This is a genomic window from Pseudoalteromonas piscicida (assembly GCF_002744175.1).
Classification (GTDB): domain Bacteria; phylum Pseudomonadota; class Gammaproteobacteria; order Enterobacterales; family Alteromonadaceae; genus Pseudoalteromonas; species Pseudoalteromonas piscicida_B.
Window position 1 is genome coordinate 1 of the sequence record NZ_NKHF01000046.1, and the last position, 47886, is coordinate 47886.

A 47886-nucleotide genomic window follows, 5' to 3' on the forward strand; every position below is an offset into this window, starting at 1 on the left:
CCAACAGGCCCTAGATAATGACACTACCACGATAAGCGTTTGTTTTGGTTATATCAACAAAAAAGCCGCCTTGCGGCGGCGGGTTGGAAAACTGCAGGCTTGGTTCTTGTTACTTACTTTCTAACAATTTGCTTGAACCAATTTCTATTTTTCTTGGTTTTAGTGCCTCTGGAATTTCACGCTCAAGGTCGATAACCAGTAAGCCATGATTTAAGTCTGCACCTAACACCTTAACGTGATCCCCCAACTGGAACTTGCGCTCAAATTCGCGTTCCGCAATACCTTGGTGAATAAACTTACGCTCTTTTGACTCTTCAGCTTGTTGCTTTTTGCCTTTAACCGTCAAGGTGTTATTTTCTGATTCCAGTGTAAGCTCTTGCTCCGTAAATCCGGCAACAGCCATGGTAATTTGGTATTTATCTTTACCTAGAGCCTCGATGTTGTATGGCGGATAACTTGGCTGTTTGTCTGTTCTTGCAGCCGCATCCATCATTGACGCTAGGTGATCAAAACCGATAAATGAACGATAAAGTGGTGATAAATCTACTGTACGCATAATCTGTATCCTCTTAAAGCTATACATAGGTGCTCACTCTTCAACAGAACCAATAAGCACTTTAAAAACAAATAGTTAATTTAGTATAGGCCCCTATCGGCGACCTCATAACCCTATTTATGGTCAGCAAATTTAATTTCAAGAAAAATTTTTCAAAAAAAATCACTTTTTTTAAAAAATCTTTTTAAAACAGAGGTATATATTTTTTCAATGGTACAAAGGTCCATCAGCGATACATGTTCATTCACTTGGTGAATGGAATCGTTCTTTACACCACACTCAATCACTTGGGTTTTGTCAGTAGCATAAAAGCGACCATCCGATGTTCCGCCTGCTGTGCTCAAAGCAGGATACTGACCGGTGCTTTCCTTTACCGCCTGTTCAACCAGACTCAAAAAGCAATTATCCTGCTTTGCGCCTGTATAGAATGACTCACAAGGGCGCTCCCACAAGATCTCTGAAATTGCACCTGACTTTGCCAACGACTCTTGAATGTAATGAATAACTTCTTGGCTTTTATACGCATGGCTATAGCGAATATTAAAAGTGATCTCACATTCTGAAGGCACTAGATTATCAACGATGTTGGGGACCGTGATCCCGGTCACTTGCAAAGTGGTTTGCGACCCTGCTTCATCTTTCCACCAAGGTAAGATGGCAAGCTGACTTACTAGCTGTCCAGCGATATGCGCCGCATTTACGGTTTGCTCAGGATAAGCAACATGCCCCGCTCGCCCCTTAATATGTATGCGACCAGAAATTGCACCTCGCCGGCCATTTTTGATGGTATCTCCAACCGCCTGATGAGAAGTTGGCTCTCCCACAAGGCAAGCGTTAAGTTCAATGCCTTTGTCTAACAAACGCTGTGCAATTAACTTTGAGCCAAATTCAGCTTCCCCCTCTTCATCTGAGGTGAGCAACCAGTAGAAACTTCCCTGAAGGTCTTGCTGACTCTGTAGTAATGTTCGCGTTGCAGCTAGCATGGCTGCAACGCCACCTTTCATATCAGCGGCCCCGCGACCATATATAACGTCATCTACCACCTGCGCGCTAAATGGAGGCACTATCCAGCCTTTATCACTTGCTGGGACAACATCAACATGGCCAGAAAATGCCAATGTAGGCCCATCCGAAAAGTGGTAGCTTGCAATTAAGTTTTTAACGCCCTGCACTTCAAATGTCTCAATGCTAAAACCCAAGCTGGCTAATTGCGCCGACATAAACGCTATGGTACCTGCATCGCACGGCGTCACTGAAGGCGCTTGAATTAAGTGTCGTAATATCTCTACAGCATAGGACGTATGGTATTGTTGCTCTAAGGCTAGTGACATAATTAAGCATCGTTGTAGTAAAAACCTATTCGCTATTAAAAGGGGCAACTTTGACCAAAGCATTGCAGTTTTAATGCAGGTTAATGACAAGTGAAAACTTAATCTAAATCAAAGTTTCAAAAATTTCTGAACCTATACAATTTAAAAATTGATCTAGAACAGCTTTTCTATTTTTGAAGGCTCTTATGATGACCATATTGAAAACACACACTGTTTCACAGTTTAAAAAACGTCCTCACATAGGGTTAGGAGAAGAAAATGAAAACTTTAACTGCTGCACTTTTATCTACTCTGTTAGTTGCTGCTCCCTTCGCACAAGCAAAATTCAGTGTCAATGTTGGTGCGATTAACGTAAACCCTGACAACACAGCTTCGGCAATTGACCAAGATAAATCCCTTGGCTTAGTTGCTGACTCAAATACACAGCTTGGTATCACGGTAGACTATCACTACAACGATAACATCGTGTTTGAATTAGTTGCAGCGACACCATTTTCTCATACTGTAGATGGCGCTGGTGGTTTAGCAGGCAATGAGATTGCAGATGTAAAACATCTACCACCAACGTTACTGGCTCAATATCACTTCTTTGATGCTTCAGCTAAGTTCCGTCCATTTATTGGTGCCGGTTTGAACTATACGGTGTTCTTTGATGAAGAGCCAAGCGCAGCATTAAAAGCAACATTAAAAACAAATGATGTTGATCTTGATTTAGACAGCTCGTTTGGTATTGCATTACAGGTTGGTTTTAACTACGACTTAAATGAGAAATGGGGCCTTCACGGTATGATTTCTAAAATGGACATCAACACAGATGCAACTGTGTATGCAAATGGCGTAAAAGCACTCACTTCTGATGTCGAGCTGGACCCAGTTGTTGCAATGTTCGGTGTTAAATACAAGTTCTAACTAAAAAACAGATTTACTGTTACTTTCTCAATCCCCAAGGCCACTTTCGTGGCCTTTATGCTATGTTTTTAGTTATAAATTGCTGTTCTTTTTCGCTTCAAGCATTGCCTTCCAATGCATGATTTCAGGCGGTAAAATTGGTGCCTCTCCTTTAAATTCAGCAACCTCTAGCATTTCTTCAACTGCAACTACTCCACCTTTACGCTTAAATACGCCGCGAACGTAAGCAATGGCATGTAAGCCTCGTGTTGAGTGAAACCTTTGTTCAATATAGAAATACTTATGGTCCCAACCCACCACTTTAGTGGTAATAGTAAATTTTTGTAGTGGTTTAATATCACGGATGTAAGTAATAGCTGTGGCGTTTACTATGGGGAACCAGCGACGCTTCATCACCGCAGCAAATAGCCCCACCCGTTCAGTCATCCACGTTCTTGCGAGATCCATAAATGCAAGGTAGCGCGAATTCGTTAAGTGCATGTTGATATCACAATCGCTCGGTAGAGCCCGATACTCAATATCAACCGCAGAAAGAATAGAATCTGCCTTTTGTTTGTTTTGTCTTATTTTCCAAAATAGCAGTATTAAACGAAAATATAAGTTCATAGCAATGGTCTAACCAGTTAACAATTTTTCGATTCTAGCATAGCAGTTCATATTCTAAAGTGATTATTTTGCTACGCTACTCCCCAGCCGATAAATGTCGACAAGTTCCGTTTATTCCTTGCGATAACGACTTTGGTAAACTAAATTAAATGTAAAAATAGAAGTGAACCCGATGAACATATTATCCCTAATTACCTGTTCTACATTGCTTGCATTTTCAAGTGCTTGCTACGCTGATTTTGACTTTAAAGGCGAAGGAACCCTAACTTATCCGACTGGGGTAGATAAAGCGTTTGAGTTTGGTTTTGCTTGGAATAAGCAAGCTGAGAAATTTCGCATAGGTGCTAACCAATACGATATGTCAGAATTGCCAGAGTCATACTCTGTCGCAATAACGTTAAGTAAAGATGACACCCGAATATGGATTCAGGAGTTCAATCAAGGGTTCATTTCTGAGTTCACATGGAACATTGCTGATCATACTATTGCGCTGGTCAAGAAAGACTTTAAAAACGCTGTAAAAGGAAATTATGTCTTGACCGTAAATGGCATTGATTATTTCTTTGCTAGAGATAATGTCAGTATTACCCTTTCATTCGATGATGATGGTATTGAGAATGTCAAAGTCGATGGCGTTACAAAGGACATGGGCACGAAATCATAAAGGTCGCGGCAAGCGACCTTTACAAGGTTAAGATTACACTTTGACCGTTTTTCTGTTAATGCCATATTCCCGCAGCTTGTTAGCTACTGCCGTATGACTGAGGCCCAGTCGTTTTGCAAGCTGCCTAGAGCTCGGGTAAGCAGGGTAAAGTTTTCTCAGTAAGGTCGCTTCAAAGCGTTTAACTGCTTGGTCTAACGTCCCTTCAAAGTCTGACTCTAAATAACCTAAGTCATGAGTAAAGGTTGGTAGGTTTAGATGCTCTGTCCGAAGCTCTTTGTCGTCCAATAACGAAACGGCACGATAAATCGCATTTTCCAACTGTCTAACGTTTCCAGGCCAAGGGTACTGCTCTAAAAATTCAATACACTCTTTCGCAAAAGTAGGAGCTGGGTGACCATTTTGCTGTGCATACTTTTGAACAAAGTGCTCAGCCAATGGACCAATATCGGCTTTTCTGTCCCTCAGTGGTGCAATCTCAAGTGTAAGCACATTGATGCGATAATAAAGATCTTCTCTAAATGCCCCCTCTTGAACCATAGCAGGCAGATCTTTTTGCGTCGCGGCGATGATCCTAACATTCACTTTAACTTCGTTTTCATCTCCCACCTTGCGGAAGGTTCCATCTTGCAAAAAGCGTAGAAGCTTAGTCTGCAATTGCGTAGACATTTCACCGACTTCATCTAAAAATACCGTGCCACCGTCTGCTTGCTCTAATACTCCACGCTTGGGTGCTGCATTTTCCTCGTATCCGGCGTAGCCAAACAGCTCAGATTCTGCGACATCATCCGGTAAAGAAGCGCAAGAAAGGGCAATAAACGGTTTTAAGGAACGATTCGAAGCGTAGTGACAAGACCTAGCTAATAACTCTTTACCCGTTCCAGTTTCACCAGTAATTAAGATGGGGGCTTCCAGCTGCGCCATTTTTCTAGCCTCTCGAACCACTCTGCGCATTGCTGTGCTGTGGTTGTGGATAGTTGCAAAGCTTTCTTGGCCGTAACGACGAAACGCACTGACTTGCTGCCCTAAGCGTGACTGAGACTTAATGTTGATCACGGCCCCAGCGAGTACATCGCCTTCAATACCTTGAGGAACAGAGATAGGTAAAATATCTGCGATAAAATCTTCACCACCGACCTCAACACGAGTTGTCTGCCCTAATACCTCTTTACCCTCTAACCAACGAGTAAAGTTAAACCCTTTCAATAGGTTATTAATATTCGCACCGATCACTTCTTTTTCAAGCATATTCAGATCACGACAAGCGGCATCGTTGCAATGACGCACCCATCCTTTTGCATCGATAGAAATGACCCCATCAGGTAAAGCACTCAGTAGCGTATTTAACTCATTATGCTCTCGCTCTGACGGTAAAAACGCAGTGGTACGAACATCTTCAACCCCATCGATCAAACGGATTTCAGGCATGATCTTTTGAAACTGTTCAAATTCTATGGGCGGAAAGCTCACGTACATTCGACAATTTACCGAGTCAACTTCTATACCTTTTAAGTCCACACGATAACTCACCAAGATATTGAGAATTTCTTGGGCAATACCAATACGGTCAGCGCAATGTATCTCTAGACGCATTTGTTCCTCAAAGCGGGTTTACACGATTGACTGGATCATACTCTAAGAATAGCTGGGCGACTAGGAAAACGTAAAGAATATTGAACAGAATTTTAACTCAGTACGCTAATTTCTGTCCTATACTAAGTGCAATCAAAACAGTTTATTAATACTCGCGCTTCCCCTTTAATTAAGCATTTGATTTGGAAACTTACTTTTAATAGAGATGATTGCAACGCAGCGACTGCCACATATATAATACAAAAGAACTGGATAATGTTTCTTTTTTGAAAGCAGGTTTGTAACAATGAAAAATTTATTAAGTCTCGCGTTACTATTATTACTAACGGCCTGCTCAGTTGAAGATCCGAATGAAACCGGCCCGTCCCAAACCGATAGAAACGAAGACCAAAGTCAGCAAGATAGAGATAACGATACGGCAAATTTGAGCGTGCAGCTGCAAAACAGTGCGGGTAACCCCATTAGTCAAGCAAAGCTCATCATTAACGATCAAGCATTCATTGCTAACGGCAGCGGGATCATTGACTTGTCAGCACTGCCATTTGGCACTTATGTTGCTACCATAGAACATCCCGAGTACTTGCCATTAGTATTCACCTTAGCCAATCACAGCAGTGACAAACAACAACTCGCCATCGAGCTAAAACCAAAATCTAACACCATTAAAACGTTACTGTTTGCCGGTGATACCATGTTTGGGCGCCGTTACTTTAACCCAACCCTCATTACCATGGGTAACTCTCTTTCTAGTACCAGTGATGGCCTTATCCAGCCTGCTACTGCAGGCCCAGACGCTCAAGCACTAGTAAAGTATATGTCCCCTTTATTTCAACATGTGGATTTTGCCTCGGTCAACTTAGAGTCGCCAATTCTTAACAATCCCACGACCGTTCATCCTACTAAAGAGTTTGCCTTTTTTAGCCTGCCAGAGTCGCTTATCGCCTTAAATGACCTTGGAGTTGACTATGTTGCGCTGGGCAATAACCATGTCTACGACTACCAGTCCACGGGGCTTAAGGACACCATCCAATACGTTGAGCAAGCAGGTTTAAAACACAGTGGTGCAGGAGAAGATGCACAATCAGCTTTTGCGCCTTATCGTTTTGTACTCGGTGAAACAACGCTAGATTTAGTATCGGCTACATCGATTACTGGCGATCAGCATGCTGTCACTTATGTCGCCTCAGACTCAAAAGGCGGTGCAGCAGATCTTACCGCTCCCAATGGGGTAAGCGGCACAATCAGGCAATCGAGGCTTGACAATCATTTTGTTATTGCACAGCTACATGGCGGTGATGAGTACTCCTATGCCCCCACTGCGTATATTTCCAACCGCTTCGAGCTGCTGTCTCAAAGTGGCGCAAATCTGATGATTGCGCATCATCCACACGTTGCTCAAGGGTTTGGGTTATATAATGATGTTCCAGCTATATTGGGACTCGGCAACTTCGTATTCGAGCAAAATCGCCTTGAAACTTTTTTAGGTTTGATAACTATCGTTGAGTTAGATACCGCAGGCGCGCCCACTATTACCGCATTAAAGGCCTACCCAGTTTATTTGGAAGACTATGTGCCCAAGCTAGTCAGTGGTGATTTGGCAAACGCATTGCTGAAACGAATAGCAGAGTTTTCATCTCCTGAAATTGGCATTTCATTGCAAGCAGGGTTTGCTGAGGTGGCTTTTGACAAGCCAGTACAGGCAACAGAGACAAGCCAGCAGGTAATAAGCTTGGCAGCCGGAGAACATATTATTGATTTACGCCAGTACGCAACAAGTGCCGAATACGTGAGTCAAATAGTCAGCACAGACTCACAAGCTCAGCTGACCCTTGGCCGCGATTTACTCTTTTTCGGTGATTTTGAAGATTGGGACAGCGACAGCGAGCAAGGTGAGGTGTCACGCTGGCTTATAGAGTCTGATGATATTGCGCCATGCTTAGTGGGTAAATTTAGAGGAGTACAAGGATTGTGTTTACAGCGCACTCAATTCGATGAAACACCAACCAGAGTGCCTTTCAAACATACCATTCGCACCATGCCGATTACGCCAGCTCCAAGTACTGCTTTGGCCTATCACGACCTGACACTTTTTGGCTATGCCAAAGGAAGCAACGCGGGAGAGTTCAAAGCCGATATTCGCGTTTTAACATCTGAAGACAGCCTTGTATTTTCGGAGTCGAACCCGGTACTCAAATCTGCGGGGGATTATGAGTGGCAGTCGTTTAAGCAAGACATCGTGTTACCGGACGACTCTGTGGTGCTCGGAGACAAAAGGTTACCAGCTAGAGGCGTGCAATTTGGCCTCTCCATGTCACCACCAAGCAGTGGCGAAAGTACACTGTTTTTAGACGATATCGCGATGATCTCATGGCAGCGCCCAATTATCCTTAACAATAAAAAATGGCATAGCAATCAAATTCATGGACTACAATTTATCAGAGTAAATACGGAAAGTTCAGTAGAGCTCACGCTCACTTTTAGCCAACAATAATAGAGACGATATGCATGTCGCTTTTTGGTCAATTAAACTTTGTAAAACATCAACGCGAATTTTGGCTGTTTCTCGGCTTATTTGCTTTTTTAATGCTGGTTTCTTTGACTGGGCTGTATAAACAAATAAATTTAACTGCTTTACATTGGTTTTCTAAATTCAACCCCGCGCAGTCAACTCAAATTGTTGTTATAGAAGCCGAAAACTTGCAACAACAACACTTAAAACTGGCTAATAAACTGGCACAGGATAACCCTAAAGCCGTGGTTTTCCTTTCTGATCCTCCACTACCAGAGGCAGCACAAAGCGAGTCAATTTACTATCCATTTAACAGTCAATCGGTGTGCCTTCTCGATACGGAAAACTGGTATGGCAGTGCCATCAGCCTGCTCCCCCCCAGCACACCTTGTATAGTGTTATGGGATAAGATTTTTCCTAATCATGGCGAGTATCAAGGAAAAATCATAGACTATTCACTACCCTATTACTCATTACCCAAGTTTAGTGCGCAACGCGTGCTTGATGGAGATGTGTTTACTGAACAACTTGCAGATAAAGTGATCTTAGTTGCTCAACATTCAAAGTTTTACCGGTTAAGTTCACAAACTTATTTTGATATCCAAGCGCTCCCTCCCGTCTATTTACAAGCATTTATTGCCCACAGTTTTGCATCCAATCGCTTTATACAGCCACTGAGCCAGACCACAATAGCGGTGATAATACTGTTTGGTTCTATCTTGTTTTTGGTTTTGTATCAAAGAAGTACGACAGTTACCAACATCATCATTGCCTTCTCAACCAGTTTATTATTGCTATTAAGTGGAGCCGCATTACACCACTGGTATGCTCTATTATTGCCAGTAGGTGAGTTATTGCTACTCGTGTGGCTAACCCTACTCTGGGTCTTTATTTCCTTGAAGTGGTCGGAAGAAGAAAATTTAAAGTCCCTTATCACGCTTATCCAACAGCGTATGATGGGACGCTACCTACCTCGACACTTTTTAGAACACAGCGAACCGTGGGACGCCATAATACAGCTTGTTAATCAGCAACTTAACTTGCAACGAAGTATCTTTTTGACGCGCCTTGAAGGCGACCACAGAGTCACCGAAATACGGGCATTAAACTGCCAATTGAGTGATATTTTGGAAATGCGCAGAGACTATGAACGAGTGCCCTACTCTGATGCAATAAAAGCATTTGGCGCGATAAAAATCACACGTCCATTTTTCAAACACTTAGCAGAAGATGAGCAACAATACATTGCACCACTTATGTATGCTGGCGATATCCGAGGGTTTTGGGCATTAACCATCAGCCGTCAAGGTGACTTCGATGAACAAGCATTTACAAAGAATGTGAACTTGTTTGCACACCAAATTGGGGAGCTTTTATTTCACTATAAAGCATTTACCACCGAGCAAAAGAATCAAAAAAGCTCCCTTACAAAAGCCTTAACGTTTTCACTGACAGAGCCGTTAAGCCATAAAGTAAAGGATGCAATGAATGAAATGGACCAAAAGCTGACATCACTTGAGCATGTTTTTAATCAGCTTCAAAGTGCCAGTATTTTATATAATCTGTTTGGCCAGATTGTACAAGTTAACCAATCACTTGAGCGTTTTGCCCGACACCATCAACTCGCTATTTTTGATATGTCAGCACTCGACCTGCTGTGTTTTTGCACCGATATGGATAACAAAAAAGCCAAAGGAAAACTGCGTTACTTGACCCTAAAGCGGGGTAGAATTGTGCTCCCTGTGTATTTAGACAGTCACACATACTTACTTAGTGTTCGCGCATTACTAAAACAAGCCACCAGCTTAAACACGAGCATGCCATTTGAAACAAGCGGACTGTTGTTCGAATTTATAGATCTCGGTGAGCAACTCGCGCAACTGGATGATAAGTCAGAATTCTTAACTCAGCTATCAAGGCAATTGTCGCGTCCTGGGCAAACAACGAATGACTCTTGGGGTGATGAATAAATGGATTGGTCACTTGCATTGTTTCCAAGTGGCGGTGGACTTGGCCAGTCGGTTATTACCTGCGTTTGGATAGGCATTGCTGTTGTTGCATTCTTTAATTTACGGTTTGGCTTTCCACTGACAGGGTTAGTTGTGCCAGGTTATCTAGTCCCGCTATTTATTGTCAGTCCAACCTCCGCTTGGGTCATTATCATTGAAGCAATTGTCGTCTATTGCTTAATGCGATTCTTTGCAAAAACCTTAGTAGAACGATTTGGTTACGCAGAAATGTTCGGTCGCGACCGTTTTTTCGCTATCGTGCTGTTAAGCATTCTTGTGCGCGTGACAATGGATGTGCTGTTTTGGCCTCAGGTCGCGGCTTACCTAACCCGCTGGGATATTACCTTTGATTACGCGGCGCAGCTATATAGTTTGGGGTTAATTATCATTGCGCTTACCGCGAATGTAATGTGGAATGGCGGATTTAAATATGGGGTAAAAGTTACCGCCATACAATTGCTAATTACCTATTTAATTATTCGCTTTGGGTTGATGACATTTACCAACTTTAGTATTGCGAATCTTGCGGTAATGTATGAGGCGGTAGCCGCTTCAATCATTGCAGCGCCTAAAGCCTATATTATCTTAGTGATCACCGCTTTTATCGCTTCAAGAGCTAACTTAAAGTACGGTTGGGAGTTTAATGGCATCATGCTGCCAGCGCTATTGGCACTACAGCTGATGCAACCCACTAAGCTGCTTACCTCTTTTATCGAGACGGCAATTATCCTGACGCTGGGTTATTTAATTTTAAACTTCACCCGTTTAAAACATGCCAATATTGAAGGGGCGCGACTGATGTTGTTATTTTTCAATATCGGCTTTTTATATAAATTGGCGCTCAACTACACCCTAGTAGGCTATTTCCCAAGTGTAAAAGTCACCGACACTTTCGCATTTGGTTATATGCTCTCAACGCTATTGGCCCTGAAAATTTATCAAAAAAACGCACTAGGACTGGTGATCAGAGCAACTTTTCAAACCTCGATTGTTGGCGGCTTTATCGCTATTTGTATCGGCTTTGCCATCATGACCATTCCAAGTCTCCTGGCCCCAGGTGCAGATGCTCCCGTCAATGTTAAGCGCAGCGATAGCACGCTTGGGCAAATCATAAGTGATTATAAAAGCCAGCTCTATACTCAAAATGCTGCCAACATCAGCGTTAGCCAATACGTTACCGAGCAACAACGGAATCAATTTAAACAAGCGATTAGGTTGCTGAACCAAGACAATCTATTACACCTGCCAGAGGCTACTGCCCTATTACAACAAGCCGGTTTTTCGTTAATGCAAACCGCGCAGTGGTTGATCATTGATGACCAACAAAGTTACAAACGCGGCCTTTTTATCCTTAATCTTAAGCCGCAAAAAGCGCACTTAATTAGTGTTCCCTTTCCTACCGCAGAACGCCTAGCAAGTGAAGCTGGTAGTGTTCTCTTGGCACTTTGGCAAAGCCGAGGTCTTGCACTTGGTAATGCGCAATCAATACAAACAACAAGTGGTAATGGCAGGCAAAGCGAATTTTACAGTGATTTTTTTGCAGCGATGGAGATCCCCGAAGTAATTCAACTTCGAGAGATAAACCGCCAAGTAAGCCGAGTGATGCAGAGCCATAGTCTTCACGAAAACAGACAAATGTGGATTTTTAACCAAGTGCCAAGTTCTATAAAGCAGTCTACACTCGCCACCCTACTAGATATCCAAGCAACACATTTTGGCACAGCTGCAACTGCGGTGCTTCCTCATAGCCAATTTAAAGGGGCCATGATAGAAGCTTACTTAAGCTCAGATAGCTACTCCGCTTTACTGACCGCTTATGCCTTGCAACATGCTGATATTAATGAAGATTCTATATTAACCAGCAATGAGAGTATTGACGCACTAATAGCACAGTTTTCCCCCCACATTAGCGCCAAAGGCAGCGGCGAGTTTCGCGCACTCACCGACACGCATGCAGCGCTTTGGGAATACGAAATATTACGACCACTTTTTGCCATCACACAAAACCTCGACATCGTCACGTCGCCAGAAGTATTCTCTGCACGGCTCAATCAAATTAATCGAGTAGCCAGACTATTACAATATCAACTGACGCTGGTGGACAATCACCAAGGCCAGTTCGTTGCGATTTCTCCCATTAATAGCAAAGCGGCTTACGCACTTGGCCAAGGTATTTATTTTATCGCCACGCTCGCCGAACCAGCACTGACGATTTCCGTTCCACGACCACTGTTCGAGAGCAATACCCTTGGGTTCTCAGGACAACTCTTTACCGCGACAAAAGCTAAGCTCCTTGCTATTGCTGGCGCTCACCCCTTTGCCAGCGCAGATGCCAATGTCATGGCCGCAGATAACGTACGCTCTTTGTTCAATGTTGTTTACCAAAGCGCTCAACGTCACTTTTATAATCAACCGCTGTTAAATCTGCAGATCCGCAGCCATAGTGCACCAGCAACTATCAGGCCCTCAGCACTTGCGTTTCAATTTACAACTCCCAACCCAATTCACAATACGACGATCGCTAAGCTCAATTCAGCATTAGCTGATTTAGGGGTGATGACTCAGACAGTGATGGGCCAAGAAGCTACAAGGGGGTTAGAGCTAGGCACGACACCGCAGTCAGGATATCAGCTGTTCGCGCCAAAAAGTGAACTTGCTGCGCTGTGGTTAGCATCAGATTTCAAATCACAATTCTCCATCGCCGACGAAGCCCTGCGACAACGTATGCTAGCAATCTCAACTGCACCTAAATTAAGGCATGTTGATTTACTAACGCTTTCCCCGATAGATTGGCATGATAGTGATGACAAGTTTATCGCAGCATTGACAGCTGCGGCCAAGACATATTCCAGCACTCAGCACTTACCGATATTTTCCGCACTATGTCATAGTCAGTGCCAAATACATGCTTTTAAGACCGCCAGAAACCATGAGCTAGGCATCATGTTTACCCGCGACAATCGGTTATTGGCATTGTACTTACCAAGACGAAATCGTGTTATTGATCTACCCGCTTACTCTAAAGCAATGCACGAGGGTCGTTATGTATTGGATTAAACAGCTACTGCGCTTGCTGATAGTGACTGTCGTGCTGCTTGCTTGCGCTTGGGCTGCGTTCGGTGTATTCACTTGGCTAAAATCAGCTGAGCCGATGAATACCTCCACCCAATTCAATATACGTTCTAATGTTCATTGGCTGAAAACAAACACCCCACTTACGTTTTCGTTTTCGGCTTCTCGAACCATGTCAATACGGGTTCTATCCAACGGTATATTTGAGTCTGCTCCCATTGATGAGCAGCCTACCAACTATGCCATTGAATACCAGCTTTTTGATGCCGAAGATAAGTTAGTATACGAAGGTATATATCACCATGCAGCCAAGGTTGCGTCGGATGCTCTCCAACAGCAAGTCAAGCAGCTCATTGAAAACCGAGAGGCACTGGCTGTTTCTTCTGGGCAATCTTTTTACTTAAATAAGGCAGAGTTACAGCAAGCTGATACCGTCAAACTTAAGTTAATCCCTGAAGACCCGCAATTGAAAGGGGTTGTTGTAAGGGTACATGCTCAAACCAGTAATAGCATCACAGATGGCCTAAAAGCTTGGTTGAAACGGCCAACTGAGTGGCGCGAGCGAATGACCAACTATCACACCATAGGTGAAAATGCAGTCACCAATGAAGAAAAGTTTAATTCGGTCATGTTAGATTGGCAAAAGCTTGCCCCTCAGGGTGTCCCAAACGTTGATTTCCGCGCGGACTTACTCTATGAATCGTTGCCTTACAACGTGTTAAATCATGACTTTTCAATGCAACAAAACTTAGACAACCTGCTTGTTTCAGAGCAGTTACAGGTAAGTTTTCGCGTTTATAATAACACTCAATACCTGATACATCATGCTGAGCAGGCCGGCTTACAATTAACTTGGCACGACTTACAGCAACGCAAAGCGCCAATGGAGGTTAACCTCTCTGCGCTATCCAGTACGCAGTCCTTAGTAAGTGAGCTACCACCAGGTCTAATCACCGTCACGTCTCAGTCCGCAACCAGCGTGCGTATTTTTAGTAACGAAATCGACCCGGTAACGCCACTACAAAGCTATTATTATATGCTCGACTCACAAACAGCAGCTCATTACCAAGTCTCGCCGCACAGCGACATCGCGCTAGCTTGGCGCGCCGAGTTTGGCGATAACATCACTGTCAGTTTATTTAACCAGGATAAATTAGTTGCTGAGTACGTATTTACTGCCACCGCAAAGCCTTCTCGCTTTGATCGCCTCATTACCGAAACCACAGCGCGACAGCAAGTAATGGAAGAAGAAAAGCGCTACCTCTCGATACCTAATAACGTCGATAGCATTAAGGTGACCTCGAAAGGCGCAATGGTAAAGCTACAGTCTCGTCGTCCTGACTTTACGTACCTTGGGCATCGGTGTGCGTCTTTGTGCGATCCACGGAATCCTCAATATCAAGGCATTGATGCTTGGTTTAGTCAAAAAGCGGATAATCATTATGTGTTTCATACTCAACAACAGGTCGCGACAGTGCGTTTATTCGAAGTACCACCTGAAGTGCCTAACGCAGTACCCCAGTATATTTCAAAAGACCTAAACCCAGTGTTGCCGGTATCAGATATTGCGCTATTACCCATAGTAAAACCGTATTTTGACCTATCCGCTAATCATATGGAGTTTGAATACCGCCAAACAACCAAAGCGGAACTCTTCGCGCTCGACAAACAATCAAGCTATCCCCCAAGTGTTATCATTAAGCAAAGGCGCAAGCCGACGCTGATCGAAATACCGCTTAGCACGTTATCAACTGACGATTTAACCCATGCCGAAGCGCTATATATAAATCAGGGTGCCTCTCGTACACTGCGAAAAATTCGTGTTTATCAGCTCGCGAAGGACACGCCTCTAACAGTTAACGTTGCTGAGAATGGTTTGTTGCCCACAGCGCTAGTCATCAAGCTATTTAGCACAGATATTGATGCCACGATCAATGTCGAAACTCAGCTTAACGCGACCAAGTCAACGACGCCAAATGCAGAATACACCATCACCAATAAGCACTTTGTACTGCATCCCGATTTGGGATCACAGCAACTGTTTTTTCATCCTGCTCATAGTGTATTGCAGGAGTACCCGAGCATTACCTTACCTATGTTTGATGATCTAACAAAACCGAACACATTAACACTGCGTTCCTCTCACTCGGTTTGGATAAGTGTATTAGAGGAACATCTTCAAGCGAATGCAACATTAAATTGGTGGCAGCATGAAATCCCTTAATCCCTTTTGGCTAGCGATATTATTGATATCGTTTAACAGCTTAGCCGTGACCCCAAACAGTGAGGTAATGCAGCGATGGTTTGCTCAACCTACTGCAATTGACGGCTGGCATATGACACATCACCAGAGTTTTTTTACACTTACACCAAGCGAGCAAAACGACAGCCATGGTGAAGTTTACTACGCCCCTGAGCAACTTCCCTGTATTGTCTCCGTGCCACACCGCTTTCATGACAAACACACGCTAACCATAGGTACACAGCTATTTAAACAAGCTTGTCAGCTACTTGTGACCAATACCAAGCACAGATACGACCCCCATCCGACAGAGAAAACCTTGGACTATGCAAAACAAGTACGCAATATCCATACTGCCGCTATTTCTGGGTTTGTAGCCTTAAACCCAACCGCTACCGTTTTTCAAATCCATGGGTTTAGCCAAAAAAAGCGGAAAACAACAGCAGGAAAACTCAGTGAGGTCATACTAAGTCAGGGTAAACAAAATAATGAGACGCTATGGAAAATAAAATCTTGTCTTGTTAAACAAGGTTATCGAGCACTCATTTACCCTCAAGAGGTAAAAGAATTAGGTGGGACACAAAATGTGGTGCATCAACTGGCATTGCCAGCATATCACTTTGTGCATATTGAGCTAAGCTATCAAATAAGGAAGCAATTAATTAATAATAATCAACAACTAGAGCAATTTTCTGAATGCGTGCAATCTGCTTTATAATTACCTTAGTGCTGTTTGCAACCGTTTCTCGCGCCAGTGAAGTTGGCATACTCACCGCCGCTCAATGGGTCGATTTATCACGAATGCAGCTGACGCAAGCTAAGGCACAGCGCCAGTTTACACCACAGCAAAGTGAATGGCTGCTGCTGCCCAGCCATGCTTGGTTAGTGACGACACCTGAAATGCTCGAACTCGTTCACTTTAGTGCAGGGGAAACCCCAAAGTTTCAGCGCCACATTCCTAAAACGGACTGGCTCTGCGCTCAAGCACGCTGCCAGTTGAGAAGTACTGAGCAAAACCGTCTCATTCATGTGACGTACCACGGCAACACGGCTCAACCTATTGCACTTTGGCAAGGCCGGATGCATCACCACCGCGACCCGTTTCGTCGTGCGCTTTCGCTACCTAGCCTTGACTCTGTAACGCTGCAACTGGCACAAGACACCGAAAAATGGTTTCACCTTTCACCAAAACAAGTGACAAGTGTGTTCTTTGAGCAGGCCAAAAAGCTTAAGTTAGCGGTCAGAAAAGACCTTCATCATGTTGAACAAAATGGCGTAGTAACTATAAAGATCAATGGCGAAGTGGTCAGTACTATCCCTGTTTCTGATCTTCACGCGGATGAGTTCCTCGAGCCTAAAGTTGGCTTACAGAACCAAGATTATATTGCAGTACCAAGTGGTAGTTATGTAACGGTGAGCAGCACAGTACCTGTTTATCTAACCCTCATGCAGATGCATCGTGGCATTTATGATGATAATGCCGGAACAAAGCAGCAAGAATCATTGTTTAACCCATACTGGAGTAAACAACTGAATACACAGCTCAGCGCTCTTTTTTTGCAAGGTGATACCACTGTATTGACGCCAAGTAGCAATGACACTTTGCTTGGTATTCAGCGCCGACAAATGCTTAACAACATAGTGTCTCGGCCCTATTTTGTAATACCAAATGCGCCTCCCGGCATCACCAACCACGTTTCGAAAACTCCAGTCATGCTTGGTAGCCGTAGCGCTTCCGGTAATGTTTTGCCTATAACCGGCCCAGTGCGACTTAACTATGTTAGTACTGAAAAATCACTGACCTATTCACTCGACGGTATTCCAAGGGTGGATAATACTGTCACATTTTATATTCGCTCTGTAAAACATGAGCAGCTCAGTGTCGTCACTGAGCATGAACAACACACCCTACTTGTCTCTCCTAGCAGCCACTTTCAAAGGCTCAATATCACACTTACGGCAGAAGCCAAGCGCTTAACGCTAAGTGGCAGCAGTGGCAGTATAGATATCGCGCTTGCCGTTAATCGCTTGCAACCCTTTCCTGATTTTAACCCCATGACACAAGCAGCATTTGGTCAACAGCAGCTTGCTCAAGCCCTAGTTAATCAAAGCAAGGGCAATCGTGCGGATACGTACAAACTCTCACTAGCAGGCCTACACGCACCGATCATAGATACCACAATCGACAGCTTTACTCAGTTCAATGCAATAAAAATACTCGCTGAATTGCGCGCGCAGTCCACACATGATCCATTACCGACCTTAAGCAAACTAAAACCTTTCCTCAATGGTTATAACGAGCAAGTAACATTAATGGCGTGGCGACTGAATATTGAGCTGTTGTTGCTATTAAAACGTCAAGGTAATGCAGAGCTACTGTTGAAGTCATTGTTGTTGAGTCAGTTCGACGCCTTGAAAACCTATGCGACTGGCACATTGCTAACAAGGTATTTAGAAGTCGGCGATTATATTCAAGCCATTGGGTTGTGCGCCGCTTATGAAAACGATGCCGTTCTACATCGATGCAACAACGTATTACTTAACTACTTGTTAGATGCCGGCTTTAAGCAAGAGGCGCTCTGGACAAGTCAACACATGCGCTTATCCTTGAGCCAACAACAGGCCATTGCGGCCACTCAAAAGAGCCAATTCGACTTACCACAGTACCGTTTGAGCCACAACGGTATGCAAACCGCTGAAACGTTAGAGCGCAGCAGCGAATTATACAAATTAGCCGCCAAAAAGCCCATTAGGATTGTTGCCGAGACCCCCCTGACGGTAAAGCTAAGTGCCCGTTCAATCTACCAAGGACAAGAATTTAAGCAGACCCAATGGCTGTATTACGAGCACAACAAAAAGACTAACATCCTGCCGATATTCAGTGATATCGCTGCGAACTTCCAGTTGTTACCACAAAAGCACCGACTGTCCGTTGCCTCCCAGCAATATATAGAGTTGGCGGCGAATGAGAGCGTCACCTTGTTTAGTGAACAACCGCTATTTCTAGATATCGCACTGCAAACGCCAACTGCAAAACAACAGCCTTTTACCGATCTGTCGGCACCATTGCTAAACTCAGCGCAAGCACTTGTCTTACAGGAAACAAACGCTAAAGCGATTGCCCTAAACGCATTATATTTATTGAGTCAGCAAACACTCAGCAATGCGTCCTATATTGCGGTGCTACACCGCTTAAAGCCCGCAATCACCGACAACGCTGTGCTCAGTGATTTGTATGACCGATTAATGCGCTATGGTCAATGGCATCCAGCCGAGCAATACACCAATTATGTTGGTACACAAAAGGTTAAAGTCGAGGCAATTGCAGCACAAAGCTATGCAGACCAAATTACAGCGCATCTTACTCAAAGTCCGCTCTCTGGACTTGTACTCAGAGCCAATGATCTGCTCACTATCGACTTCTCTCAATATCAACAAGTGCGAACTCGAGTCAAACTCGCTTTTTCTAGCGCATTACAGATCGCAGCGCCACTTGCGAAAGTTGAACTTCTTGCAGCCGGTCAAGGAGATGTTATCTCACTCCACCAAGGTCAGCCTATTTATTATGGCATTAAACCAAGCGAGGCGAGAAATGGACTGCTGCAGCTACGCTGGCTTAACCCCTTGTCGGGGCAGATGCTAACCGTAACACCACAGTATTTTACCCAAGGACAATGGCAAGATATTCCGCTCGACACCCGTCAGATATTCTATCGTGCTGCTCCTCATGCCCCGATCACCGCAACATTAGCTCGAGATAGCCTGATAAAAATCGAAACATTCGACAAAGGTGTCCGCAAAGAAGCCACTTACTTTCACCCTGCCGGACAGGTTACGCTGACAGGGCAAAATGAACCAATGCTAGCGCGTTTATCCATATGGTCGTTGAGTCCCGCGAGACATAGAGTAAACCTAACCCCTGAAGCGCCAATGCTACTTGGTAACAAATCCACAACAGCACCGGCGAGTGCGCCTTCTGAGTACCGGTATGCTCGTATTGAAACCGACGAAAGCAAAACTGCAGTCGAAGGCTTCATGATTTTTGACCATGATGACATTACCCAAACCACAGCGCCAAGCCCAAGCCGCACAACATTAGACCTCGGGCTTTCGCTAAGAATAAAGCGCAACACTAGCTGGTATCGGATAGACACCTTTTATACCTTAGATAACCAACATCAAGAAACGTTATCAATTAATGGTCAATACGATTGGCTTTCAACCCAAACGAGTTGGTTTGCCGAGGCGAAGCTAAACAACCGCTGGCAAGACAGCACCACCATCGGTGATAGTCATTTAACCTCTCGTTTGCGTGCTAAAGTAGGTCAAATACATCGCTATAATTCGGGCTTCAGAAGCATTTGGTGGTGGCAGCCTTTTTATACTTATACCAGCATCAGCAAAGATGAATTTATCGCAGACTCGCAGATCAGCCCTGATATGTATACCTTCTATCGCAATAACCATCGGCATGGATGGCGAGCTCACGGTGGACTTAGATATCAGCCTTGGATAGATAGCTATGTTGACTCGAGCATCACATTAACTTCCAACCAAGATTGGCAAACGCTCGATAGCGCACTGTTTTCGTTAGACTGGCACCAATATTATCAAGGCCATATATTCCGCGCAGGCATCACCTCTAGCTATGTATTTGCCGATGCACATCGCCCTAACCCAACTTGGCAATATTTAACGAAATTAGGTTGGCAAACCGGTTTCGACTTTAGCCACAATACCGCAGGCTGGTTGAGCCTTACTTGGACTCAAGATTGGTTTAATAATACCCATCAGGTCGGTTTCCAAGTACATTTAGGCAACTTACAACAAACTGGTTTTGCGCCATATTCACACGATGAAATCGTTTTTGAGTCGTTACAATTGAGCCACTTATTAGAGCAAGACTTAAATGAGCGCTAGTACATTAAAACAGCAATTAGAAGCCCTGTTTTTCGCCGAAACCGAAAAGTTTTGGCTAAATCTGTATCAGCATAAGTACAACGCCTTGATCGATGAGCTATGCGCCTGGGAGCTACTCCATCACCGTCCAGAGGGCGAAGAGAATACTGACTGGCTGGTGCTACAGTCGATCGCTTTTTTACGGCATAAAATAGAAACCTTACACGAACAAATTTTGCAACTTGAAGTGTCTCACACTGGCTTTGTGCAGCGGATTGCTAAATCCGAGTTCACCAGCGAAAAAGAGTTACATATTTTGGCTTATGCACAGCAGCTAGGTGCCACTAGAACTGCACTGGAGCAGGACAAAAAAGCATTTGCCCGCTGGTTTGACGAAGGTGCCGTAGTAGCTAGATACCAGCATCAGGTTGCCACTATTGAACAAGAGGTTAAGTTCCTCATTGCAAAACTTGGAACGCTCACCAACCGATATTTACAAGCTCACCCAAATACCCTAGAAAATGCGTGGCAACGCCTTGATCTCCAGCCATTTTGTTTAAACTTGCTAGAAACTAGCCACAACCGCCATATTCGTCACGGGCTGATCCGCGCGTTGGTTAATATGGTTACAACATTGAATAAGTTAGCGGGCGACCCTGAGCTTGACTCCGACCTTACAGCCAAACTGGTAGAGTTTCTTGAATCTGACAATATGCCCTATCAGGCTGTGGTTGATATCATTGCATTATTAATCCACCAGCGCCCCACTTTCACTCGCGCATACATGTGGGCACAATTAGAAGAAACCAATGACATAGCGAGTATTGAACAAATAGATGCCAACATGTTGTATATCATTAGCATGTTTCCAAAAATTATCGTCAGCCAGCCCACGCTTACCGATAAAGATCTCAACATGCTTATCGCATTAAGTGAGCATAAACTACCGAGAGTCCGCCAAGTAGTACTAGAATATACTGAGTTCTATCCCTCTTCATTTGCATTTGACCTGATCACTCAACGCTTTGAGCATGAGCAAGAGGATGCTGTGCGCTTTACCCTTATCAAACAGTTGTCGGCCGATAGATTTTGCCAAGACGACTTTGCATTGCTACTTTGGCAGCGTGTGTTTACCAAGGGCTTTAGCATGCAACTCAAGCGGTTAGCTCTTGAGCAAAGCGCAAGAATTATGCTCAACATGCAGCTCTCACAGTCAAACCCTGAACACTGCTTTAGGCGTTTTATCGGTATACTAAACGACTGTCTAGCGAATGAAAATAATGTTGCAGTCAGTCGCTACATCACGCGAACAAGGGAGCAATTGAGCAGCTTTTATCATCAAGCTGTTATTGCCCAGCTCAATGCGGCACTTGAAGCAAACGAACAACAAGACACCCAGTTAACCTGCTCGCGCGATGAGCTTGGCCGGTCATTGTCTTACCTTGCCCAACATAACCAAAGTCTCAATGCCACAAAAACCAAAACTGGTTGGCGTATTCGTCAAGGTTACCGACAAGCAAGGCGATTATGGCGCATTTTGCATGAAATGAGACAGCCAAGCACTGACAAACGACAAAGCCATTCTCACACTAAAGCCAAAAAGCCAAGTACCTATATTCATGCTCCTAGCTGCACCACAGCAGAGATCAGCGAAACGAAAGTGCCGGGGGAGCTGCTTTTTAACCTCGCTGAGCATACAAGTCGTCCGCACTTACCATTACTCGACTTTTTGTTAAGCGTTCTGGTTAATGACCAACAAAAAGAAACAGCAAAAACCTATACGCCAGATGGCATTTTGTCGGTACTGCCTCCCAAGACCTTATGGCGGCGGCTAAATGCTTACTGGGTTATCTCGTGGCAATTTGCCGAACTGGACCGAATGAGAAAAGGTAACGAACTAGAACAAGAGAAATACCTAGAGACACTCAATGGCCTCGGCTTTTCACTACAATTTAGTGCTTATGGTGCAATCGCAGAAGCAACCTTCCCCGTTGCATCAGATATAAAACAACTGTATGGCCGCTCTGGTCTTACATCTACACTTGTCACAATAGGAAGCAGCTTTAAAGAGTATGTTGACGCCATTTATCAAAATAGTATCTCACAATTAGTGTTTTTTGTGCTTGCGTTTATCAGCTACTTCTGGACTCGTCATCTTGTTGCCAGTCGCAAAATAAAATATAACCGGCAACAAATTCCAGTTTCTATTGGTGGCTGGGGAACTAGAGGAAAGTCGGGCACCGAACGACTAAAATCCGCACTTTTTAGTAGCATGGCTCTGCGCGTGGTAAGTAAAACCACCGGATGTGAGGCCATGCTTATCTATTCAAAGATTTCTGGTGAGCAGTATGAAATTCCGCTATTTAGACCCTTTGATAAAGCAAGTATTTGGGAACAAGCAGATGTACTCAATTTCGCTAAGCGGGTAAAAGCAGACATCTTTTTATGGGAGTGTATGGGGCTGACGCCAAGATACGTCAAAATTCTGGTGCGCTGGATGAAAGACAACTTTGCCACGATCACCAATGCCTATCCTGATCATGAGGATATTTTGGGCCCCAGTGGGCTTGATGTCGCAAAAGAAATGTCAGCATTTCTTGGTGAGAATACCCAAGTATTCACTGCCGAGCAGAACATGGCATCAGTACTCAATTTGGCTGCCGAACAAAAGAATACCTCTTTGATCCAAATACATTGGGGAGACGGATATCAGATCACGCCCGACGTACTAGCAAAATACCCATATGTAGAACATCCCGACAATATCGCGCTGATCTGCAAGATGGCGCAATATATTGGCATAAACAAAGATTATGTATACAAAGAAACGGCTTCAAGAGTGATCCCTGACGTAGGGGTGCTACAACAGTTCACTCAGGCAAAAGTCGGCAATATCACCCAAAGCTTTATCAACAGCATGTCTGCCAATGAAAGGCTCGCCACAATCGAAAACTGGAAACGATTACACATTGTGAAGCAAGGTCAACACAGCCAAATTATTGCCCTCATCAATAACCGAAATGATCGGGTTGCGCGCTCACAGGTGTTCGCAAACATTCTAGCGAACGACTTACACTTTGATGAAGCGGTGATCATAGGCACCAATATCGACGGTTTTTTTAAGTACTTTTTAGTCGCTTTGGAGAATTTGTTGCAGACTATCTTTGCTAATAATGACAAAAAGGCACTACAAAGCTTACTCGAACGCTTTAAACTGATTTTGCCAGAGCAAGCTTTTATCACGACATTGCAAAAGCTAATACCCACAGAAACGGAACAGCTAGATATAGATACACTGCATGCTCAGCTCAACCGCGAAGATCCCACTCATGCAAAAGCGTTAAAACGGATTGAAGCACGCTCCACAGCGCAATCATTACTCTTGATTGAACACTTACATGCCCTATTACCACAGACCCATGACATTGCGCTGCAACTGGCAAATATTAAATGTACTTTAGTCCATGATAGCGATATTAAACCGGATGCGTTAACTCAACTTATTGCCAACCTTGCCTTACCACAAGAGCACCAATTGATTGTAGGCATGCAAAATATCAAAGGGGCAGGATTGGGCTATGTTTATATGTGGCAAAAATGGCATTTATTCCACCAGCATTGTGAGCAATTAACGCATTCAAGTGTTACCCAAACTGAGTTTAGAAATGGGTTAAGTCGAGTGCTGCAACAAGAAGCATTGAGCACCCTAGAGTGTCAGTACTTAGAGGAGCACCTCAGCACTTTATCTAACTTGCCAAACGCACAAAGTGAGTATAGTCAAGCCGAATTAGCTCAGATAAAAAGTAAACTTGAGCAACAAATCGGCGAGCTAACCCACCAAAGCAACCCTAAAACTCACTCTGTGCTATCTCGATTTTTACATAAACTGGTTGAATCATTTTTAGATGCAGGTGCTGCTGTAAAAAGGAAAAAAATGGCGGTACAGGTTTATCAAGACATTGCTGACTTTAGGATCACCATTGAGAAGGCGACAACCATTTTAAGCGAGCTGAACCGTTCGCAAAAGCCCGGTTGGCTGAAGCTACAAAGCACCAAACGACGTAAATAACCTGTGCTTTAGTTACCCCGCAACCAGCATATAGATAAACTTGATGATCAACGTGATCATCAATAGTGGGAAGATGTATTTGGCATATTTTTGCATTTTATCTAGCCCTAATCGTTGCTGGTATTTCTCTAATAAAGGGATCAGTACGACTAGAGCAACGATTAAGCTGACTAATAAAATAATGACATTCATCGTGACTCCTTTTAAATCACCTACATTCGGGTAACAGCTGCCAGAGAGCAAGCTGTTATGCCGTTTTAGGTTACACATTACATTCCAGATAAGTGGGCACTATAAACGGATTTGCCGCGTTTGAACAAGTCATCTTCCTCATTAACCCAGTACAAGCAGAGGATTGCTGTGATCAACTTAAAGGGATATTCACATCTTGCGCATTTCCAGCTATGCTCATAAACACATCTGACCAGTGACATAACAATAATGAAAACTTCTATTACCGAATTATTTGGCATCGAAAAACCTATCGTCTTACCAGGCATGAGCTGGATTTCAGTGCCTGAGCTCGTTGCCGCCGTTAGTAACGCAGGGGGACTTGGCATTTTAGCAACGGGGCCACTAAGCAAAGAGCAAACACGCCAAGCGATTCGAAAAATTCGTGAACTCACCGACAAACCGTTTGGTATTGGCGTCACCCTAATGATGCCAGGTGCAAAAGAAAACGCCAAAGTGGCACTTGAAGAGCAAGTGCCTGTGATTAACTTTTCGTTAGGTAAAGGAGATTGGATAGTCAAAGCCGCCAAGCAATACGGCGGAAAAGTCATTGCCACCGTGGTGACGCAAAAACATGCCCTAGCCGCACAGAAATCAGGCGTTGATGCATTGTTGGTAACCGGCCACGAGGCTGCCGCACATGGTGGTGAGGTCACTTCTCTTTGTCTTGTTCCAAGCATTACAGACATCGTAAATATTCCTGTGATTGCAGCAGGTGGATTTGCTGATGGTAGAGGGCTAATCGCAGCGCTCTCTTTAGGTGCTGGTGGTGTTGCCATGGGCTCTCGCTTTGCCACTTCAAAGGAAAGCCCGCTGCATCAACATGTTAAAAATACCGTGGTAGAAAAAGATGTTGAGCAAACCATTTATTCCAAAAACTTTGACGGCTTGTACGCTCGAGTGATGAAAACACCAATGGCCGAAAAAGCAACACGCCGTCCAATGAACTTTGTTATGGCAACGGTTAAGTCTTTCAAGGCAGCCAAGATGGTCGATATGCCCCTATGGAAACTGCTACTCGGTCTTTTATCTCAGTTTGATAAAATCAAGATGCTGTCTTTGTTTGGAGCGGCCACAGAAAAGCTGGAAGCGGCAACCATTCATGGTGATTTAGAACATGGGGTGCAATTTATTGGCCAATCTCAAGGGGTGATCCGCAACATAGAGTCAGTACAAACACTGATGGATAACATCATGGTAGAAGCAAAAGATATTGCATCTCGTAACCGCCACTACTTTGAGCAATAACCAACAAAAACCGCACAATAAATTGTATGAGCCTCTTCTGTAGCAGGCATGAGGGGCTTTGTAATAGCGCTATAAAAGCGGTATTATTCGTTGTTCCACATGGTGCACTACTCGCCCATATTTAACAAACTCTATGAGTGATATTCAATGCAAAAACACTACCTTTTTTATGTCGAGCAACCCTATAGTTTTGCGATCTTGAGACCAATTCAAGAGGCGATCCGTGCTAACGGTGATGTGGTTAAATGGTTCCTAAAAGGTAATGAAGTATCGTCGAATTCACTAAGGGATGATGAATTAGAGTTGACCCGCGTAGAGGAAGTGAAAGCGTTTAACCCACGAGCAGTGTTTGTGCCCGGTAACGTCGTGCCAGACTTTTTCCCTGGTGCTAAAGTGCAGGTGTTCCATGGTCTTGAATATAAAAAGAAAGGACATTTTGGGATCCGTGGCTTTTTTGATTTATATTGTACTCATGGCCCTCTGACCACAGCGCCATTTAATCAACTTGCTGAGAAACATGGTTATTTTTCTGTGATTGAAACGGGCTGGCCAAAACTTGACCCTTACTTTGATTACACTAAATGTGACAACGAAAAGCCGGTACTACTATACGCTCCAACTTTTTCACCAAATTTAACCTCACTAGAGGCTTTGTATTCTCACATAAAGCAGCTTGCCGAGTCTGGTCTGTATAAAATTCAACTTAAGTTTCACCCTAAGACCAAACAGCAGTGGCAGCTGATGTATGCAGAGCTTGAGTCTATCGAGGACTTTGAAATAGCAAGGGGAGATAATCTTATCCCATTGATCCAGCAAGCTGATGTAGTGATTTCTGATACTTCTAGCGCGGTAGATGAATCATTGCTTATCGGTAAACCTGTGATCACCTTTAATAACCACCAACCTCAAGATGCGCTGATAAACATTACTGATCCACAGCAGCTCGCGAATGCAGTACAACAAGCATTAAGCCTCTCAGAGACACAAAAAGCACGTATCGACCAGTATATTTTACAAGTTCATCCTTACCGTGATGGACAAAGTGCTGAGCGTGTATTAGCTGCAACGGAAACCGTCATTGCCGCAGGCTTAAAACGCAAGCCGCTCAACCTGATAAGACGCTACAAAATCCGAAAATCACTAAATTATATGAAGCTGAATTAATCAACTTTACCGTTAGCTATTTGAGTTAACGCAACTCAAATAGCTAAATCCACAATGGCATAAATTAAGCGTCTTGCTGCTTGTCCATAAAGTCTGCCATTCTTGCAAGTAATTGCTCTTCAGTTAACTCCTCTTGATGTGTCGCAAGCGTCCATACATGACCAAATGGGTCACGAAGTGTTCCCGCCCTGTCTCCATAAAATTGATCGCAAACCGGAGTTATTTCCTCCGCTCCTAATTGGATAGCAGCTGCAAACACACTATCTACATCTTCAACATATAACATTAAGCTGACCGGAGTGCCGCCTAACTCCCTAGGATCCTTAAAATGCATATCTGGACACATATCTGAAATCATAATGTACGAATTGCCAATCAAAAGCTCAGCATGGGCAATCCCCCCTTCAGGCATAGGCAGTTGTAATTTGGGGTGTGCACCAAACGCTTGGCGGTAAAACTCAATTGCTTTTGCCGCACCAGAGACAATGAGATAAGGCGTAATTGAATGATAGCCATCAGGAATTGCAGAAGTCGCCATGGTAGGTTCCTTGAAAAGTCCATTAAGTCCCTTTAAAGCTAGACGATTAATCAGGATATGCGAATTGAAAGTTTATCTTAGATACGATGCTTGCTGCACTTACCCATTAGATCCCACACATATTGATTAACGAATTGTTTACCTATATGCTAAATCCGTTTTGCTCATAAAACACACAACATGTAAGGAATCGATATGAAACCAACTTCTATTCTAAAGTTAGCGTGGACCAGCAGTTTATTGGTCACAGCCCTTCAGGCCCACGCCTATGATTGCAGCAAGCTGGCAAATTGGTCAGAACAGCAAGTCTACACAAAGGGGGAGCTCATCCAAACTCAAATGCAAGCGTTTGAGGCTAAGTGGTACAGTCAAAACGACAACCCACTGGTAAACTCAGGCCCTTATGACGTTTGGAGAAAGCTAGGAACCTGCGCTTCTGGACAAGGCCAAGCCCCCAGCATCACGCTCACTAGCCCAAAAAATGGCGCGGTGCTGGGCGAAAATGACAGCGCTGTTTTATCTGCTGATGCAAATGATGTTGACGGCGACTTAGCATTCGTCGAGTTTTTGGTTAATGATGTAATTGTTGCAACAGATAATACCGCGCCTTTCCAAGCCACTTGGAATGCAGTTCTCGGAGATCATGTTATTACTGCTGTCGCTGAAGATGCTCAAGGGCATACCACAATTTCGCAGCCAGCAAACATCAGTGTTAAGCCCAGCGGTACAAACCTGCCACCGTCTGTATCCATCAACACACCGACTAATGGCCAACGGTTTTATCAAAACGACAGCGTAAACATTGAGGTTACAGCTGAGGATCCTGACGGCACCATCTCTGAAGTGGTTATTAATGTCAATAATCAGCTCATCTCTGCATTGACAACCCCACCTTTTCGAGTTGAGTGGCAAGCCAGTCAGCTCGGTGTGAACCAACTCACAGTGAAAGTGACTGATAACCAAGGCCTGATCAGTGAGGCCAACCTCACCGTAGAGGTGCTTGCGAAAGTTGGCGGTGGTTGTCAAAACCTTAGAACATATAATGCAGGGGAAAGCTATCAAGGCGGCGAACTCGTCGCTCATAACAATCATAAATACCGTTGTGATATTGCAGGATGGTGCAGCTCAAACGCGCTGTGGGCATATGAACCTGGGGTTGGCCAGCATTGGCAGGATGCGTGGAGCGATCTCGGCGTCTGTGCCATTGCTCCTACCGTTACATTTGTCAGCCCAGTAAATAACAGCACCGTGCTATCCAATACCCCTACTACCGTTTCAATCAATGCCCAAGATGCTGATGGCAGTGTGAGTGCATTATCGCTATATGCTGATAATAACTTGTTATCGAGTGTCAGCCAAAACAGTCTCGATTATCAGTGGACGCCAACAACGACTGCACCTGTACTCCTAAGAGCCATAGCGGTAGATAATGAAAGCAACCAAAGTGAAGAAGTAATCACAGTAAACGTAACGGATCAGCCGCTTGCGGTAGATTTACTGGCACCGACTAGCGGAAGCCAACTTACTTTAGGTAACTCAACCCAATTAATTGCGCAAGCCACAGCTTTTGTGGGGCAAGTAACACAAGTTCAATTTTATGCCGATGGAGTGCTGCTGAATACCGATACAACGCCACCTTATGAATACAGCTATGCACCTGCTTCAACTGGTACAAAAACCCTTTATGCAACTGCAACCAATGATAGTAACGAGCAAGTTTCAAGCAGCGCCGTTACCATACAAGTGATCGATAAGCCTATTGGGAAAAAACATAAGCTCATTGGTTACTGGCATAACTTTGTCAACCCTGCAGGTTGTCCTATTCCGCTAGACCAAATGTCAACGGCTTGGGATATTATTGATATCGCTTTCGCTGAGAACGATAGGAATTCAAACGGAACAGTGCATTTCAAGCCATTTGAAAAAGATATTCGCTCTGACTGCCCTGCTATCGATCCCGTGAAATTCAAATCAGATATGCAAACATTGCAAGCCCAGGGGAAAGTGTTTGTGCTCAGTCTTGGAGGCGCAGAAGGTACTATCACACTAAATACCGACGCAGATGAAGCTGCATTTGTCAGCAGTCTCACCGACATCATCAAAGAATGGGGATTTGATGGCCTAGATATTGATTTAGAAAGTGGTTCTAACCTTGTTCACGGCTCTCAAATCCAAGCAAGACTGCCACGAGCCTTGAAAAAGATTGAGCAAAATATTGGCGGCGATATGGTGTTAACGATGGCGCCAGAGCATCCTTATGTACATGGTGGTATGATTGCCTATTCAGGTATTTGGGGGGCTTACATTCCACTTATTAATGAATTACGGGACACCTTAGATTTGCTTCATGTACAACTCTACAATAATGGCGGGTTACCAAACCCTTATGAACCAGGCAGTGCGCCTGAAGGCTCTGTAAACATGATGGTGGCACATGCAAAAATGTTAATAGAGGGCTTTGACCTTGCTGATGGCACCCGCTTTGCGCCACTTCGGGATGACCAAGTAGCCATCGGTCTACCTTCTGGTCCACAGTCAGCCAATTCAGGGCAAGCGCCTATTGGTAATATTATCAATGCTCTAGATTGCTTAACCAAAGGAATAGACTGTGGAACTATTCAACCGAGTAGAACTTATCCGAACTTCGGCGGTGTGATGACTTGGTCGATTAACTGGGATAAGTTTGATGGCTATAACTTTTCTCAACCCATTGGCGATAAATTAACGCAAATGAACCAAGGAAATTAAAGATACATTGGCCTGAGCTTGGTATTGACGTCAACCGTTATTCTGAGCTCAGGTTGATTAAACAACAAAATATAAAGAATAAAGGCAGGTACAGCCCTGCTCCTGCTTACTTGATTGCTAACAATTTTCAGTCGTGTAGTTGTCGCATCGAGCGCTTGTACAAAGTGCTGTGGTGATTAAATCGCACTCTTTAGTCGTGGTCTCGCAACCAATCGTGCCAGGCCTAGTTGTATAACCTCCAGCCACATTAGGCGTCGCGGCATAACCAAGCGTTTGGCTGTTTTTAGATAAAGACTTTAATTTTTTAACCGTTAATTTCATTGGTAATCCTTTTTGTTTTATTGATAGATTCAGGAACTAACTCGTAATAATTTAGTCCTGAACTTAAGTTGTATCACCTGAACAAAAAACACTCAACCCACTTAAAGCAACAATTCAATCATTAAGGTGCTATCACTATATTTTTGCCAGAACCACACTGAATAACCGAATAATTTAGGCTATGTAGCGTTCAGCCAACGACACAAGCAAACAAGGCTGATGAATAGCCAGCAGCTTTTGCTTGGAAATAAACTATTTGTCCCCTACTATTATCACGTTACAAGCAAATTCATTATGAGTCTCAATGTCGATATGAAGTCTTTCCCATCGCTCTATTTCACAAACCTGTTCTTAGTCGGAGGGACAGGCTTACTTACCACCTATTTAGCCCTTTATTTGGGTCAGCATGGTGTAAGTACTTTCTGGATTGGTTTACTGACATCATTTTATTATTTGGGTCTCTTACTCGGTGCCAAACTCGGATACCACCTGATAAAATCCGTCGGCCATATTCGTGCCTTTGCCGCGAGTACAGCAGCCGTTACAGCATGTGTAGCCGTGCACGGTGTGAGTGATAATGTCTATCTTTGGCTTGCACTGCGGCTGGTTGTTGGCCTCGGTATGATGTGTAATTTTATGGTGTTAGAGAGTTGGCTGAATGAACAGGCGGCTCCAGAGCAACGTGGCCGAGTCTTCTCGTTTTATATGCTAACTTCTTATCTTGGCATGGTAACAGGTCAATTTGCGCTATCGAATTTTCCAGAACTCGGTTATGCTCCACTATTTTTGGTCGTCGTTGCTTTATCATTCGGCATTATTCCTATCTCTACCACAAGACGGATCCACCCAAAACCACTCAAGCCCATTCAAGTCAGCTTGTTGACTTACTTTAAAAAAGTACCGCAATCTCTCACTGCGGTGTGCTTTGCAGGGGTTATCAATGGCAGCTTTTACGGTCTGGCACCTACTTTTGCTAGCCAATCAGGCTTTGATGCTGAAGAAATCGCTCTGTATATGTCGGTCACTATTTTTGCTGGTCTACTCGCACAGTGGCCCATGGGAGTGATTTCAGACCGCATTCGTCGCAGTATTTTGCTGCGCAGCAATGCCGTCATTATTGGTCTGATCTCACTGGCTATATTTTTACTGCCACTTAATCCAAGCTATAGCCTCTGGCTTACCTTTGGCTTTGGTTTATTTGCATTTACCATGTACCCACTTTCGTCAGCATTGGCAAACTCCCGCGTTGATGATGAAGACCGTGTTGGGGTGTCTTCTGCGCTGCTGGTTGCGTTTGGTGGTGGCGCTTGCGTTGGCTCGGCCGCTATCGCACAAATCATGTCCTATTTTGGTCATCAAGCCCTATACGCATCGCTAAGTGTATTAACGGTCGTCATGTTCTTACTACTACACTTTATCAACGCCAGACAAAAAGCGGAGCAACCAGAGCCTAGCGACTATGTTGCTGCGACTTCTGATATCACCAGCTCACCGCTTGCAGCAACTATGGACCCAAGGATTGAGGAAAAAACGGCCCATGAGCAACTGTTAGTTGTAGAGGAAGATGATTTTCAAGGTGAACATGAAGACTCCGAGTTCGATGCAGCTGAACCACTGGATGATACGCCCCCCGCTAAAGACACCGAAAAGACAGCTAAAAGTTAAAAGTAAGTTAGTTTTCCGCGTGTCTTGCTTAATGGGGTAAGTGTCAGCTATGTTTATAGTAAATCGCAGGCATAGAGAGAGTACGCCCATTTGCAAATAATTTGGCACGCCCTGTTGGGCACAATATTGTTTATTATCTCTTTTACAGCAAGTAGCTGCGAGCTTGCATTACTTGACGACAAGGTTGTCCTTAATGCTTCTAAAGCGCAACCTAAGTGCCGTTTCAAGCAAAACCAAATGGGTGAGCTAACTGCTGTTACAAAGTTTACCACGATGCCAATTAGCCCCACGACCAACTCAGCCATTACGGCTGTTTCATTTTCCGAAGTCAATCAGTTATGTAAGGTCAATGGCAGTAACCAAGTGATCAGCTGTAACTTTGGTACAAAAACCACCCTATTTGAGCTAACAGATAGACAACAAGGGCGCATAGCCGCGGTGAACTGGCGAAAAGGCAATCACTTTTATGTTGGTTGGACTTCAGATCAAGCGGTGCTGATGGGGTACATTGCCTTTGGCTATAACACGTCTCCATTTTGGATCCCCGCATCACAAGCGTGCCAGTATGGACTCAGCGAACATATTATCCCTCTTTCTAAAGGCGACTTACTGTGTAAAACGTACGAGCAAATTTGGATACACAGTCGTTTACTTCCCCTGCCGCTTCCATGTCAACGGCCTCAACAAATGATCCAAGATAAGGAAGGGATTTGGGCACTTGAGTTCGATGCAAGTACATATCAATGGCAAGTGTGTAAGTACAGTGAGAACATTGGCAACCTGATCACAGCTTATGACTATAGTATTGATTTAGCCGCCACATTGGCGCGTTATGACTTACAACCTAGTGAGTACACTAAGCTAAACTTTTTATTTGAAGATAACGCTAGCAGCATAGCAGACGCAGTAGAGATCACTGACGTTTTTCCCGTTGGTGATACAGCATTGGCACTTGACCCGCAGGCAATCGAGTTACCTATACAACAAATACGATATAAGTTGGTCAAGCGAGAATAGCCCTCGATTTTGACATTACTCGCTTGCCTGTACCACGTGTTCACTGTCGTCATCACGCTTTCTGAATTGATTGGGCGTAACGCCTGTTTCTATCTTAAAAGCTCTCGTAAAAGGGCCAACAGATGCAAAACCACTTTCTAACCCCACTACCAAGACCGGCCAATGTTGTTTGCTTGAGTCTTGCAGTAGCGTTTTAGCATGTTCAACTCGAAGGCGATTAATAAGCTGATTAAAATTACGTGCTTGTAGTTGCTGGCGGATCACCCGGCTGATCTTATATTCGGATTCATTGAGTTGCTGAGCCACATCGGCAACCTTCAACCCTTCTTTTAAATATGCCTGCTCGGTGATAAGAAGGCGCTCAACCCGTTGTCGTAAAACCAACTCTTGCTCTGTTGGCATCTTCTCTATTGGTTCACATGTGATTGTCTCAGCTTCCTCTTCAAAACGATACACATAACGCCAATATAATAGAGCTTGAGCGGTTAATAAGATGAGTACTGCCGCGCTCGTCACCGCCCATTCTTGCACCTCGAGATTGCCTGCATAACGATTGGCAATTAGTTTTGTACCCGCAACACAAATAAAGTAGGCTAACAAAAATACTGCTCTTTGAGCTTTTTCATGCTCTCTTGATTCTGAAAACCCTCTACACCCTTCCCAAAAGGCAAGGAGTAAAACGCAAGAAGATAACATAATGGTTAACTCAATCGCAGCGCTATTTAGCCAATCCAGCAGCAAACCGCCCGTTAGCTGAAACTGGCTGTGGACAAATAAATACCCTTGTTGCCAAATGATCAAAGCAGCTATTAATACTGCTATAGCGATATGTCGGTTAGAGATAGCATTGGTTTTGCGAAACAATGCCCGTGAGAACAGCCAAAAGCCATTACAGGTCAAACAAGCCCCTATACCAATCAGGTACTCATACCCATCTAGCGACTCTTTGGTTAATTTCTTAGTCGTTGCCAATGCAATAGAACCACACACCAAAGCAAATAAAATATGGGCTGCTCTTTTCTCTTTTACAAAAAGCTGTGCGATAACCAAAGTACAACAAAGGCCAAGTAAAAAAAGATAATAGTGTTCAATAGTCATGCTGATTTAAGGAGTAGAGATAGACACGAAGACTCTACTAGCTACACCAATAGCATTCAAATTAACTTTGTAAGTAAACTTAACACCACCATTTTTAAAATTCGGCCTACTTTCTTTGCTTTGATTTTCAAAATCAAAGCGACGAGATAGCAAAACCTTGTCATTTTATATATCAAGTTTATTGATTTATAAGGATAAGTATTTTGCCTTCGCTCAATCTAACCAAATCAACAGGGTTTTCTTTTAGTCCCTTTAGCGTATTGAATAGCGCTGTAAAAAGCTGGGTATTTGTCGCACTGCTCGGGCAATGGATGTTTGCTGTTTATATCATAGGCCTATATGCCATCCCGCTTATCGTGGGACTCACAGAGCAAAGTGCAGCCGCTTCACCGGCGAGTGGACACACAAAAGATGCCAAGGTGTTTTTTAGCCATGTTCTACCCGCTGTGATTTTGGCCACCAGCGGTTTATTACAGCTGATTCCTGCGGTGCGAAAACGCTTTCCACGCTTTCACCGCTACAACGGAAGAATATTTTTTATTCTCGGTATTTCGGGCGCACTCACTGGATTATATCTCACTTGGGTAACCGGTCTTAGGCTAAGCGATGTTGGTGCCATTGGGATAACACTCAACGGTATATTAATTCTCATTGCGATATTTTTTTGCTTGGCGCGCTGCCATACAAAAAAATATCGCCGCACATCAACGTTATGCCGTACATAGTTTTTTCTTGGTTAATGGGGTGTGGACGTTTCGTCTTTATTTGTTTGGTTGGTACATGGTCAACCAAGGCTTCAATGGCAATACCGCAACCTTAGATGGCCCTATCGATATATTTATTTCGTTTGCCTGCTATCTGCTACCAATGGTACTCGGAGAACTCTACTTTTGGGCAAAACGCCAAACCAAAGCCAGCGCACCGGTTTGGATAATCGCGGTAATGATGAGCCTAGGTTTTGTGATCACTGCGATTGGCGTCTGCGCGGCCATTGTTATGATGTGGTGGCCACGCATTTCAGCCGTCTTTTTTAGTTAAATTACAGTTTAATCAGTTAGGAGTAGAAACATGCTTTCAGTCAAAGCGAACAAAATCAACAAAGGCCTAATTACATCGGCAATCTTGCTCGTGATATTAACGCTAATGTGGCAACATTTAAATGGCGGAATAGTGAGTCACCACTTACTTCACAGAGCGGATTTTCCAGCAGTATCTAACGCATGGGGAATTATCATAATTCCCGTATTAGCTTGGCTTACTGCACTGCGGCTACATAAAGCAATTGGCACAGAGAGCATTAAAAAAACAACACCCGTGGTTATTCCTACTGAGTTTTTGATCGCATTCTTTGTGATGTTACTCTTTAGCTTGTTGCAATCAGCCCTTTGGGAGTTCGGTTATCAAAGCCTCACCATGTATACTGCCTTAGGACTTTTGATAGCTGGACTATTTTATCCAATCTACCGCGCAGAATGCATATTGGGACACGTGGTCGGTGCTAGTTTTACCTTTGGTTATGCTATTCCACTGATCGGCATTTTAGTGATGGCAATCGTTTCAGTGTTTTCTCTTTTTTGCTTAAAACCTATCTTTTCTAAATTACTTAACAAGACACAAACACCAATGAAAATGGAGTAATAGTGCTCTTGCAAAGCTCAAGACAAAACAAATAATTCCTAAGCGCTGCTATATAACTCGTTCCTTGTCGTTTTGACTCGTGGTAAATTAGCGATGATTTTTAAGCAAGGAACGAACGGTTATGCAAACTAGGTTAGTTACTTACATTGTTATCGTGACTATTTTTACATTGCTGTCAATTGGTAGCGCTGTTGCTAATAAATCAGTAGATTCGGACTCGACACTGCAGCTTTCGTCCGCTTATTTTTCGCAAAAAAGAACGGTTCATATCGTCCTACCACCAAGCTATGAGCAAGACAATACAAGCTATCCAGTATTATATCTAACTGATGGTCAGAGCAATCTTGAACATACCGCTTCAGCGGCTCGCTTCTTGGCACAACAACATAAAATACCGGAACTTATCATTGTTGCCATCGAAACCAACGAACACCGCACACGAGATCTGACCCCGTCTTATCGCAAAGGCAGCCTTGCCGTACTGGGACATTTTGCAGCTCCAACACGGCAGCAAAATCCAGGCGGTGCAAAAATGCTACTGCAATTTATCGACAAAGAGCTCATCCCTTACGTAGACAAGCATTATCGAACATCAGGCTATCGCGCGTTAGCAGGACACTCATTCGGTGGGCTGTTTGCAACCTATGCGCTACTTGAAAAACCCGATTTATTTAATGGTGTGATGTTGGCAAGTCCAAGCCTTTGGTGGGATAAAGAGCGATTATTAAATGACTTACTGGCAAAGGCGTTAATCAACAAGTGTATCTACATCAGCATGGCAGACGAAAGCGCAATCATAACGCAGCCATTTCAACGTCTTAAAGATGCTTGGCGAAAGCCAAATGGAATTGACTTCAAAGCGCAGCACTTTAGCGGCGAAACCCATATGAGCGTCGTCTACCCGAGCTATTATCATGGTCTGCAGCACCTCTTTAACCATTATCAGCCATCCTTGAAGGTAGCGACCGCCGGTGTCACTCAGTTGGAAAATCATGTCGCCATCGCTAAATCACTATATGGACTCAAGGCTTACCCCTATAGTGCGCTGACTTCGCTAGGGTATGCCGCCCTATTCGAACGTAACTTCACTGCGGCCATCAACCTGTTTAGTTTTGTGAGCCAGCACAACTCAGCGTCCCTCAGTGCACTGCAGCAATTGGCGATGGCTTATCAGCAAAAAGGAGATAAGCCATCACTATTAAAGACCTACCAAGCCATGCTTAAGCTTGAAGGGTTAAGTGAAAGCGAACAAAAACATTTGCTTTCTGAAATCAACGCATTGCAACACTTACATTGACTGATTTTTTCTAAAGTGATGATATTCACTCAAAGCAAGTGGCACGGAAACCACTGGATTTTGTGAATGCCCGGCGCCCTCGCTAATGCTGTGTCCCCAACGCACATTGGCAGGCGCATGCTGTTCAAGTGCATCCAATAAACCATGAAATGACCCGGTAATGATGTCATTCTCAGCACCACCAATGGAAAGGTAAATATACTTAGGTTTGCCTTGAATATTGGCTAGGCTTTTTGCGAATTCTTTTACGACAACCGAGTCGTCGTACCACGCAGCAGGACTAAAAGCAAAGTAGCCATCAAAAAGTGCAGGTTTAGTCACCATGGTATAAAGTACAAAACTTCCACCAGCAGAGAACCCGCTTAACACACGGTTGTCGTTAATTGAGTAGTTAGCTTCTAAATAGGGTAACAGCTCGCTTTCAACAAATTGCAAAAAACGATCTGCACGACCAAAAATGGCAGGATCATTGTCACTCTCTGGACGGGCCTCAATCGCAACATCTTGTCGAGCATAAGGCGGCACTAAATCGCGGTTGCGGGTCTGCGTCCAAAATTGATTGGGAATAGACACTAAAATGGCATCTTCTACTCTACCTTGTTCGGCAAGGCTGCTTAGTACCTCATCCCACCGCGCGAGATTAAAGTTGCCGTCGGTGCGAATAATGAGTGGATAACTATGTGCCTGGTCATATCCTTTTGGGAGGCGAATAAAGACCTTTCGATCTTCATTAAGCACTTGTGAAGACAACACTACATCAACATAGTCTGAAGTGTAAAAAGACTGATACTGGGTAAACTTCCAACCAGCGGCAGCGATGACAATTAAACCTAAGAGAGAAAATAGATATCGCTTCATAAAACTTCCTGTCATTGTTTTTATTATTTCGTACTTTTGAATACTGCTTACCTCACCCTACTGTATATTTTTTAGAAATTAAATCGCAACCGCTATTATATCAGGCAGCTAAACATAACATCCTGAAAATACTAAAATTTACGTCACAACCAAATGTAACATTATGTTTTTAAAAATAAATCACCGCTGTAATGTGGTGTAATGGATAAAATTAGAATCTACCCTACCCTTACGCTGCGCAACAAATTTGCAACCAATTAGGTTCATTTTTTTTACTTGCGCAAATCACGTATCTGCATCAGTAGTACAGCCAGATACTTCTTACACCATTTGAACAATATCTTGTCTCAGACGTGAGATTTTCCGATTAGATAATGCAAATGGTATCTTTTGACATGGAGTTCACGATGATGAAAATCTTAGTATCTGCCATTGTATTGGCAACCACAATGTCGAGTTTCAATTCGCTCGCTGCGCCTGAATCTTATGGCGTGCTTTTTTTAGACCGCAGTAGTTCAATGAACACGTTGCGCCCAGATGGACAAAGCCGATGTTCATTCTCAAAGCAACAGGCAGTGCAAAAAGTATCAAAGTTCTTTTTAGATGCCACAATTAATGGCCAACAGTTAAATGTGAAAACGTTTGCTAGTGGCGGTCAAATTCAATCTCTAACTAACGGGTTTGTCGGTTTCAATGCGGCAATGATGGCACTCTATCAACTAGATCCAGAAGGGTGCTCGGGGCTAACTGCACTTGCACAAGCTATGTGTGATGGCGCTGATGAGTTAAGAGCAAATTACTCAACGGAAGCCGCTAATGGCGCACTGCTAAGAGTGTATGGTTCTACTGATGGCGGCGAAAATGACAGTCCAGTCTCTAGCTGTGGCGGCTCAAATTGGCAAACGAGCGTAACCTCTAAATACCTGTTTGAGCTACCACCAGTGCAATTCAATGCCACAATCTATACAGGCACAGTGCAAAATATTCTGGCTAATAAAGATAAGATGTATGTATTAGATGTTTCATCTGCATCTCAGTCGGTATCTAGTACCCCTACATTTCAGTTTCTTAAACAGCTGAGTATTGACACTGGCGGTACTTACGAGGAGATCAGCGACTCAGATGGCGGCGACCCAGGCGACTGGTAACTCACCAAATACAAAAACATATAAAGGCCGATAAGGCCTTTTTCTATTGGTCGTTGAGAAAATACAGAATGTTGTTTTTACACATTATTTAAAATAAAAAAACAATTAAATTACACAAAGCGCAAATACCTTAGGATCTTCAACTACACTCTTTGTGGGCATTTGCCCTGTGCAAGTTAAAAGGAGATTGTAATGAAGATTAATGGCAAACAACCGAATTTTCTAATCATTACCACCGATGAAGAGCGTTTCCCTCCGCCCTACGAAAATTCACAAGCAAAAGAATATCGACTCAAACACAGTGCGTGCATGGCAGAAATGCGCCGCTGTGGCATGGAATTTATGAATCATAATGCAGCAGCGACGGCATGCGCACCGAGTAGAACATCCATTTACACGGGTCAATATCCATCCCTACACGGTGTGAGCCAAACACCTGGAATTGGCAAGTCGTCATTTGATCAAAATATGTTCTGGCTGGCTCCCAATACCGTGCCAACCATGGGCTCTTGGTTTCGCGAAGCAGGTTATCAAACCTATTATCGTGGTAAGTGGCACCTCTCCGATGAGGATATTATCGTGCCGGGGAGTCAGCAAGCGTTGTATAGTAACTCTGAGACCGGAGAGCCTTACCCAGCAAAACAAGCACTCTATGAGCGCGCAGAGCGTCTAGATAAGTTCGGCTTTAGTCAATGGATAGGTCCTGAACCTCATGGCGCAGCGGAGAACAACTCTGGTACATCTCGAGATCCGGGATTTGCCAATCAAGTTTGTGAAACCCTTAAACAACTCGAAAAAAAGGCACAAAACGGCGACCAAACGCCATTTTTACTGGTTTCTTCATTCGTAAACCCTCATGACATTGTATTAATGGGACAAAAAGATTGGTTTTCCAACTTTTATGCCGAAAAAGAAGCCGGTAACCTTCCAAGTGTTGCACCAGCCCCAAGCCAAACTGAAAGCTTAATGGACAAGCCTAGATGCCAAAAAGACTATCAGCTTATGTACCCGCATATGTATCTACCGCAGCCCCCAGATGAAACCTATCGGCAGTTTTATTACTACCTAATCGCAGAAGTAAATAAGCATATAGAACAGGTAGTTAACGCATTAAAGCAGTCATCTTTTTATGAAAATACTATTGTCGTTTTTACCTCAGATCATGGTGAGTTACTAGGTGCTCACGGCGGCCTACATCAAAAATGGTACACCGCGTATCAAGAAGTATTAAATGTGCCCTTTATTATTTCAAACCCTGTGCTTTTCAATCAACCTAAGCAGCTTGATATCACCACTTCACACATAGACCTGCTACCTACCCTACTTGGCCTTGCGGATATAGATATTGAGCAAACTCGTACTCAGCTTGCTAAAGATCACAGTGAAGCACAGCCACTCGTCGGTAGAAACCTCGCCGACGTCATTTTAGGTGAAGCGTCGCCCAAAGAAGAAGCCATTTACTTTATGACCGATGACAACATCGAGGTTGGCAGTGATATGACAAATATGCTTACTGGTAAGGCTTACAATAGCATTATCCAACCGAACCATATTGAAGCCGTAATAACGCAATTACCGGATATCAGCGGTGACACAAAATGGAAGTTTGTGCGTTACTTTGATAACGCTAGATTTTATGAGCAAGACCAGAGCTTAGTTGACCTTGGCGGTGACGATGCGCCTACCACGCAATCGCCTGTGAGTAATTTGGTTGGCGTCGGCAACCCAGACGGAATAACAACCACTCAGTTTATTCCCAGTGAGTACGAATGCTATAACTTGAGTGAAGACCCGACGGAAGAAAATAACCTGTTAAGCCCATTTTGCGAGACACCATTGGATGCGCGGATTTTAAAAGCGCTACAATTTACACTGCGTGAGCAGCGTAAAGCAAAACGTATATTACCGCAAAGTCTCAATGAAGCACCGCAAAAACCGCTCAATCAGCAAGTACCGATAAGAAGATAATCAATAAACTCTGCAAGTAGTCCTGAAATTTACGGCTACTTGCGATTATTTATACTTTTTTAAACACTGCCAGCAACTGACTTAGCACCGCCGCAATAATGACACCAATTACCGCACCCAATCCAAGCTTGGCAATAATACTCAAAAGCCAGCTCATTGCTGGGAGCAGATTTTCAGTGGCATGAACTATTTCTTCTAGCAAGTGGAACTGGTGAGCCAGAATATCAACACCCACTAAAAGCATGGCTAACACACCGGCGACCGACAAAAACTTCATCAGGCCATTGGCAAAATGAAGTAACCCCTTACCCAGCCCGCGTTTTATTGCCGCAAGCGTGGTCTTACTTGCATCCTTAATCATAGCCAAGCCAATATCATCGAGCTTTACAATCAAGGCCACAATCCCGTAAACCCCGATAGTCAACGCAAGGCCAATCAACGAAAGGACAAGCGCCTGCTTCTCAAAAGGCTGATCAGCAATCGCCCCCAACGCAATAATGATAATTTCCGCCGATAGAACAAAGTCAGTAACGATAGCGCCTTTGATTTTGTCTTTTTCAAACTCAACTAAGTCAACACGCTCATCCTCAAGCGCTTTGACAAACTCATCGGTTTCTTGCTGTTGCTCCTGACGGTGAAAAATAGCGTGGAGTATTTTTTCACCTCCCTCAAACAGCAAGTACAAGGCGCCTAAAATTAGCATAAGAGGGATCATAAACGGCGCAAAATAACTGAAGGCTAAAGCGACCGGCACCAAAATAAACTTGTTCAGCAAAGACCCTTTAAACACCTTCCATACCACCGCAAGCTCTCTATCTGGCTTTATTCCACCCGATAACTGCTCTGCATTGACGGCAAGGTCGTCCCCTAACACCGGAGCAGTTTTGGTTGCGGCAAGCTTGGTCAACGCGGCAACATCGTCAAGTAATGCGAGTAGGTTGGCTGAAGGCATAACATTCCTTATTGTTAGATTGAGAGCAATTGAAAAAATAACTATACACATTGAAGTAAAAAAGTGAATTTATATTCTAAGATGAAAAGCTTTACCGAGAAAAATAAGCAAATTGCTACAATAATGTCTCATCGGATTTGTACCTTGTTAAAAAACAATTTAAAGTACCCCTTCTGTTAACAAGGGAAAATCCATGAGTAATATAAATATAATAACCAAAACACTGATCGCTAGCTTCGCCGTTTCATCTATTCACGCTGCAAGTGCTAATAGCAACTCGGATATAGAGCGGATCGCCGTGACTGGTAGCCGTATTTTAAGTATAGAAGCTGAATCTCCTTCACCGGTAACGGTACTAGATCAGGAGTTTATCTTAGCAAGTGGTGCAACTGACATATCAGAGTTGCTCAACAAACTTCCTTCAATGGCACCAGGTCTTAGTTCAGGCACAAGTAACTATAACGGCAATGCAGGGATGAGTACGCAGGATTTACGAGGTCAAGGCACTAAAAGGACGCTAACCTTGGTAAATGGCCGCCGTCATGTTGGCTCAATCCCTGGTGAAAGTACGGTAGATATGAGCTCTATTCCAACAGGGCTCATTGAGAGAATTGAGATTCTAACAGGAGGAGCATCATCAATTTATGGCGCAGATGCCGTAGCAGGTGTAGTGAATATCATTACCAAAAAGGATTTTGTTGGCTCTAAGCTCAATGTATCGGGTGGCATAACATCTCGCTCTGATGGCGAAAAGAAAGGAGTTAATTTCCTTCACGGTCTAAACTTTAATAATAATAAGGGTAATGCAACGTTCTACGTTTCATACAATGAAGAAGAAGAAGTTAACGCAAAAGATAGGCCATATACAAACTCAAACTGGTCTTTTTATCCAAACCCAGAGCATGTAGAAAAGCGTAAAAAACTTCTCGGTGAAGGAATGAAAGCTGAAAAGGTCACTGAACTGACTGACACGGATGATATTCCAAACAACCTTACAGCCAGACGCTACTCTATAACAGCTAGCCCAACAACCGTGGTATTTATTGGTGGGGTAGCTTATACCTTTAATCCAGATGGCTCAATGAGACCCGTTAAGTTAGGTAATAGTGGAAAGCTATTTAGACCTGAAAATGGTTTAACCGGAGCGCAAACAGACGAAGGTGGTGAGCAGCTCGGTGCTTATGAATTTCAGCGTCTACAAGTGCCTGTGGAAAAGCTGATGTTTAATAATACTATTAATTACGAGTTTGACTCCGGTATTTTCTTCTCTATGGATTCAAAATACGTAAAAACTGAGTCTGAATCTCGTTTATTCCCAGCCTCTCTCTACGGTAGCGTGCCTCTCTCTAGAGACAATGCATTTATTCGTCCAGACTTAGGCGAAAAAATGGACGAGTTTGAAATGACTTCTCTACCTATCGCACGTCACTTTACTGAGATGGGGGCACAAGGCAGTGACTATAAACGCGACGTATATCAAATTGTAGCATCGCTTCAAGGCGACTTTGGAAATGATTGGCGTTGGGAGTTTTACGCTCAGTATGGCAAAGCCACAGCAGATTCAACCACCATCAATAGCTATTATGAAGATCGCTGGCTAGCTAGCTTTGATGCCGTATTAGATGAAAATGGTAATGCCGTATGTCGAGCTGCGATTGACGAAACAGCGGCACCTAAAGCAGGTAACGACTACAGTAACTGCGTACCACATGACGTCTTCAAACCAATGACGCAAGAAGTAATCGACTACATTGGTCTAGAACACACCTCTTCACAATCTCAGTCTCAACAAGTTCTGCATTTTAACACTAGCGGTGAGCTCTTCGAAACTTGGGCCGGCCCAATTGCAATGTCTGTGGGTGTGGAATATCGTAAAGAAAAAAGTGAAACCTCTCCTTCAGAGGTGCTAAGACAAGGTATTGGTCAAAGCTATGCTGTCGCACGCCCTGTTATTGGCTCTTACGATGTTAAAGATATATTCGCAGAATTTAATATCCCTTTGCTTAGAGACCAGCCATTGGCAGAAAGCTTAGATCTAAATTTATCTGCCCGCTCTGCGCATTACAGTGAAGCTGGACAAAACACCAGCTGGAACGTTGGTGCAGTTTGGAAGCCTATCGAAGATATTACACTTCGCCTTTCGCGCTCTCGCTCTGCAAGAGCACCGAATATCAATGAACAATTTACAACAGTTGGAGAAGGGTTCGAATGGCTATACCAACCTTGTAGCCAGAATCGTATTAAAACGGCAAAAGCAAATGTAGTTGAAAACTGTAAGAAGCTGGGGGTAAATGTATTTACCAATGAAGATGGAGAAACGACAAGTGATATCAGATGGTATCAGCCAGGCAACATTGTTAGCTCTGGTAATAAAGAACTCGAAGTCGAAACGGCAAATACACTAACTGCTGGGGTTGTAATTACGCCAAAAGCCATTGAAAACTTTGAAGTCACATTTGATTATTGGGATATCAGACTTGATGGCCTAATTGATCAGTTTAATGTGGCAACGGTTGTAGATGCCTGCGTAGAACAAGACTCTCTTGATAACCAATTCTGTAAGCTACTTACGCGTCAACCAAATGGTATCATTACAGATGTTGAACTTAAGACTCTAAACCTCAATCAACGTCGTACTAGCGGATTAGATATTATTACCAATTATAAATTTAATGCCTTTGCTGGCGAAATTGGCATTAATACCATTATCCAAAAACTTATCCGCCGTGATATACAGACAGATCCAACTTTAGATTTAGAGCCAACCACAGGCTTATTCGCCTTCCCTGAATGGAAAGCGACACTCAGCCTTAGCTATCAAAATGACATGTTTAGAGTCGGTTCTTCTACGCGCTATGTTGGTAAACAAAAACGTAGAAAGGATTATGACGCCTCGTTTGCTATGCCGTTTGAAACACCAACGATGATCTATACTGATTTAACAGCTTCTTATTTCTACAGTGACAAATTGCGCTTTAATATCGGTGCTAATAATGTGTTCGATAAGAAGACACCACAAATGCCAGATGCATACAGTGGAGGTGGTAACTACTACTTAGGCACTGATGGTGGACTGTTTGATACTATAGGCCGTACCTACTTTGCTAACCTAAACTGGACATTCTAATCAGCTAGAAAAAGCAAAGCAGACTTTACTATAAAAGCATGATTGGTAAATTGAAAAGCGGGCGCATGCACTCAGTGCAGGCTCGCTTTTTACTTGCTATTATACTGTGCATACTTGCTCTATTGGGCACGCATAGAGACAGAGATAGCACAGTGGTCGCTTAACATCTTGCCCTCTTCCATATCAGCAAAAAAATGAACCTTGGGTTCAATCACAGAGTCATTTGCCAGTGCTTTACTTACTAAAATATGATCAATTGGCACAGGATAACGAGGATGACAGCCTTTCAGAGGTTTTGTGGCATTGATGACTGCCCCTTGCTCGATAGCTTGATCACTAATTAGCTGATGCCAGAAGTAATTGTCGTGTTGGCTCAAGCGATGATTAAAATCACCGAGTACTATATATTGCTCATCAGCATGCGCGCTAAGCCATGATTTTAACACTGGCAACTGACGAGCTAATAATTGACACGCAGGCTTATCGGAATCTTGATAATTAGATACAAAGCAGCCACTTTTAAGGTGTACGTTGAGAATCGAAACTTCGCCCACTGAGGTATTCAAAGTCACTTCTAGGCCATGCCTTAGGCCTTCGACTCCCACCCCTAAGGCCTGAAAACTCTCTACATTACTTAGCGTAATTTCTTTTTTAATAGCAAAAGCCGTTTTTTGTTGTGTAGAAGTATAGTTACTTCCTCTACATTCATAAGTGCGGCTATTTTTTCTGTCGGATAGCACGAGCCGCCACTTAGTTGGAGAAAAAATTTGCTCTAGCGCTGCTACTGAATCCACTTCTTGCAGTGCAATAACATCGGCACTGAGGTTTTCTGCATACTGACGTAAGGCAGCTAATTCTGCTTCATCCCTTGGTCTGCAGCCAGAAGCTGAAGGATAAGCCAAATGCTCGATGTTCCATGATGCTACCCGCAATGGTACAGAGGAAGGGCCTGGCTTGGTTACAGCCGTGCAGCCCACCGCTGTGATAGTGCTTGTAAATACCAGCAGCAATGCTTTCAATGTTGTTGTCATAATACATCCAATTTATGCAATAAAGTCTAGCGTGAGCAGTAGCCTTTTTTGGTTTTGCGTCGCCTTAGGAGAACGATGTACTAATCCACGCCCTTCATTTCCAGCCCAGCGCTCACCTTTTAAAAGTGCAACATCGCCACATTCTAATGATTCAGCTATCACGTCATCATCAATAATCAAGGTATTATTTTCTCTTTTCACTTTGCTATTAGCAAGCCATTCGCTCCCAGCTCCTGCAAGGGTAGTAACAAGCCTGACAGGCACTTTATCCACATGAAATTTAGGACACATAGCCGAGTGCAGTGTTTTTAGTCTAAGGCCAACTATTCTGAGCTCAAATAGACAGCTAAACATGTCAATAATACTAATGATATGTGTTACCACTTGAGCATCAAAGTGGTGCTTTTTCAGAGATTCTGTAACTTCTTCGGCAATATTGCTCGTCGAAATTTGCGCAGTGATATCAATATCGGGTGTGGTCTCTAAGAAGTCGCGAATGTCTTGTTTTAAGTCTTGCGATAATGCTTGCTGCCACACCGCTAAATTACAGTCAGCTTGATAAATTTTTGTTAGCACCGTTACCTGATCAGCGCATTGATAATGGTTCATTTGGGTTGCACTGTTTTGTGCCAAATCATTGTTCATATTCAATTCCAAGATAATGTATTGCTAGTAGGTAACACGGCGCAGCGTATAATTTTTAAAATGGCTGTAGACCAAAGTAAGCGAGCCGGTGACGGTAAGCAGCACTTCTACTATGTCACTCACCACACCTGCTCCAAGTAACCAAGGCAGTAACAACAATGAAATCCCCACTCCCCCGGCTATCAGTACTTTTACCGACTTATGCCTCGCACAACCAAATAAAAGAGTTGATAAGCTAAGTGGTACGACAGCAAGTAATAGCCATTGATGAACCGATTCATCAACCAACACGGTAAAGCCAGCTATAGCTGGTAAAGCCATAAGCAACACGGGCAAAATTAAGCAATGAAAAATACATAACATTGACAAGCCTATCGCTATTTTATCTCCTAATATTTGTCGTCTCATTTCCTAGTCCCGCCATATTTTGATACAATATAACATACCACAAATGTAAAGTGGAATAAGCTTAGCTGGGTCGCAAAGTAATTATTGAGAAAGCTTTCGGGTTGAGAGTTATTGCAAGTTATTGCAGACACCCACTACAGCTATAGAGTTATTGAACAGCTATTGCAGACACCCACCACAAATTTGTGCATTCCAAAGGTGTCGCCTAAGCTTTAGTTCATCACTCAAAAGATTGAGGAAACCTGAGAGTTATTACAGACACCCACTACAGCAATTGCAGACACCCATCACAAATTTGTGCATTCCAAAAATGTCGCCTAAGCTTTAA

General features: G+C 43.6%; 34 protein-coding genes. 21 read left to right on the forward strand and 13 right to left on the reverse strand.

Features of this window, described 5'->3' with window-relative positions; all coding sequences use genetic code 11:
• Positions 1-109: 109 nt before the first annotated feature.
• Both CEX98_RS10755 and dapE read right to left on the reverse strand, forming a co-directional pair.
• Positions 110-556 (reverse strand): Hsp20 family protein, encoded by a 447-nt coding sequence (locus CEX98_RS10755; RefSeq protein WP_099642071.1) that lies wholly within the window; start codon positions 554-556, stop codon positions 110-112.
• 152 nt (positions 557-708) lie between these two features.
• Complete coding sequence (dapE, locus tag CEX98_RS10760) at positions 709-1887, reverse strand: succinyl-diaminopimelate desuccinylase (protein ID WP_099642072.1); 1179 nt, start codon at positions 1885-1887, stop codon at positions 709-711.
• 258 nt (positions 1888-2145) lie between these two features.
• On the opposite strand from dapE, the gene CEX98_RS10765 reads away from it, so the two are divergent.
• Positions 2146-2796, forward strand: a complete 651-nt coding sequence (locus CEX98_RS10765; RefSeq protein WP_099642073.1) for an OmpW/AlkL family protein — start codon at positions 2146-2148, stop codon at positions 2794-2796.
• Positions 2797-2868: 72 nt separating this feature from the next.
• Here CEX98_RS10765 and CEX98_RS10770 read toward each other — a convergent pair whose 3' ends face one another.
• Positions 2869-3402, reverse strand: a complete 534-nt coding sequence (locus CEX98_RS10770; protein ID WP_099642074.1) for a thioesterase family protein — start codon at positions 3400-3402, stop codon at positions 2869-2871.
• 172 nt (positions 3403-3574) lie between these two features.
• On the opposite strand from CEX98_RS10770, the gene CEX98_RS10775 reads away from it, so the two are divergent.
• Positions 3575-4066 (forward strand): hypothetical protein, encoded by a 492-nt coding sequence (locus CEX98_RS10775; protein WP_099642075.1) that lies wholly within the window; start codon positions 3575-3577, stop codon positions 4064-4066.
• A gap of 33 nt (positions 4067-4099) precedes the next feature.
• Here CEX98_RS10775 and tyrR read toward each other — a convergent pair whose 3' ends face one another.
• Positions 4100-5656: a transcriptional regulator TyrR gene (gene tyrR, locus CEX98_RS10780; RefSeq protein WP_099642076.1), complete on the reverse strand. Its 1557-nt coding sequence runs from the start codon at positions 5654-5656 to the stop codon at positions 4100-4102.
• 286 nt (positions 5657-5942) lie between these two features.
• On the opposite strand from tyrR, the gene CEX98_RS10785 reads away from it, so the two are divergent.
• Genes CEX98_RS10785 through CEX98_RS10815 form a run of 7 tightly spaced genes read left to right on the forward strand, consistent with a single transcriptional unit; the run spans position 5943 to position 24456 of the window.
• Positions 5943-8147, forward strand: a complete 2205-nt coding sequence (locus CEX98_RS10785) for a CapA family protein (RefSeq protein ID WP_172439754.1) — start codon at positions 5943-5945, stop codon at positions 8145-8147.
• Positions 8148-8161: 14 nt separating this feature from the next.
• The gene (locus CEX98_RS10790; RefSeq protein WP_099642077.1) at positions 8162-10135 is read left to right on the forward strand and encodes a hypothetical protein; all 1974 of its coding nucleotides are present in this window, start codon (positions 8162-8164) and stop codon (positions 10133-10135) included.
• Positions 10136-13231, forward strand: coding sequence for a poly-gamma-glutamate biosynthesis protein PgsC/CapC (locus CEX98_RS10795; protein WP_099642078.1), 3096 nt, complete (start codon positions 10136-10138; stop codon positions 13229-13231). It abuts the gene before it with no gap.
• On the forward strand, positions 13218-15470 hold the full coding sequence (locus CEX98_RS10800) for a hypothetical protein (RefSeq protein WP_099642079.1): 2253 nt from the start codon (positions 13218-13220) through the stop codon (positions 15468-15470). Before CEX98_RS10795 ends, CEX98_RS10800 begins: the two co-directional genes overlap by 14 nt.
• Positions 15457-16206, forward strand: coding sequence for a hypothetical protein (locus CEX98_RS10805; RefSeq protein WP_099642080.1), 750 nt, complete (start codon positions 15457-15459; stop codon positions 16204-16206). Before CEX98_RS10800 ends, CEX98_RS10805 begins: the two co-directional genes overlap by 14 nt.
• Entirely contained in the window at positions 16185-20408 is a 4224-nt protein-coding gene (locus CEX98_RS10810) for a hypothetical protein (RefSeq protein ID WP_099642081.1), read from the forward strand. Before CEX98_RS10805 ends, CEX98_RS10810 begins: the two co-directional genes overlap by 22 nt.
• Positions 20398-24456, forward strand: coding sequence for a poly-gamma-glutamate synthase PgsB (locus tag CEX98_RS10815; RefSeq protein ID WP_099642082.1), 4059 nt, complete (start codon positions 20398-20400; stop codon positions 24454-24456). The genes CEX98_RS10810 and CEX98_RS10815 overlap by 11 nt, the downstream gene beginning before the upstream one ends.
• 12 nt (positions 24457-24468) lie before the next feature.
• On the opposite strand, the gene CEX98_RS10820 is transcribed toward CEX98_RS10815, so the two are convergent.
• Positions 24469-24648 (reverse strand): hypothetical protein, encoded by a 180-nt coding sequence (locus CEX98_RS10820; protein ID WP_099642083.1) that lies wholly within the window; start codon positions 24646-24648, stop codon positions 24469-24471.
• A 249-nt stretch (positions 24649-24897) separates the two neighbouring features.
• Here CEX98_RS10820 and CEX98_RS10825 point away from each other — a divergent pair, with 249 nt between their 5' ends.
• Both CEX98_RS10825 and CEX98_RS10830 read left to right on the forward strand, forming a co-directional pair.
• Entirely contained in the window at positions 24898-25935 is a 1038-nt protein-coding gene (locus CEX98_RS10825) for an NAD(P)H-dependent flavin oxidoreductase (protein WP_099642084.1), read from the forward strand.
• A gap of 147 nt (positions 25936-26082) precedes the next feature.
• The gene (locus tag CEX98_RS10830; protein ID WP_099642085.1) at positions 26083-27099 is read left to right on the forward strand and encodes a CDP-glycerol glycerophosphotransferase family protein; all 1017 of its coding nucleotides are present in this window, start codon (positions 26083-26085) and stop codon (positions 27097-27099) included.
• A gap of 64 nt (positions 27100-27163) precedes the next feature.
• Here CEX98_RS10830 and CEX98_RS10835 read toward each other — a convergent pair whose 3' ends face one another.
• A complete protein-coding gene (locus tag CEX98_RS10835; RefSeq protein WP_099642086.1) occupies positions 27164-27637 on the reverse strand; it encodes a VOC family protein in 474 nt (157 codons plus the stop codon).
• Between the two features lie 195 nt (positions 27638-27832).
• Between CEX98_RS10835 and CEX98_RS10840 the strand changes: the two genes are divergently transcribed.
• On the forward strand, positions 27833-30385 hold the full coding sequence (locus CEX98_RS10840) for an Ig-like domain-containing protein (RefSeq protein WP_099642087.1): 2553 nt from the start codon (positions 27833-27835) through the stop codon (positions 30383-30385).
• Between the two features lie 117 nt (positions 30386-30502).
• Here CEX98_RS10840 and CEX98_RS10845 read toward each other — a convergent pair whose 3' ends face one another.
• On the reverse strand, positions 30503-30706 hold the full coding sequence (locus CEX98_RS10845; protein WP_099642088.1) for a hypothetical protein: 204 nt from the start codon (positions 30704-30706) through the stop codon (positions 30503-30505).
• 312 nt (positions 30707-31018) lie between these two features.
• Here CEX98_RS10845 and CEX98_RS10850 point away from each other — a divergent pair, with 312 nt between their 5' ends.
• Positions 31019-32371, forward strand: a complete 1353-nt coding sequence (locus CEX98_RS10850) for an MFS transporter (protein ID WP_099642101.1) — start codon at positions 31019-31021, stop codon at positions 32369-32371.
• 126 nt (positions 32372-32497) lie between these two features.
• Positions 32498-33388 carry a hypothetical protein gene (locus CEX98_RS10855; protein WP_143484339.1) on the forward strand — a complete coding sequence of 297 codons (891 nt, stop codon included), beginning with the start codon at positions 32498-32500 and terminating at the stop codon, positions 33386-33388.
• Between the two features lie 15 nt (positions 33389-33403).
• Here CEX98_RS10855 and CEX98_RS10860 read toward each other — a convergent pair whose 3' ends face one another.
• The gene (locus CEX98_RS10860) at positions 33404-34486 is read right to left on the reverse strand and encodes a helix-turn-helix domain-containing protein (protein WP_099642090.1); all 1083 of its coding nucleotides are present in this window, start codon (positions 34484-34486) and stop codon (positions 33404-33406) included.
• 203 nt (positions 34487-34689) lie between these two features.
• On the opposite strand from CEX98_RS10860, the gene CEX98_RS23265 reads away from it, so the two are divergent.
• The 4 genes from CEX98_RS23265 to CEX98_RS10875 all read left to right on the forward strand — a co-directional run bounded on the left by CEX98_RS23265 (position 34690) and on the right by CEX98_RS10875 (position 37421).
• Positions 34690-35211 carry a DUF2306 domain-containing protein gene (locus CEX98_RS23265; protein ID WP_242441682.1) on the forward strand — a complete coding sequence of 174 codons (522 nt, stop codon included), beginning with the start codon at positions 34690-34692 and terminating at the stop codon, positions 35209-35211.
• Between the two features lie 19 nt (positions 35212-35230).
• Positions 35231-35524, forward strand: a complete 294-nt coding sequence (locus CEX98_RS23270) for a hypothetical protein (RefSeq protein WP_242441683.1) — start codon at positions 35231-35233, stop codon at positions 35522-35524.
• Positions 35525-35554: 30 nt separating this feature from the next.
• Positions 35555-36124: a hypothetical protein gene (locus CEX98_RS10870; protein WP_099642091.1), complete on the forward strand. Its 570-nt coding sequence runs from the start codon at positions 35555-35557 to the stop codon at positions 36122-36124.
• Between the two features lie 121 nt (positions 36125-36245).
• On the forward strand, positions 36246-37421 hold the full coding sequence (locus CEX98_RS10875; RefSeq protein WP_099642092.1) for an alpha/beta hydrolase-fold protein: 1176 nt from the start codon (positions 36246-36248) through the stop codon (positions 37419-37421).
• On the opposite strand, the gene CEX98_RS10880 is transcribed toward CEX98_RS10875, so the two are convergent.
• Entirely contained in the window at positions 37413-38279 is an 867-nt protein-coding gene (locus CEX98_RS10880) for an alpha/beta hydrolase (protein WP_099642093.1), read from the reverse strand. The genes CEX98_RS10875 and CEX98_RS10880 overlap by 9 nt on opposite strands.
• A gap of 407 nt (positions 38280-38686) precedes the next feature.
• Here CEX98_RS10880 and CEX98_RS10885 point away from each other — a divergent pair, with 407 nt between their 5' ends.
• The gene (locus tag CEX98_RS10885; RefSeq protein ID WP_039492137.1) at positions 38687-39427 is read left to right on the forward strand and encodes a hypothetical protein; all 741 of its coding nucleotides are present in this window, start codon (positions 38687-38689) and stop codon (positions 39425-39427) included.
• Between the two features lie 192 nt (positions 39428-39619).
• Positions 39620-41395 carry a sulfatase-like hydrolase/transferase gene (locus CEX98_RS10890; RefSeq protein ID WP_099642094.1) on the forward strand — a complete coding sequence of 592 codons (1776 nt, stop codon included), beginning with the start codon at positions 39620-39622 and terminating at the stop codon, positions 41393-41395.
• 49 nt (positions 41396-41444) lie between these two features.
• On the opposite strand, the gene CEX98_RS10895 is transcribed toward CEX98_RS10890, so the two are convergent.
• Positions 41445-42347, reverse strand: coding sequence for a DUF808 domain-containing protein (locus tag CEX98_RS10895; RefSeq protein WP_099642095.1), 903 nt, complete (start codon positions 42345-42347; stop codon positions 41445-41447).
• Between the two features lie 193 nt (positions 42348-42540).
• Here CEX98_RS10895 and CEX98_RS10900 point away from each other — a divergent pair, with 193 nt between their 5' ends.
• Positions 42541-45474, forward strand: a complete 2934-nt coding sequence (locus tag CEX98_RS10900) for a TonB-dependent receptor plug domain-containing protein (RefSeq protein ID WP_099642096.1) — start codon at positions 42541-42543, stop codon at positions 45472-45474.
• A gap of 119 nt (positions 45475-45593) precedes the next feature.
• Here CEX98_RS10900 and CEX98_RS10905 read toward each other — a convergent pair whose 3' ends face one another.
• From CEX98_RS10905 to CEX98_RS10915, 3 genes are read right to left on the reverse strand one after another with little or no spacing between them, the layout of a single operon-like run.
• Positions 45594-46505, reverse strand: coding sequence for an endonuclease/exonuclease/phosphatase family protein (locus CEX98_RS10905; RefSeq protein WP_099642097.1), 912 nt, complete (start codon positions 46503-46505; stop codon positions 45594-45596).
• Between the two features lie 12 nt (positions 46506-46517).
• Positions 46518-47150, reverse strand: coding sequence for a DUF1826 domain-containing protein (locus CEX98_RS10910; protein WP_099642098.1), 633 nt, complete (start codon positions 47148-47150; stop codon positions 46518-46520).
• 24 nt (positions 47151-47174) lie between these two features.
• The gene (locus tag CEX98_RS10915) at positions 47175-47558 is read right to left on the reverse strand and encodes a MerC domain-containing protein (protein ID WP_099642099.1); all 384 of its coding nucleotides are present in this window, start codon (positions 47556-47558) and stop codon (positions 47175-47177) included.
• Positions 47559-47886 lie beyond the last annotated feature (328 nt).

Coding starts and splice junctions, on each gene's coding strand:
- CEX98_RS10755 (WP_099642071.1), bottom strand. CDS start 556: ATGCGTACAGTAGATTTATCACCACTTTATCGTTCATTTATCGGTTTT.
- dapE (WP_099642072.1), bottom strand. CDS start 1,887: ATGTCACTAGCCTTAGAGCAACAATACCATACGTCCTATGCTGTAGAG.
- CEX98_RS10765 (WP_099642073.1), top strand. CDS start 2,146: ATGAAAACTTTAACTGCTGCACTTTTATCTACTCTGTTAGTTGCTGCT.
- CEX98_RS10770 (WP_099642074.1), bottom strand. CDS start 3,402: ATGAACTTATATTTTCGTTTAATACTGCTATTTTGGAAAATAAGACAA.
- CEX98_RS10775 (WP_099642075.1), top strand. CDS start 3,575: ATGAACATATTATCCCTAATTACCTGTTCTACATTGCTTGCATTTTCA.
- tyrR (WP_099642076.1), bottom strand. CDS start 5,656: ATGCGTCTAGAGATACATTGCGCTGACCGTATTGGTATTGCCCAAGAA.
- CEX98_RS10785 (WP_172439754.1), top strand. CDS start 5,943: ATGAAAAATTTATTAAGTCTCGCGTTACTATTATTACTAACGGCCTGC.
- CEX98_RS10790 (WP_099642077.1), top strand. CDS start 8,162: ATGTCGCTTTTTGGTCAATTAAACTTTGTAAAACATCAACGCGAATTT.
- CEX98_RS10795 (WP_099642078.1), top strand. CDS start 10,136: ATGGATTGGTCACTTGCATTGTTTCCAAGTGGCGGTGGACTTGGCCAG.
- CEX98_RS10800 (WP_099642079.1), top strand. CDS start 13,218: ATGTATTGGATTAAACAGCTACTGCGCTTGCTGATAGTGACTGTCGTG.
- CEX98_RS10805 (WP_099642080.1), top strand. CDS start 15,457: ATGAAATCCCTTAATCCCTTTTGGCTAGCGATATTATTGATATCGTTT.
- CEX98_RS10810 (WP_099642081.1), top strand. CDS start 16,185: ATGCGTGCAATCTGCTTTATAATTACCTTAGTGCTGTTTGCAACCGTT.
- CEX98_RS10815 (WP_099642082.1), top strand. CDS start 20,398: ATGAGCGCTAGTACATTAAAACAGCAATTAGAAGCCCTGTTTTTCGCC.
- CEX98_RS10820 (WP_099642083.1), bottom strand. CDS start 24,648: ATGAATGTCATTATTTTATTAGTCAGCTTAATCGTTGCTCTAGTCGTA.
- CEX98_RS10825 (WP_099642084.1), top strand. CDS start 24,898: ATGAAAACTTCTATTACCGAATTATTTGGCATCGAAAAACCTATCGTC.
- CEX98_RS10830 (WP_099642085.1), top strand. CDS start 26,083: ATGCAAAAACACTACCTTTTTTATGTCGAGCAACCCTATAGTTTTGCG.
- CEX98_RS10835 (WP_099642086.1), bottom strand. CDS start 27,637: ATGGCGACTTCTGCAATTCCTGATGGCTATCATTCAATTACGCCTTAT.
- CEX98_RS10840 (WP_099642087.1), top strand. CDS start 27,833: ATGAAACCAACTTCTATTCTAAAGTTAGCGTGGACCAGCAGTTTATTG.
- CEX98_RS10845 (WP_099642088.1), bottom strand. CDS start 30,706: ATGAAATTAACGGTTAAAAAATTAAAGTCTTTATCTAAAAACAGCCAA.
- CEX98_RS10850 (WP_099642101.1), top strand. CDS start 31,019: ATGAAGTCTTTCCCATCGCTCTATTTCACAAACCTGTTCTTAGTCGGA.
- CEX98_RS10860 (WP_099642090.1), bottom strand. CDS start 34,486: ATGACTATTGAACACTATTATCTTTTTTTACTTGGCCTTTGTTGTACT.
- CEX98_RS10870 (WP_099642091.1), top strand. CDS start 35,555: ATGCTTTCAGTCAAAGCGAACAAAATCAACAAAGGCCTAATTACATCG.
- CEX98_RS10875 (WP_099642092.1), top strand. CDS start 36,246: ATGCAAACTAGGTTAGTTACTTACATTGTTATCGTGACTATTTTTACA.
- CEX98_RS10880 (WP_099642093.1), bottom strand. CDS start 38,279: ATGAAGCGATATCTATTTTCTCTCTTAGGTTTAATTGTCATCGCTGCC.
- CEX98_RS10885 (WP_039492137.1), top strand. CDS start 38,687: ATGATGAAAATCTTAGTATCTGCCATTGTATTGGCAACCACAATGTCG.
- CEX98_RS10890 (WP_099642094.1), top strand. CDS start 39,620: ATGAAGATTAATGGCAAACAACCGAATTTTCTAATCATTACCACCGAT.
- CEX98_RS10895 (WP_099642095.1), bottom strand. CDS start 42,347: ATGCCTTCAGCCAACCTACTCGCATTACTTGACGATGTTGCCGCGTTG.
- CEX98_RS10900 (WP_099642096.1), top strand. CDS start 42,541: ATGAGTAATATAAATATAATAACCAAAACACTGATCGCTAGCTTCGCC.
- CEX98_RS10905 (WP_099642097.1), bottom strand. CDS start 46,505: ATGACAACAACATTGAAAGCATTGCTGCTGGTATTTACAAGCACTATC.
- CEX98_RS10910 (WP_099642098.1), bottom strand. CDS start 47,150: ATGAACAATGATTTGGCACAAAACAGTGCAACCCAAATGAACCATTAT.
- CEX98_RS10915 (WP_099642099.1), bottom strand. CDS start 47,558: ATGAGACGACAAATATTAGGAGATAAAATAGCGATAGGCTTGTCAATG.